We start from the raw sequence: 56,870 nt of genomic DNA, 5'->3' as shown, positions 1-56,870 counted from the left end.
GGGGAGGTCGCCGGGGCGGGTCAGGACCGGGCCGGCGCGGTGCAGCGGGCGCTGGACGTGATCCGCTACAAGTCGGCGAAGTACTCGGTGGAGCACCCCGTGGTCCTGGGGGCCGCCCTCGCGGGCGCCCCGGAGGCGGTGCTCGAGCGGTGCTCGGCGTTCGCCCTGCCGCTGGGCGAGGCGTTCCAGCTGCGCGACGACGTCCTGGGCGTGTTCGGCGACCCGGCCACCACGGGCAAGCCCGCCGGGGACGACCTGCGCGAGGGCAAGCGCACGGTGCTGGTGGGCTACGTGCGCCGGCTCGGCGACGAGGAGCAGATCGCCCGGCTCGAGGCCGCCCTGGGCCGGGTCGACCTGGACGAGACCGATGTGGCGGAACTCCGCGCGGTCATCACCGGCTGCGGCGCCCTGCGCGCCACGGAGGAGCTCATCGACGCGCTCAGCGCGGAGGCCTTCGCGGCGCTGGACCGGCTCGGCGCCGGGCCGGTGCCCCTGGCCGCGCTGCGCGGGCTCGCCGCGGCGGCGGTGCGCCGCTCGTCCTGACGAGCCCGCGCCCCCGGGCGCGCACGCCCGGCGGGGCTCAGGACCGGGTCACCAGGCCAGGGCCTGGGCGCGGCGGCGGATCTCCGTCTTGCGGCCGTCGCGCAGCGCGTCCACGGGCCGGCCCGGCAGGGACTCGTCCGCGGTGAACAGCCAGGCGATCGCCTCGGCGTCGGTGAACCCGGAGTCCCGCAGGACCGCCACGGTGCCCTTGAGGGAGTCGAGCACGGCGCCGTCCAGCAGGAAGGCCGCCGGGATCCGGCGGATGTTGTCGTGCGGGTTGCGCACCGCGAGCAGCGTCCCGTCGTCGACGAGACCGTGGACGCGCGTGACCACGAGGCCGAGCTGCTCGGCGACGTCGGGCAGGGGCAGCCAGTCCTGGACGAGACCGTCCAGGCGGTCGAACTCCTCGGTGCTGTTTCCGGATGTCTTCTTCACGCCCCCAGAGTGCCACGTCCGCCGGTGCCCGTGCCACGCGGGGCCCGCACGGTATGCTCGGACCCGCGGAGACCGCTGAGACCTCCGCCTCTTCCCCGATCAGCGTCAGAGAGCCACTTCATGCCGTTTCCCCCCGAGCGCGACACGACCGACCCGAACGACGCACCGCACCGCACCACCACCGGTCGCACCGCCACCGGGCCCACCGACGGCCCCGACGGCGGCTGCGGGGCCCGGGAGGACCGCTCCCCCCGCTGGGCCCGCCGCGCGAGGACCGGCTCGGCGGTGACCGCCGTGGCCGCCATGGCCGCCCTCGGCGGGGGCACGGTTGCCCACGCCGCCCCGCCCCAGACCTCGCAGGTGGCCCCGGCGCCCCTGGTGCTGGGGCAGAAGGCCTCCACGCCCCCCGAGCACACCGTGGCCCCCGGCGACTCCCTGTGGGCGCTCGCCCAGCGCCACGGCGTGGCCGTCGACGAGCTGATGCGCTGGAACGACCTCTCCGGAGCCGCCCTGCTCCGGCCCGGCCAGACCCTCCGCCTGGCCGCTCCGGAGACCCGGGCCCCCCGGGCCGCCGAGGACCCGGCCCCCACCGCACCGCAGCCGCGCGCCGCGGCCACCGAGCACGTCGTGCGCTCCGGGGACACCCTCTGGGGCATCGCCCAGTCCCACGACGTGTCGGTCCAGCAGCTGCTGGACGACAACGACCTCACCGTCGGCTCGCTGCTGCGCCCCGGCCAGAAGCTGGCCGTCGCCGGCGCCGTCCGGCCCGCGGCCGTCCCGGAGCCCGAGCGGAAGGCCGCGCCGGAGCCCGAGCGCGCCGTCGGGGACACGTTCCTCGGCCGGACCTACGAACGGGACGTGGTCGATTCCGCGAACCGCCACCACGAGCAGCTGGCCTCCCGGCCGGCACCGTCCCGGGAGGAGATGCGCCGGATCGTCCACGACACCGCCGTGCAGATGGGCGTGGACCCCGCCCTCGCGCTCGCCCACGCCTACCAGGAGTCCGGGTTCGACCACCGCGCGGTCTCCCCCGCCGACGCCGTGGGCACCATGCAGGTCATCCCGGACGCCGGCGCGTGGGCGTCCGGACTCGTCGGCCGCGAGCTGGACCTGCTCGACCCGCAGGACAACGTCACCGCCGGGGTCGCGATCATCCGCCAGCTCGGCCGCAGCGCCCCCAGCACCGACGTGGCCATCGCCGCCTACTACCAGGGCCTGCACGGGGTGAAGAAGTACGGGATGTACGACGACACGAAGAAGTACGTCAAGAGCGTCAAGGCCCATCGCCGGTCGTTCGGCGCGTGAGCCGCGGCCCAGCCGCCGCACAGCGCCGCGTTCTAGACTGATCCCGTGCAGCACGCGCACCCCGACCACCTGACCGGGTCCCTCCTGGAGGGCCGGTACGAGCTCGGACCCCGGATCGCCCGCGGGGGCACGGCCACCGTGTACCGCGCGGTGGACACGCGCCTCGAGCGCACCGTGGCCGTGAAGCTCATGCACCCACACCTGGCCGAGGACCCGGCGGCGGCGGACCGGTTCGTGCGCGAGGCCCGGGCGGCCGCCCGGCTGTCCCACCCGCACGTGGTGTCCGTGCTCGACCAGGGCCACGCGGCGGACGGGGTGCCCTACCTCGTCATGGAGCACGTGGAGGGCTCCACGCTGCGGGACCTGCTGCGCCGGCGCGGCGCCCTGACCCCGCGCGAGGCGCTGGAGGTGGTGGAGGCCGCCCTGGACGGGCTGGCCGCCGCCCACCGCGCCGGGCTGGTGCACCGTGACGTCAAGCCGGAGAACGTCCTGATCGCGACCGGCGGCCGGGTCACCGTGGCCGACTTCGGGCTCACCCGGGCGGTCGACCAGCACACCGGCAGCGGCACCGTGCTGGGCACCGTCGGCTACGCCTCCCCCGAGCTCGTGACCGGGCAGCGGGTGGACACCCGCGCGGACGTCTACTCGGCCGGCATCGTGCTCTTCGAGCTGCTCTGCGGGCGCCGCCCGTTCGAGGGCGCCCCCCTCGCCGTGGCCCACGCCCATGCGGAGGGCAGGGTGCCGGATCTGCGGTCCCTCGACCCCGGTGTCCCGGGAGCGCTGGCGCGGCTGGTGGCCCGGGCCACCGCCCGGGACCCGGAGGACCGCCCCGCGGACGCCCGGGAGATGCTCGAGCAGCTGCGCGCGGTCCGGGCGGTCCTGCGCCCCGAGGAGCTCGACCGCGCGCCCGCGCCGCGGACCGGCGGACCGGTCCCGCGGGCGACGGGCGCGGACAGCGCCCGGACCGGGACGACCACCCCCGGCGGCGCCCCGACCGAGGTGCTGGGCCGGGGTGCCGCCGGGTCGCCCGTCCCCGGCGGCACCCGGACCGAGGTGCTCGGCCGGCAGCAGGCTCCGACGGAGACTCTGCGCCGGCGCGAGGACCCGACCGAGGCCCTCCGCCCCGCCGGCGCGGCGACCGAGGCGCTGCCGGCGCCGCGCCCGGCCGGCTCCTCCGACCCGTGGCGGCCCGCGATCGAGCTGCGCCCGCGGCGCCCCCTGCGCGCGGCGGCGCACCTGGCGCTGGCCGCGCTCGCGGTGGCCGCGGCCGCCTTCCTGGGCTGGTTGATCGGCACCGGCCCGGGCGGAACGGTGAGCGTGCCGGAGGTGCGCGGCACCGGACCGGAGCTCGCCCAGCAGTACCTCGCCGGAGCCGGGCTCCGGAACGTGGCCGTGCACGAGACCCCCGATCCGGCGGCACCCGCCGGAACGGTGATCGGCACCGACCCGGCCGCGTCCGCGACCGTGCGCCCGGCGGAGCAGGTCGTCCTGCTCGTCTCGACCGGACCGGAGCAGGTCACCGCCCCGGACGTCGTCGGCATGAGCGAGGAGGACGCGGCCGCCCGCCTGGGCGACGCCGACCTGGCCGCCGGGGCGCGGACGGCGGTGAGCGACGACGCCGCCGCGGGCACGGTGGTGGGCCAGCACCCGGAGGCGGGCACGGAGGTCGCCGCCGGCTCGGCGGTGGACCTGGCCGTCTCCCGCGGCCCACGGGCCGAGAGCGCCCCCGACGTCGTGGGCCGGCCCGTCGGGGAGGCGGTGCCGGCGCTCGAGGAGGCGGGCTTCACCGCCCGGGTCGAGGAGAGCTTCGGCGCCCCCTTCGGCTACGTGCTGTCCCAGACGACGGACGGGGCCGAGGTCGTCCTGACCGTCCTGTAGCGGACGGCCGGTCCGGCCCCGGCCCCGTCGGTCCGGCCCCGCTCAGCGGCGGGAGAGGTAGCCCGCCACGAGGAAGGCGATCTCCAGGGACTGCATGTGGTTCAGCCGCGGGTCGCACAGCGACTCGTAGCGGTCCTCGAAGGAGGACTCGTCCACGGGATCGGCGCCGCCGAGGCACTCCGCGACGTCGTCACCGGTCATCTCCACGTGGATGCCGCCCGGGAAGGAGCCGATCGCCTCGTGCACCTCGAAGAAGCCGCGCACCTCGTCCACGACGTCGTCGAAGTTGCGGGTCTTGTACCCGGACGGCAGCGACACCGTGTTGCCGTGCATGGGGTCGGTGACCCACACGACCTTCGCGCCGGAGCGCTCCACGGCCTCGACCAGCGGCGGCAGCTTCTCGCGGATGTTCTTCGCCCCCATGCGGGTGATGAAGGTCAGCCGCCCGGGCTCGCGCTGCGGGTCCAGCTTGTCGATGAGCGCCAGCGCGTCGTCGCCGGTGGTCTTCGGGCCGAGCTTCACGCCGATCGGGTTGCGCAGCTTGGAGAGCAGGTCCACGTGGGCGCCGTCGAGCTCCCGGGTGCGCTCCCCGATCCACAGGAAGTGCCCGGACGTCCCGTACGGCAGGTGGGTGCGGGAGTCGATCCGGCTCAGCGCGCGCTCGTAGTCCAGCAGCAGCGCCTCGTGCCCGGCGTAGAACTCGGTGGTGCGCAGCGCGTCGAAGTCCGCTCCGCAGGCGTCCATGAACTTCACGGCCCGGTCGATCTCGCGGGCCAGGGACTCGTAGCGGGCGTGGGCGGGGTTCGTGGTGAAGCCCATGTTCCAGGCGTGCACCAGGCGCAGATCGGCGAAGCCGCCGGTGGTGAAGGCCCGGATGAGGTTCAGGGTGGACGCGGACGTGTGGTAGCCGCGCACCATCCGCCGGGGGTCGTGCACCCGGGACTCCTCGGTGAAGTCGAAGCCGTTGACCATCTCGCCGCGGAAGGTCGGCAGGGTGACGCCGTCCCGGGTCTCGTCGTTGGACGAGCGCGGCTTCGAGAACTGGCCCGCCATGCGGCCCATCTTCACGACCGGCATGGATGCGCCGTAGGTGAGCACCACGGCCATCTGCAGCAGCGTCTTGACCCGGGCGCTGATCCGGTCGGCCGTGGCGCCTTCGAAGGTCTCCGCGCAGTCGCCGCCCTGCAGGAAGAAGGCCCGGCCGTGGGCGACCTCGGCCAGGCGCTCGCGCAGCTGGTCCACCTCCCCGGCGAACACGAGCGGCGGGACCGCGTTGAGCTCCCCGATGGCGGTGGCGAACTCCGGGTGGTCGCGCCACGTCGGCTGCTGGTCGGCGGGCAGCTCGCGCCAGTCGTCCAGCCCGGGGTAGTCGGCCGCCGAGGGCACGGGCGAGGCCAGGTTGCGGAGGCTGTCGGGAACGGTGAACTCGAGCATCATGTCTTCCTATGGTCTCGTCCGGGGCGGGCCCGGACGGGGGATTCAGGGTGCGGTGGTCCCGGACGCGTCGTCGTCCGCGGCTGTGGGACGGTCGCGGTGGGTGAGGGAGTCGGCGGCGTGCCGGGCGGTCTGGGCGGCGGTGCGCGCCCGGTCCTTGGCGGTGCCCACGAGCTCCGCGGCGGCCTGCTTGGTCTCCTGGCGCTTCTGCTCCGTGAGGCGCTTCTTGTGCTCGGCCGCGTAGACGTCCACGGAGACCTGGCCCGAGAGCGCCTGGATGGCGCGCATGATCTCGTCGGTGACCTCGCGCAGCAGGGCGTGCTCGCCCTGCCGGCCCCGGTAGCGGGAGAAGTCGAGCGGCTCCCCGAAGATCGTGGCCACCCGGGCCCTGCTGCGGGGCAGCGGCACCCGCGCGCCGATCGGCTGCACCTTGTCGGTGCCCACCATCGCGATGGGCACGACCGGGGCGCCGGTCTCGAGGGCGAGCCGGGCCACGCCGATCTTCCCCTTGTACATCCGCCCGTCCGGGGAGCGGGTGCCCTCCGGATAGATGCCCAGCAGCTGACCCTCCTGCAGCTTGCGCCCCCCGTTGCTCAGGGACGTGGCGCTGGCGCGCCCGCCCGAGCGGTCCATGGGGATCTGGTTGATGGCCCGGAAGAAGGCGGCCATGACCCGGCCCTTGAGACCGGGGCTGTTGAAGTAGTCCGACTTCGCGAGGAAGAACACCTGGCGCGGCACGGCCACGGGCATGAACACCGAGTCGGAGACGGAGAGGTGGTTGCTGGCCAGGATCGCCGGACCCTCGCTCGGCACGTGCTCGAGGCCGCGGACCTCGGGGCGGAAGGCGACGTTGACCAGGGGTCCGACGACGTAGCGCTTCAAGAACATGTAGACCATGTGGGAGGGGACTCCTTCGTGCTGATCGGGATGTCGCGAGGGTCCGTGCCGCTCGGACCGGGTCCGGCCTCCGGTATTCTCTCACGTCCGCGCGCCCGCGAGCGCCAGAGCGCCCGGTCCGGGCCCCGTCCTGCCATCATGGACCCATGACGCATCCCGTCGAGGACCACCGCCCGCCGGCCCCGGCCGCGCCCGCGGCCGCCGAGTCCCCCGCCACGCCCTTCCGCTACCGGGCCGAGGGCCCGGCGGGCGTCCTCGTCCTGCACGGCTTCACCGGCGTCCCGTTCAGCGTCCGCCCGTGGGGCCGCGCCCTGCACGAGGCCGGCGCCGAGGTCGTCGGCCCGGTGCTGCCCGGCCACGGCACCCGCTGGGAGGACCTGGCCGGCGTGCGGTGGGAGCAGTGGCGCGACCACGCGGCCCGGCACGTGCGGGAGCTGCGCGCCCGGCACGACGTCGTGGTGGTCTGCGGGCTGTCCATGGGCGGGGCGCTGGCCCTGCACCTCGCCGCGCTCCTGCCCGTGGACGGGGTGGTGGCCCTCAACCCGGCGCTGTCCCTGGTCAGCCGCACGGCGCGGTTCGCCCCGGCCCTGCACCGGGCGGTGCCCTCCGTGGCGTCCGTGGGGGACGACATCAGCATCCCGGGCGTCACCGAGCACGCCTATCCGCGCACCCCGGTGGCGGGGGTCGCGGAGCTGGGCCGGTTCATGGCCAGGACCCGCAGGCTCCTGCCCGCGGTGACAGCCCCGGTGCTGCTGCTGCGCTCGCAGCACGACCACGTGGTCTCCGACGCCTCCCACGCCCACGTGCTCCGGCGCGCGGGCGGGGACGTGGAGATCGTGCGACTGACCGAGAGCTTCCACGTGGCCACCCTGGACCGGGAGGCGGACGTCCTGCACGCCCGGTCGGTGCGCTTCGTGGGCGACCTCGTGGCCGGGCGCAACCCCGTCACCGGCGTGCCCCGGCGTCCCGCCGCCCCGGGAGCCGGACGATGAGCGCCCGGCCCGGCGGGACCGGGCCCGAGGACGAGTGGACCGAGATCGTCTCGGGGCTGGAGGACGTGCGCCGGGCCGGGGACAGGCACCTCGCCGGCCCCCGGGACTGGTCCCCCGAGGAGGCCGTCTTCGGCGGGCCCCCCGCAGGCGCGGACGACGCCCGGGAGGACGCGCAGGACGACGACGCGCCCTACTCCCCCGATCCCGGCCCGGTCACGCAGGGGCTCAGCCGTGGGGCGCTGCTGTCCTGGACCGTGCTGATCGGCGTGCCGGTGCTCCTGCTGGTGCTGGGCCTGATGCCCGGGTCGCTGCCGTGGTGGGCGGTCGTGGCGGGGCTGGTGGCCGTGGTCGGGGCGATCGTCCACCTGCTGACGTCCCTGCCGGAGGACCGCGACGACCTGGACGACGGCGCCCGCGTCTGAGCCGGTTTGCGTGAGCGAAGTCACTAGACTGGGGAGGAACGCCACAGCCTTCCGAAGCCATCCGAAGCCATCCGATCCGAGGAGAACTCCATGCGCCACGTCGCCACCGACGCCCTCGTGGACCCGCCCGCCCACCGCAGCATCACGGACTTCCTGCTGATGCAGGCCGAACGGGACGGGGACCCGCACCTGTACACGGTCCTGGGCCCGGGCGGAGCCGCCCGCGAGGTCCGGGCCCGGGAGTTCTGCACCGCGGTGCAGGGGGTGGCCAAGGGGCTCGTGGCGGCGGGCATCGAGCCCGGGGACCGCGTGGGCATCCTCAGCCGGACCCGGTACGAGTGGACCCTGGTGGACTTCGCGATCTGGTACGCCGGTGCGGTCCCCGTCCCGGTCTACGACTCCTCCTCGGCCCAGCAGATCCGGTGGATCATGGCCGACTCCGACGCCAAGGCCGTCTTCGTCGAGACGGAGGCCCTGGAGGGGGCCGTCGTCGAGGCCGCCCGGGAGGAGCCGTTCGCGGCCGCGGAGCGGGTCTGGCGCCTGGACGGCACCGGCGCCGACCTCGACGGGCTCATCGCCTCCGGGGCGGGCGTCCCCGACGAGGAGCTCGAGGCGCGGCGCTCGTCCCGGGGGCTCGAGGACGTCGCCACGATCATCTACACCTCCGGCACCACCGGCCCGCCCAAGGGCTGCGAGCTCACCCACGGCAACTTCGTGCGCCTGTGCGAGAACACCACCCTCGTGGTGGCGGACATCATCCACCCCGGCGCCCGCACCCTGCTCTTCCTGCCGCTGGCCCACGTGTTCGCGCGCTTCGTGGAGGTCATCGCCCTCTACTCGGGCACCGTCCTGGCCCACACCCCGGACGTGAAGAACCTCATGGGGGACCTCGAGTCCTTCCGGCCCACGTTCATCCTCGCCGTGCCGCGGGTGTTCGAAAAGATCTACCAGAGCGCCCGGCTGAAGGCCGAGAAGGGCGGGAAGGCGAAGGCCCTGATCTTCGAGCGGGCCGTGCGCACGGCCGTCTCGTACTCCCGGGCCCAGCAGTCCGGGCGGGTGCTGCCGCTGCTGCGCGCCCGGCACGCCCTCTACGACCGGCTCGTCTACGCCAAGCTGCGCGAGGCGATGGGCGGGGAGGTCACGCACGCCGTCTCGGGCGGGGCCGCCCTCGGGACCCGTCTGGGCCACTTCTTCAACGGGATCGGCGTCTACGTGGTCGAGGGCTACGGGCTGACCGAGACCACCGCACCGATCGCCGTGAACACCCCGGAGGTCGGCAAGATCGGCACCGTGGGCCTGCCGCTGCCCGGCAACGAGGTCCGGATCGCCGAGGACGGGGAGGTCCTGGTCCGCGGCACCCACGTGATGCGCGGCTACCACGGGCGTGAGGACCTCACCGCGGCCGCGTTCGAGGACGGGTGGTTCCGCACCGGCGACCTGGGCTCCCTGGACGAGGACGGCGCCCTGACCATCACCGGGCGGAAGAAGGAGATCATCGTCACCGCCGGCGGCAAGAACGTGGTGCCCAACGTGCTGGAGGACCCCATCCGCGCGTCGGCCGTGGTCTCCCAGGTGATGGTCGTCGGCGACGACCGCCCGTTCGTCGCGGCCCTCGTGACCCTGGACCAGGACGTGCTGCCCGCGCGCCTGGAGCTGATGGGCCTGGACCCGGCGATGCCGCTGGCCGAGGCCGCCCGGCACCCGAGGATCGTGGAGCACGTGCAGGAGATCGTCGACCACGCCAACAAGGCGGTCTCCCGGGCGGAGAGCATCCGCTCGTTCGAGATCCTCGACGTCGACTGGACGGAGGCCTCCGGGCACCTGACCCCGTCCATGAAGATCAAGCGGGCGAGGATCGCCCAGGACTTCGCGGACCGGATCGAGGAGATCTACTCGCGGCCGGCCCCGGAGCCGGCCCCCGCCCCGGCCACCCCGGCGGAACGGATCAAGGAGAAGCTCTCCCACGCCCACCTGCCGGGCCGCGGCGAGGGCTGAGCCGTCCGGCGGCCGGTGGGGTCACCGGCCGCCGACCAGCTCCTGCCGGGCCAGCGGCGAGTGCTCCGGGACCTCCAGGCCCAGCAGCGCGTTCTCCACGACCTCGCTCAGGGCCGGGTGGATCCAGTACTGGCCCCGGGCCATCGTGTGGGCGTCCAGTCCGAAGGACATGGCCTGCACCAGCGGCTGGATCAGCAGGGAGGCCTCCTCCCCGACGAGGTGGGCGCCCAGCAGGCGGCCCGTGCCCTTCTCCGCGATGAGCTTGCACAGGCCCGTGTGGTCCTCCATCGCCCAGCCGTAGGCCGTGGCGCCGTAGTCCTGCACCTTCACCGTGATCTCGGTGCCGTGCTCGACCGCCCACTGCTCGGCCTCGTCCTGGGTCATGCCCACGGAGGCGATCTGCGGGCTGGTGAACACCGCCGAGGGGACGAACCGGTGGTCGGTGGCCCGGAGGTCGCCGGGGTTCAGCAGGTTGTGCTGGACCGTGCGCGCCTCGGCGTTGGCCACGTGCTTGAGCTGGTACGGGGAGCTGATGTCGCCCAGCGCCCACACGCCCTCCGCCGGCGCCCCGTCCGAGAGGGCCCGCTGGTACTCGTCGACGGCGAGCAGGCCGTCCTCGCGCACGTCGAGCCCGCCCGCCCGGGCGTCGAGCACGTCGGTGTTCGGCTGCCGACCCGTGGCCACGAGCACGATGTCGGCGGGCAGGCGCAGGGTGAGCTCCGGGTCCTCGGGGTCGTGGAAGGTGACCATCGCGGCGCACTCGTCCCCGGCCCACTCCTCGATCGCCGACAGCGCCCAGCCCGTCTCCAGCTTCCACTGCCGGGAGGCCTCCCGGGCGAACCGCTCGGCGATCTCGGGGTCGTGGTAGCGCAGGAGGCGCTGGGAGCGGTTCACCTGGGTGACCCTCGAGCCCAGGCTGGAGAAGACGTGGGCGAACTCGGCGCCGATGTAGCCGCCGCCGACCACCACCACGCGACGGGGCAACTCGTCGATGCGCATCACGGTGTCCGAGGTGTGCACCTGGGGCAGGTCGATCCCGGGGACGTTGGGGCGGACCGGACGGGACCCGGAGGCCACCACGATCTGCGGGGCGGTGATCTCCTCCCCCGACGCGGTGCGCAGGACCCGCGGCCTGATGAAGCGCACGTGCTCCTGGTAGACGGTCACCTGCGGCAGCGTGCGGCGGTAGTCCAGGCCCCCCTGGGAGATCGCGTCGATCCGCCCGAAGATCCGGTCCCGCATCTCCTGCCAGCGCACGTCCTGCACCGCCGCGCGGACCCCGAGCCGGTCGGCGTCGGCGGTGTGCCGGGCCAGCGTGGCCGGATAGGCGTACATCTTCGTGGGGATGCAGCCCACGTTCAGACAGGTGCCCCCGAAGGTCCCCCCGTCGACGATCGCCACGTCCAGGCCCTCGTAGTCCTCGTTGAGGATCGAGTTGCCGGAGCCGGAGCCGATGATGATGAGGTCGAATGTCCGCATGGCGCCATCCTATGCGGCTCCCGTGCCCTCCCGGCCGCCCGGTCCTACCCTGGGACCACGAGCACGGGCAGGGGCACGGAGGATGCGATGGCGACAGCCGCGGCGGCCGGGGCGGCGTGGGACGCCTGGTGGGCCGAGCACGCCGGGACGGCGGCGGTCGCGCACCGGCAGCAGGTCCGCCTGGCCGCGCTCGTGCGGCACGCCCGCCGGGCGTCGCCCTACTACCGGCGGCTCTACCGCGCGCTGCCGCCGGACGTGACGGACCCGGTGCTGCTGCCGCCGGTGGCGAAGCCGCAGCTCATGGAGCACTTCGACGAGTGGGTGACGGACCCGCGGCTCACCCTCGCGGCGCTGCGCCGTGACGTCCTGGCCGACCCGGCCCGGGTGGGCGTCCCCCACCTCGGCCGGTACCACGTGCTCACCAGCTCCGGGAGCAGCGGGGAGCCCGCGGTGCTGGTGCACGACCACCGGTCGTGGTCGAGCGCCGGTGCGGTGCTGGGGGTCCGGGCGCGGCGCACGCTCCTGCGCCGGGACGTGCTCGCCCCGGTGGCCCGCCACGGCCTGCGCGTGGCCGCGCTACTGGCCACGGGCGGGCACTTCGCGGCCGTCACCGCCGCCGAGGACCTGCGGCGGCGGGGCCCGCGCCCGAGCGAGCGGCTGCGCGTGCTCTCCGTCCTGCGGCCGCTCCCCGAGCTCGCCGCGGAGCTCGACGCCTTCCGCCCCACCGTGCTCGTGGGGTATCCGAGCGTCGTGGGCCTGCTCGCCGCGGAGCAGGCGGGCGGACGGCTGCGGATCGCCCCGGCGCTGGTCGCCGTGGGCGGGGAGACGCTCACCCCGGCCGCCCGGCGCCGGATCCGGGCCGCCTTCGGGTGCCCCGTCCTCGACGAGTACGCGGCCTCCGAGGCGCCGGGCCTGGCGGTGCAGTGCCACCGCGGGACGCTGCACGTGAACGCCGACCGGTACCTGTTCGAGCCCGTCGACGAGGCCGGCCACCCCGTGCCGCCGGGCACCGCCTCGGCCACCGTGCTGGTGACGGACCTCGGCAACCGGGTGCAGCCCCTCATCCGCTACGACCTCGGGGACCGCGTCGAGCTCCGGGCCTGCCCGTGCGGCAGCCCGCTGCCCGCGGTGCGGGTGGAGGGGCGCGCCGGGGACGTCCTGCGCTTCGCGTCGGCCGACGGGCGCACGGTGCCCGTGCTGCCGCTGGCCCTGGGCACGGTCGTCGAGGAGACCCCGGGGGTCCGGCGGTTCCAGGCGGTGCGGACCGCCCCGGACACCCTCGTCCTGCGGCTGGAGCCGGAGCCCGGCGCCGATCCGGCGCGGGTGCGTGCGGCCGTGGAGGCCCGGGTGCGCGCCTTCCTCACGGACCGGGGACTGGGCGCGGTCGGCGTCCGGCACGCTCCCGGGCCGCCCCGCCCGGAGCCCTCCGGGAAGTTCCGCCAGGTGTGGTCGGCCTGAGCCGGGCGCACCGCCCGGCCCAGGCCGGCGCCCCGGCGGGCTGCCCGGACGCGCCGGCCGCCCGCCCGGGCGGGGCGCGTCAGCCCGCCGGCTCGAGGACGAGCAGCAGGTCCCCGCCGGAGACCTGCGCGACCCCCTGGAGCGCGATGCGCTTGACGGTCCCGCCGGTGGGGGCCGTGATGGAGGCCTCCATCTTCATGGCCTCGATGGTGGCCACCTGGGCCCCGGCCTCCACGGTGTCCCCCTCGGCCGCCGTCACGGTCACGGCGCCGGCGAAGGGAGCGGCCACGTGGCCGGGGTCGGCGGGGTCGGCCTTCTCGGTCTCGGGCACGGCCGAGGCGACCGAGGTGTCCCGGACCTCGATCAAGCGCGGCTGGCCGTTGAGCGTGACCATCACCGTGCGCATGCCCTTGTCGTCGGCCTCCGAGATCGCCTGCAGCGTGACGAGCAGCCGCACCCCCTTGCCCAGGGAGATCACGTGCTCGTGGTCCGGGGTCAGACCGTAGAGGAAGTCCCGGGTGTGCAGCAGGGCGAGATTGCCGTACCTCGCCCGGCTGGCCTCGAAGTCGCGGGTGGGGCCGGCGAAGAGCAGCCGGTTCAGCGTCGCCCGCCGGGTCGCGGAGTCCCCGGCCAGGGCCTGCGAGTCCTCCGGGGCCAGCTCGGTGATCCCCACCTTGACGGTGCGCCCCTCCAGCGCCCGGGTGCGGAACGGCTCGGGCCACCCGCCCGGAGGCGTGCCCAGCTCCCCGGCCAGGAAGCTGATGACCGAGTCCGGGATGTCGAACTTCTGCGGCTGGGCCTCGAACTCGGCCGGGTCCACGCCCATGCCCACCAGCTGCAGCGCGAGGTCGCCGACGACCTTGGAGGACGGGGTGACCTTCACCAGCCGCCCGAGCATGGCGTTCGCGGCGGTGTACATGTCCTCGATGGCCTCGAAGCGCTCCCCCAGCCCCAGCGCGATGGCCTGCTGGCGCAGGTTGGACAGCTGCCCGCCCGGGATCTCGTGCCGGTAGACCCGCCCGGTCGGGGCGGTGAGCCCGGACTCGAAGGGGGCGTACATCCGGCGGATGACCTCCCAGTAGGGCTCCATCGCGGTGGCGGCCTCCAGCGGGATGCCGGTGTCGCGGTCGGTGTGGGCCAGCGCGGCGATCAGCGCCGAGGCCGGGACCTGGGACGTGGTTCCGGCCATCGAGGCCTCGGCGACGTCCACGGCGTCCACCCCGGCGTCGATCGCCGCCATCAGCGTGGCGAGCTGGCCGCCGGCGGTGTCGTGGGTGTGCAGGTGCACGGGCAGGTCGAAGCGCTCCCGCAGGGCCGTGACGAGCGCGGCGGCGGCGGCCGGGCGCAGCAGCCCGGCCATGTCCTTGATCGCCAGCACGTGGGCGCCGGCGTCGACGCACTGCTGGGCGAGGTCGAGGTAGTAGTCGAGGGTGTAGAGGTCCTCGGCCGGGTCCAGGAGGTTGCCGGTGTAGCACAGGGCGACCTCGGCCACCGCGGTGCCGGTGGCCCGCACCGCTTCGACGGCCGGGCGCATCTGCTCGACGTCGTTGAGCGCGTCGAAGATGCGGAAGATGTCCACCCCGGTGGCGGCGGCCTCCGCGACGAAGGCGTCGGTGACCTCGGTGGGGTACGGGGTGTAGCCCACGGTGTTGCGCCCGCGTAGCAGCATCTGGATCGGGATGTTGGGCATCGCCTCGCGCAGCAGCCGCAGCCGCTCCCAGGGGTCCTCGCCGAGGAAGCGCAGCGCGACGTCGTAGGTCGCCCCGCCCCAGGCCTCGACCGAGAGCAGCTGCGGGAGGGTGTGGGCGTAGGCCGGGGCCGCGGCGAGCAGGTCGCGGGTGCGCACCCGGGTGGCCAGCAGCGACTGGTGGGCGTCGCGGAAGGTCGTGGACGTCACCGCCACCGCGGACTGCTCCCGCAGGGCCTTCGCGAAGCCCTCGGGGCCCAGCTCCTGCAGCCTCTGCCGCCAGCCCGGCGGCGGGGTGTGCTCGGAGGGCCCGTCGAAGGGCGAGCGGAAGGGCTCCTCGACCTTGTCCCCCGGGTAGCGGGGCAGCTTGTTGCGCGGGTCGATGCCCTCCACCCGCTCCCCGTTGGGCTGGTTCACGGTGACCTCGGCCAGCCACGTCAGGGCCTTGGTGGCCCGGTCTCCCGAGGTCCTGGCCTCGAGCAGCTCGGGGCGCCGTTCGATGAAGTCGGTGGCCACGTCCCCGGCGAGGAACTCGGGGTCGGCCAGCACCGCCTGCAGGAACTGGATGTTGGTGGCCACCCCGCGGATGCGGAACTCGGCCAGGGCGCGCTGGGAGCGGTGCACCGCGGTGGCGTAGTCCCGGCCGCGGCAGGTGAGCTTCACGAGCATGGAGTCGAAGTGCGGGGAGATCTCGGCACCCGCGTAGACGGTGCCCCCGTCCAGGCGCACTCCCGCCCCGCCGGCGGAGCGGTAGGCGGAGATCTTCCCGACGTCGGGGCGGAAGCCGTTGGCCGGGTCCTCGGTGGTGATCCGGCACTGCAGCGCGGCCCCGCGCACCGCCAGCTGCTCCTGGGCGATGCCGAGGTCGGCCAGGGACTCCCCGGCCGCGATCCGCAGCTGGGACTGGACCAGGTCGACGTCGGTGATCTCCTCGGTCACCGTGTGCTCCACCTGGATGCGCGGGTTCATCTCGATGAACACGTGCTGGCCGGCGCGCTCCCCGGCGGTGTCCACCAGGAACTCCACCGTCCCGGCGTTGACGTAGCCCAGCTCCCGGGCGAACTTCACGGCGTCGGCGTGCAGGGCCCGGCGGATGCCCTCGTCGAGGTTCGGGGCCGGGGCGATCTCCACGACCTTCTGGTGCCGGCGCTGCAGGGAGCAGTCGCGCTCGAAGAGGTGGACGATCTCGCCCTCGTTGTCCGCCAGGATCTGCACCTCGATGTGGCGGGGGCGCAGCACCGCCTGCTCCAGGAACACCGTGGGGTCCCCGAAGGCGGTGTCGGCCTCGCGCATGGCCGCCGCCAGCGCCTCCGGCAGCGCCTCGGGGGTCTCCACCCGGCGCATCCCCCGGCCGCCGCCGCCGGCGACCGCCTTGACGAAGATGGGGAAGCCGATGTCCGCTGCCTGAGCGAGCAGCGCCTCGGCGTCCGCCGACGGCTCCGTGGACGCCAGGGTGGGGATCCCGGCGCGCTTGGCGGCCTTGAGCGCCGCGACCTTGTTGCCCGCCAGCTCCAGGATCTCCGCGGCCGGGCCCACGAACGTGATGCCCTCCCGGGCCGCTGCCCGGGCCAGCTCCGGGTTCTCGGAGAGGAAGCCGTAGCCGGGGTAGATGGCGTCCGCCCCGGACTCCTTCGCGACCCGGACGATCTCCTCGACGTCGAGGTAGGCCCGCACGGGGTGGCCCTCCTCCCCGATCCGGTACGCCTCGTCCGCCTTCTGCCGGTGGATCGAGTTGCGGTCCTCGTACGGGAACACCGCCACCGTCTTGGCCCCGAGCTCGTACGCGGCGCGGAAGGCACGGATCGCGATCTCACCGCGGTTGGCCACCAGGATCTTGGAGAACATCTACACCCGTCCCGCGCCCGGGGCCGTCCGGCGGACACCCGGGCACTGTTTCTTCGAAGGTCGTGCCCCTCCGGGCACACGGTCAGCATGGCCACCCGCGGGCGCCCCTGACCAGTGAACCACGCCGCACCGGGACGGACTGTGACCGTCGTCACAGCGCGCGTCCGTGGTCAGGGTACTCCCCCCCGAGGCGCGGGGCGGACCGCCGGATCGCGTATGACTCCGCGCCGCGCCGGGGCCGGGCTCGCGTGCCCGGCTACGATGGGCCCGGACCGTCTCCTCGCCGCGGCCCCCGATCCCGGTCACGAGGAGGCGCTGCCCCTGATTCCCCCGTCCTCCAGCGAACGAAGGGTGCCCCCTCCGTGCAGATCGTCAGCGTCAGCAGCCTCAAGGGCGGTGTCGGCAAGTCCTCGGTGACCCTCGGGATCGCCTCCGCGGCGCTCCGGGCGGGCGTGCCCACCCTCGTGGTGGACCTCGACCCCCACGCGGACGCCACGACCGGGCTTGGCGTGCAGCCGGCGCGCGGCCACGACGTGGGCGGGGCACTGCGCCGGCCCCGCCGGGGAACCCTCGAGCGCGTGGTCGTGGCCTCGGCCTGGGCGGTGCGCGAGGGCCTCGACGCCAAGGCCCTCGACGTGGCCCCGGGCTCCGCGCGCTCGTCCTACCTCGACCGCTCCGAGTACCGGGACAAGGACCTGGGCCGGCTGGAACGGGCTCTGGCGGGGATCTCCGGCTACGACCTGGTGCTGGTCGACTGCCCCCCGACACTCAGCGCCCTGACGCGCACCGCGTGGGCCGCCAGCGACAAGGTCCTCTCCGTCGCGGAGCCGTCCCTGTTCTCGGTCGCGGGGACGAAGCGCACCATGACCGCCATCGCCCAGTTCGAGCAGAGCCGCAGCTGGGCGGTGCCGTCCGCCGGAGTGGTGGTGAACAAGGTCCGGCACGCCTCGGTGGAGCACCGGCACCGGCTGCAGGAGCTCGGGGAGCTGTTCGGGCCGCTGCTGGTCAGCCCCGTGCTCCCGGACCTGCCCGTGTGGCAGCAGGCGCAGGGTGCGGCCTGGCCGATCCACCGCTGGCCCGGCTCCGAGGCCAAGGACCTGGCCGGGCGCTTCACGGCGATCCTCCAGGGCCTGCTCGAGCGGCCGGCCTGAGCCCGGGCCTCAGCCCGCGCTCTGCCGGCGGGCCCGGCGGACCGAGAGCTCGTCGTCGGGCGCGGGACGCTCGGGCGGGGCGGGCGGCTGCCCGGTGTGCTCCCCGGGCATCGCCGCGAGGGTGCCCTCGACCTCGCGCCACACCCGGCCCACGGCGATGCCGAAGACCCCCTGGCCGCCCTGGACCAGGTCGATGACCTCGTGCGGGGAGGTGCAGGCGTAGACGCTGGCGCCGTCGCTCATCATCGTGAGCTGCGCGAGGTCCTCGACGCCCTGTGCCCGCAGCGCGCCGACGGCGGTGCGGATCTGCTGGAGGGAGACCCCGGTGTCCAGCAGCCGTTTGACGATCTTGAGCACCAGGATGTCCCGGAAGCTGTACAGCCGCTGGGTCCCGGAGCCGGAGGCGCCGCGGACGGTGGGCTCCACCAGGCCGGTCCGCGCCCAGTAGTCCAGCTGCCGGTAGGTGATGCCCGCGGCCTTGCACGCCGTGGGCCCGCGGTAGCCCACGGACTCGTCCCGGACCACCGAGTCGTCGAAGAGGACGCCCTGGGTGCCGTGGGCCGGAGGACGGTCGGGACCGGCCGGCCCGCCGGGCTGCTCAGGGTCGCTCACGCCGCCTCCTCGTTCGTGGGTCCGGTCCTCGCGGCACCGGCAGGACATGCTCTGGGCGAGACGTCCGGACCCCCCGGGGGACACCTCGAGTACTGCTTCGACGTTAGACCTCCCCGGTGACGGGGTCAAAGACATCCGCCGCCCCGCCTCCGTGTCGGCGTGCCCCGCGGCTCGGCGCTCAGAAGTCCTCGGGGTCGACGTTGTCCAGGAAGTCGCGGAACTGCTCGACCTGCGTCTCCGGGGGCAGCTGCTGCTCGCCCTCGCCCGAGCGGTGCGACGGCTCCCGCAGCTCGCCGTCCCCGCTCATCACGAGCCCGGCCTCGTCCAGGACGGTCTCGGTGCACAGGATGGGGCAGTCGGTGCGGGCCGCCAGCGCGATCGCGTCCGAGGCGCGGGAGTCCACCACCGTCCCGTCCGAGAACTCCAGGGCCGCGTGGAAGACGCCCTCCTCGACCGTGTGGATCCGCACCCGGGTGAGGGTGCGCCCGAAGGCGGTGGCCACCGACAGCAGCAGGTCGTGCGTCAGCGGCCGGGGCGGTTCGATGCCCTGCACCGCGAAGACGATCGAGGTCGCCTCGTTGGTGCCGATCCAGATCGGCAGGTGCCGCCCGCCCTCCACCTCGCGCAGCACCACGACGGGCTGCGCGGACGGCACGTCCATCCGCACCCCGGCGATCTCCATCAGGACCTGGTGCACGGCCATGTCAGTGCTCCACCGCGGCGCGCTCCTGGAGCGCGGCGATCTCGGACCTCACGAGCGAGGTGTGGATGGTCAGGCACAGTCCGGAGATCTCCTGGGCGCGCTCGACGGCCCGGGCGCGCGAGGCGGCGTCGCGGCGGGAGCTCAGGGGCGCCACGGCCCGTTCCACCAGGCCGAGCTCGCGGTCCGCCGCCGCCTTGAAGGGGCGCAGGTGCCGCGGCTCGAGGCCGTGCGCCGTGAGGGCGAGGGCCGCGCGGGTGATCGCCAGCGCGTGGTCGTCGAAGACGCCGTTCTGCTCCCGGATCAGCCCGTAGCTCACGAGCTCGCGCACGAGGGGGATCCCGGCCCCGGTGCGCCCGGCCAGCTCGCGCAGGCTGTACGCGGGCGGTGCGGGGACGATCGGGATGGGGGCGGTCACGGGGTCCGCGGCCTCCGGGACCCGCCGATCACCGTCGTCCTGCGAGGTCGCGTCGGCGTCGAGCCGCTCCCGGATGACCTTCAGCGGGAGGTAGCGGTCGCGCTGGAGCTCCAGGATGCGGCGCAGCCGCTCGATGTCGGCCCGGGAGAACTTCCGGTAGCCCGAGGCGGTGCGGGCCGGGTGCACCAGACCCTTGTCCTCGAGGAAGCGCAGCTTCGAGGCGGTGATGCCCGGGTGGTCAGCGCCGAGCTCCTTGAGCACGGCGCTGATGCCCACCCGGGGCTCGTGCTGGACGTCGTCCCGGTGCAGGTCGGTCTCGGCGGGGTCGGCCATGGCTCCCTTCTACTGGTCCGACTGCGTGCGCAGCGAACGGTAGAACGTGAACCGGAACTTCCCGATCTGGACCTCGTCGCCGTTGTCGAGCGTCGCGCTGTCCACCCGGTCCCCGTTGACGTAGGTCCCGTTGAGGGACCCGGAGTCGATGATCTCGAAGGTGTCGCCGCGGCGGACGAACCGCGCGTGCCGGCGGGAGACGGTGACGTCGTCCAGGAAGATCTCCGAGGACGGGTGGCGTCCGGCGGGGACCTCGTCCCGGTCCAGGAGGAAGCGTGAACCGGTGCCTCCGCTGTCGTGGGCGACGAGCAGGGCGCTGCGCGGGGGCAGGGCCGAGACCGCGGCGTTCTCCTCCGGCGAGAGCTTGTGGGAAGCGGCGAGGGAGAGGACCTCGGCCACGATCTGGATCGACGTGGTCTCCGGCTCCCCCTGGGGTGCGTTCGAGCCGTTCTGGGTTCTGGACATCTCTTCCCTCGACTGGTGACGTGATGGTTGGCGGATCCCGTGGGATCCCGACCCCGCGACCGCCTGTCCCGGGGGTTTCCCGGGAGCGGCCGGAGCCACCCGGTTGCAGTTCTCAGTGTACTGGGTGGGGGCGACGGGACACGGCGGCCGGGACGCGTCCCGGTCGCCGTGTCCACCGGGCTCGGCCCGGGGCGGTTCAGCCCAGCTGTGCGGCGTAGCCCTCCGCGTCCAGGAGCCCGGACCGGTAGTCCTCGTCCGCGGGACGGACCTCGAACAGCCAGCCCTCGCCGTAGGGGGCGGTGTTCACGGCCGCGGGCTCGTCCTCGAGCCGGTCGTTGACCGCGGTGACCTCGCCGGAGACCGGGGCGAAGATGTCGCTGACGGACTTGGTGGACTCGATCTCGCCCACGGCGGCGCCGGCCTCGACGGCCTCGCCCACCTCGGGCAGCTGGACGAAGACGACGTCGCCCAGCTCGCTCTGCGCGTGGTCGGTGATGCCGATGCGCACCACGCCGTCGGCTCCGGGGTCCGCGACCCACTCGTGCTCGGCCGTGTAGGACAGGTCGGCGGGGATCTCGCTCATGGGTCGCTCCTGGTCGGACGTGCGCGGTCGGCTCGATTATGGCACAGAGCGCCCGGTGGGCCGGGCACGGCGGCGCGGCGGCTCAGCCGCGCTCCCACGCGCGGATCTCCTCGTGCATCTCCCGCTTGCGCGGGGCCCCGGCGAAGGAGGCGTCCACCGCGTTGCGGGCCAGTGCGGCGGCCTGCTCGTCGGTGAGCCCGAGGGCCTCGCGCAGGCCCTGGAAGGCGTCGCCCACGTAGCCGCCGAAGTAGGCGGGGTCGTCCGAGTTGACGGTCACCACGAGCCCGCGCTCGAGCATCTCCAGCACCGGGTGCTCCGCGAGCGTGCGCACCACCCGCAGGCGCACGTTGGACTGCGGGCACACGGTCAGCGGCACCCGCTCGGCGACGAGGCGCTCCACGAGCCGGGGGTCCTGCAGGCACTGGATGCCGTGGTCCACCCGCTCGACACGCAGCACGTCCAGCGCCTCCCGGACGTACTCGGGACCGGCCTCCTCCCCCGCGTGGGCGACCACGTGCAGCCCGGCGTCCCGGGCCCGGGCGTAGACCTCCTCGAACAGTGCCGGCGGGTGGCCCACCTCGGCCGAGTCGAGGCCGATCCCGTCGATCCGGGCGAGCTGGTCCCCCAGGCCGTCGAACATCGCCAGGGCCTCGGCGGCGGGCCGGTCGCGCAGGAAGCACAGCAGCAGCGTGCTGGTGATGCCGTGCTGCGCGCGGGCGGCGTCCAGGCCGGCGCGGATGCCGTCGACCACCGCCTCCAGGGGCACCCCGCGGGCCGTGTGCGCCTGCGGGTCGAAGAAGACGTCGACGTGGCGCAGCCCCTGGCCGGCCGCCCGGTTGAGGTAGGCCCGGGTGAGGGCCTCGAAGTCCGAGGCCTCGTGCAGCACGGCCATCGTGGCGTAGTAGAGCTCCAGGAAGGAGGACAGGTCCTCGAAGTCGTACTGCCGCCGCAGCTCCTCCACCGAGGCGTACGGCAGCTCCACGCCGTTCCGGGCGGCGAGCTCGAACGCGAGCTCGGGCTCCAGGGTGCCCTCGATGTGCAGGTGCAGCTCCGCCTTCGGCAGGGTGTACAGGTCCTTCACCGGCAGTGCTCCTTCGTCTCCCGTCCCACGGCGTCCCGCCACCGGCGGGGGGGACCCGTGCAGTGTACCGGCCGCCCGGGGACGGTCCCGCCGGGCCGCTCCGCCCTGGCCGCCCGGCACGCCGCCCGGGCGCGTGGACCACCGTGCGCCGGCGACGCCCCCGCAGCGGCCGGCCCGGTGCCCTAGGCTGGCCGGCAGGACCGGTCCGCCGTCGGAAGGAGGACTCCGTGCCCGGTGTCGTCGTGGTGGGGCAGGTCGCCCGCGACCTCGTGCTGGTCGTCGACCGGGTTCCCGAGGAGGGCGGCTCGACGGACGTCCGCGAGCGCCAGGAGCTGCTCGGCGGCAAGGGCGCGAACCAGGCCGTGGCGTGCCGCCGGCTGGGCGCCGAGGTGGAGCTGCTGGGGGTCGTCGGCGCCGACCGGGCCGGCGAGGACGTGCTCGCCCAGGCCGCCGCGGACGGGATCGGCGTGGGCGGCGTGCTGCGCCGCGAGGGGGTGCCGACGGCGCTGCTCGTCGACGTCGTCGGCCCGCCCGGTGTGCGCCGCCTGCTCGAGGACGTGGCACCGGCAGCGCTGCTCACGGCCGAGGACGTGCGGTCCCGGGCGGGACTGCTGCAGGACGCGGGCGCCGTGCTGGTCCAGCTCCAGCAGCCGGGCCCGGCGGTGGTGGAGGCGCTCGCGGCCGCCCGCGGTGCGCTGGTCGTGGCCGACGGGGCCCCCGCGGACGCACGGACACGACGGCGGGTCCTGGACGCGGCGGACGTGGTGCGCGCCGACGGCTCGGAGGCCGAGGCGCTGGTGGGGTGGGCCCCGCGCGGGGTGCCGGAGACGGTGCGGGCGGCGCGGGAGCTGCTGGAGCAGGGCCCGCGCGTCGTGGCCCTCGCCGCCGGGGACGCGGACGTGGTCGCCTGGGCCGACGGGCACGTGGTGCTCCCGCACCTCGGCGAGGACCCGGTGGACCCGACCGGCGCGGGGGACGCGTTCGTGGGCGCGCTCGCCGTCGCGCTGCTGCGCGGCGAGGACCCGCGGACCGCGGCGTGGTGGGCCGCGGCGGTCGCCGCGCAGGTGGTCGGCACGGCCGGCGGGCGGCCGCACCTGGACCCGGACCGGCTGCGGGAGACGGTGCGCCGCCACCGGGGCGCCTGAGCCGGCCGCCGGTCCGAGGATCCCGGGCACGACGAAGGCCGGTGGTCCGCGTCTCCGCGGTCCACCGGCCTCCGGTTCGTCGGGCTGACAGGATTTGAACCTGCGACCCCTTGACCCCCAGTCAAGTGCGCTACCAAGCTGCGCCACAGCCCGAAGCGCTCAGTACGTCGCCGCCCTGAGCACTCGCATCACATTACAGCAACGCGGGGCGGAATTCATCTCGGCCGCCGCCGCCGCTCAGCGCTTCCGGGCGCGCTTCTCGCGCACCCGCATGCTGACCTCGATCGGGGTGCCCTCGAAGCCGAAGGTCTCCCGCAGCCGGCGGGTGATGAAGCGGCGGTAGCCCGGGTCGAGGAAGCCGGTGGTGAACAGCACGAAGCGCGGCGGGCGGGAGGAGGCCTGCGTGCCGAACAGGATGCGGGGCTGCTTGCCGCCGCGCACGGGGTGCGGGTGGGCGGCCACGATCTCGCCGAGGAACGCGTTGAGCCTGCCGGTGGGGACGCGGGTGTCCCAGGACTCGAGGGCCTTCTCCAGCGCGGGCACCAGCCTGTCCTTGTGCCAGCCCGTCTTGGCGGAGACGTTCACCCGCGGCGCCCAGGCCACGTGCGCGAGGTCGCGGTCGATCTCGCGCTCCAGGTAGTAGCGGCGGTCCTCGTCCATCAGGTCCCACTTGTTGAAGGCCAGCACGAGGGCGCGCCCGGAGTCCACGGCCAGCTGCAGGATGCGCACGTCCTGCTCCGAGAGCACCTCGTCGGCGGCCAGCAGCACCACGGCCACCTCGGCGCGCTCCAGGGCGGCCTGGGTGCGCAGGGACGCGTAGAAGTCGGCGCCCTGGGCCATGTGCACGCGGCGGCGGATGCCGGCGGTGTCGATGAAGCGCCACGGCCTGCCGCCCAGCTCGATGAGCTCGTCGACCGGGTCACGGGTGGTGCCGGCCAGCGGGTCGACCACGACGCGTTCGGAGCCGGCGAGCTTGTTGAGCAGCGAGGACTTCCCGACGTTGGGGCGCCCGATCAGCGCCACCCGGCGGGGCCCTCCGGTGAGCTCGGTCTCGGCCACGGCGGAGAACTCCGGCAGCACCTCCATGACGGCGTCCAGGACGTCGGCAGCACCGCGCCCGTGCAGCGCGGAGACCGGGTGCGGCTCCCCCATGCCCAGGGACCACAGGTAGGTGGCCTCGACCTCCAGCTGCGGGGAGTCCACCTTGTTGGCGACCAGGATCACCGGCTTCCGCACCTTGCGCAGCATCTTCACGATGGCCTCGTCGGCGGCGGTCACCCCCACGGTGGCGTCCAGCACGAGCAGCACGGCGTCGGCGAACTCCACCGCCAGCTCGGCCTGCTCGGCGACCCGGGCGTTGATGCCCTTGGCGTCGTACTCCCAGCCGCCCGTGTCCACGAGCGTGAAGTTGCGCCCGGCCCAGGTGGCCCGGTAGGAGACCCGGTCCCGGGTGACGCCCGGGGTGTCCTCCACCACGGCCTCGCGCCGGCCGAGGATCCGGTTGACCAGGGTGGACTTGCCCACGTTGGGCCGGCCCACGATGGCGAGCACGGGGGCGGGGCGGCGCACCGGGGCCTGGTCCTCGCCCTCGGCCCATCCGGCGAGCAGCGCGGCGTCGTCCTCGTCGAGCTCGTAGTCCTCGAGCCCGGCCCGCAGGGCCTGCGCGCGCTGCTCGGCCTCGTCGTCGTCGATGGCCGCGAGCCGCTCGGCGACGTCGTCCGTGCTGCCGCCGAGGATCTCGGCCTCGTAGGGGTCGTGGGCGGTGTCGTGCGCGGAGTTCTCGGGGTTGCCGGTCATGGCTGTCCTTCGCTGGGCCGGGGGCGGCCGGTCGGGTGCGGGAAAATGTCGGGGGTGGCCGGGCGGGCCCGGCTCAGGCCGTGCGGCCGGCCGCTCGGACGACGGCGTCGAGCACGGCCTGGACGGTCTGCTCGACCGTGAGGTCGGAGGAGTCGATGGTCACGACGCCGTCGGCGGCCTCGGTGAAGTTGACCACCGTGGAGTCCTTCGCGTCCCGGCCCACGACCTCGGCCCGCAGCTGCGCGGCGTCCTCGACCCCGCCGTTCTGCAGGCCGCGGCGGGCCATCCGGGCCCGCTCGTCCGCGGTGAGCAGGATCCGCGCCTCGGCGTCCGGGGCCACCACGGTGGTGATGTCCCGGCCCTCGGCCACGATCCGGCGGCCGCTGTCGGCGATGAGCTCCTGCTGCCGGGCCACCAGGACGGCGCGTGCCGCCGGGTTGGTCGCCACGGCGCTGACCGCCCCGGTCACCCGGGCGCCCCGGATCTCGACGGCCACGTCGGTGCCGCCCACCAGGACCAGCTCCCGGTCCGGGTCGGTGCCCTGGGCGAGGGGGAAGGTGCGGGCGGCCTCCACCACGGCGTCGGCGTCGGCGAGGTCCACCCCGCGGTCGAGGCACCACCAGGTGAGGGCCCGGTACATCGCCCCGGTGTCCAGGTAGGCGAGGCCGAAGCGGCGGGCCACCTCCTTGGACACGCTGGACTTGCCCGAGCCGGAGGGCCCGTCGATCGCGACGACCAGCTCCCGCCCGGCGCCGGGGAACGGCGCCCCGGCCTGCGGGGCGCCCGCGGCGGAGCTCGTCCCGGCGTTCGGTCCGGTGTTCGTTCCGGTGTTCGTTCCGGTGTTCACTGCACGACCTTCCATCCGCGCTCCTGGAGCGCCTCGACGAGTTCCTTGCGGCGGTTGGGGAGCACGGAGACCTCGGCGAGGCCCACCGGCTGGCCCGGGGAGTGCTCGAGGCGCAGGTCCTCGAGGTTGACGCCGATCTCCCCGATCTCGGTGAGCAGGCGGGCCAGCTGCCCGGGCACGTCGCCGACGAGCACGGTCAGGCTGGCGAAGGCCCGCGGCGCCCCGCCGTGCTTGCCGGGGATGCGGGCCTGGCCCGCGTTGCCCTCGGCGATGAGCTGGGCGATGTCCAGGCGCGCGCCCGGGGCCTCGGGCCCCTCGAGGGTGGCGATGAGGCGGTCGAGGTCCTGGCGCACCCCGTGCAGGGACGCCACCACGGGTTCGGCGTTGGCGGAGAGGATCTGCACCCACAGGTGCGGGTCCGAGGCGGCGATGCGGGTGGTGTCCCGCAGTCCCTGGCCCGCCAGGGACAGGTGGTGCAGCGGGGTGTCCTGCAGCCGGGAGGCCAGCAGCGAGGACATCACCTGCGGCAGGTGGGAGATCAGCGCCACCGTGGCGTCGTGCTCACGGGCGTCCATGAAGGTCACGGTCGCCCCGAGGTCCACCGCGAGGTTCTTCGCGGCGGCCAGGGCCGCGGGCGAGGAGAACCCCGAGTCGCACACGACCCAGGGCATGGAGGTGAACAGCTCCCCGCGGGCCGCCACGGGACCGGAGCGCTCGCGCCCGGCCATCGGGTGGGTGCCCACGTACCGGGCGAGGTCGCCGCCCAGCTCGCGCACGCCCTCCAGCGCCGCCTCCTTGACGGAGGCGATGTCGAGGACGACGGCGCCGGGGTGGCGCTCCAGCGCCTCGGCCACGGTGCGGGCCGTGACGTCGGGCGGGGTGGCGACGACGACGAGGGCCGGCTCCGGGGCCGGCCCGGCGGCCCGGCAGGAGCGGCCGGCGCCGATGTCCTGGGCCACGGCCTCGGCGGTGGGCGAGGCGTCCTGCAGCCACACGTCCACGCCCAGGTGGCGCAGGCCCAGCCCGATGCTGGCGCCGAGCAGTCCGGCGCCGACCACGAGCACGGGGCCGGTGGTCGCCGCGGGGGCCGATCGGGCGGAGGGGGTCTGCGTCACCGGGGGCTCCTCACATGCCGACCGAGGCGAGGAGGTGCCCGACCTCGGTCCGGGACAGCTTGCGGATGGTGCCCTGGCGCTGGTCGCCGATCCGGATGGGACCCACCTGGGTGCGCACGAGCTTCTCCACGGGGTGGCCCACGGCGTCGAAGAGCCGCCGCACGATCCGATTGCGCCCGGAGTGCAAAACGACCTCCACGAGGATGTGCCCGGGGGTGGAGTCCACGAGCCGGAACGAGTCGACGGAGGCGGGCCCGTCCTCGAGCTGGATGCCGGCTTTCATCGCGGCCCCGACGCCCTTCTCCATGGGCCCGCGCACCTGCACGAGGTAGGTCTTGGGCACCTCGTAGGAGGGGTGGGTGAGCCGGTTGGTCAGCTCGCCGTCGTTGGTGAGCAGCAGCAGCCCCTCGGTCTCGACGTCGAGGCGGCCCACGTGGAACACGCGCTCGTTCTTCTGCTGGTTCAGGTAGTCGGCCACGCACGGGCGGCCCTCGGGGTCCTCCATGGTGGAGAGCACGCCCTCGGGCTTGTTGAAGGCGTAGTAGACGAGGTTCTCGTCGAGCTGCACGCGCACGCCGTCCACGTGGATCTCGACGGTCGCCGGGTCCACGCGGATGCCGAGCTCGGTGACGGTCTCGCCGTTGACCTGCACGCGGCCGGCCTCGATCATCTCCTCGCAGACCCGCCGCGAGGCCACCCCGGCCTGGGCCATGAGCTTCTGCAGGCGCACCCCGTCCGGGTCGTGCTGGTCCAGCCGGTCCACCGGCGGATTCGTGGGACGGCGGCGACGGTGCGGCGGGCGGTAGGGCGTGGCCGGCATCCGCCGGGCGCTGCGCTCGGAGGAGGCGAACGGCCGGGGACCCCGGTCCTGGGTCCCGCCCTTGCCCGCGCCCTTCGAGGCGCCGCCCTTCGCGCTGCCGCCCTTGCCGGCGCCGCCCTTCGCGGCGCCGCCGCGCCCGGAGCCGGCCGGGGCCGCGCCGCGGCCGGTGCCGCCGCGCCCGCCCGGGACGGACGGGCCGCCCTGGCCGCTCCGGGGCTTCCCGCCCTGGGAGCCGGGGCCGCGGCGGCCGCCGGGTCCGGGGCGGCCGGATGATGAACGTGGTGTGGCCATGGTGGTGTCTCAGTCCTCGTAGTGGTCGATCTGATCGATGCCCGGCAGGTGCGGGGCGATGTCCGGGAGCTCGTCGAGCGACCCGATGCCCATCCTCTCCAGGAAGAACGTGGTGGTGCCGTAGAGCACCGCCCCGGACTCGCCGTCCCGCTCGAGCTCGCGGATCAGCCCCCGCTGCACGAGGGTGCGGACGACGCCGTCGACGTTCACCCCGCGGATCGCGGAGATCCGTGCTCGGCTCACGGGCTGGCGGTACGCCACCACGGCCAGGGTCTCCAGGGCCGCCTGGGACAACCGGGCGGTCTGCCCCTCCGCGACGAACGCGGAGACGACCGGGGCGAACTCGCTGCGGGAGTAGATCCGCCATCCGGCACCGGTGCTGCGCAGCTCGAAGCCGCGCGGCTCCAACGTTCCAGCATACCCCAGATCCGCGGCCCGTCCGTCGTACTCCGCGCGCAGCCGGTCCAGGACCCGTTGCACCGAGGCGACGGGGACCACGAGCGCGGCGGCGATCTGGTACTCGCCGACGGGCTCCTCGGCGACCATCAGGATCGCCTCGACGGCGGCCTTCAGGCCCCCGGGCAGGGCCTCGAGGTCCGGCCCGGCCTCCGGCACGGCGCTCACGCGGGCACCCCCGCCGCGGACCCCACGGACGAGGGGACCGGGTCGGCCGCCGGTCCGGGCGCGCCGGCGCCGGCCACGCCGGTGTCGTCCGTGGTGAGGCGCTCGACGGTCCACCCGCTGCCGGCTCCGGTCCAGCGCACCGTGAGCTCCCCCAGCGGGGCCTCCTGGGACAGCTCGATCACGGCGTCCCGGAACATCTCCAGCAGCGCCAGGAACCGGACGACCACCGCCAGGGTGGACCCGGCCTCGGCCACCAGCGCGTGGAAGGAACGCGGCCGGCCGTCGCCGAGCAGGACCACCAGGGCCTCGGCCTCGTCCCGGACGGAGACGGCGGCCCCGTGCAGGTGGTCGACGCCGACCTCGGGGGGCGTCCCCGGTCTGGCCGCGAACACCGCACGGGCGATCTCGGCGAACTGTTCGGGGGTGGTCCGCCAGTCGAGCTCGGGCAGGACGGCGGCGACCTCCGGGTCCAGCGGCACCACCCGGGGCAGGCGGGCGGACTCGGCCCGCAGCCGTTCGTCGAGCAGACCGGCGACCTCCTTGAAGGCCTTGTACTGCAGCAGCCGGGCGAAGAGCAGGTCCCGGGCCTCCAGCAGGGCCACGTCCTCCTCGTCCTCGACCTCGCCGCGCGGCAGCAGCCGGGCGGCCTTGAGGTCCAGGAGGGTGGCGGCGACCACGAGGAACTCGCTGGCCTCGTCGAGGGCGCGGACCGACCCGGACTCGTGCAGGGCCCGCACGTACTGGAGGAACTCGTCGGTGACGGTGGACAGCGCGATCCGGGTGATGTCCATCTCGTGCTTGGCGATCAGGGAGAGCAGGACCTCGAAGGGCCCGGCGAAGTCCTCCAGCTGCACCGTGAAGCCGCCGGGCCCGCTGGGCTCCGGCAGCTCCTCGGGGTGCATCAGGGCGCGCCGCCGCGCGAGATCAGCTCCCGCGCCAGCTGGCGGTAGGACTCCGCGCCCTGGTGGGCCGTGGCGAAGGAGAGGATGGGCTCGGCGGCGACCGTCGCGTCCGGGAACTTCACGGTGCGCTTGATGACCGTGTCGAAGACCTTGTCCCCGAACGCGTCGACGATCCGGGCCATGACCTCCCGGGAGTGCAGCGTCCGGGAGTCGAACATCGTGGCGAGCACGCCGTCGATCTGCAGGCGCGGGTTGAGCCGGTCCTGGACCTTCTCGATGGAGTCCACGAGCAGGGCCACGGCGCGCAGCGCGAAGAACTCGGCGATGAGCGGGATGACCACGCCGTGGGCGGCGGTCAGCGCGTTGACGGTCAGCAGCCCCAGCGAGGGCTGGCAGTCGATGATGATGACGTCGTAGTGCTCCTCGAGCTTGCGCAGCGCGCTGGCCAGGACCTGCTCCCGGGCCACCTCGGTGACCAGCTGCACCTCGGCCGCGGAGAGGTCGATGTTGGCGGGGAGCAGGTCCACGCCCTCGACGTCGGTCTCCTGGACCACGTCCCACACGTCCACGGAGCGGTCCATCATCACGTTGTAGACCGTCAGCTCGAGCTCGTGCGGGTTCGCGCCGAGGCCGGCGGAGAGCGCACCCTGTGGGTCGAAGTCGACGAGCAGGACCTTCCGACCCAGCTCCGCCAGCGCGGCCCCGAGGTTGATGGTGGACGTGGTCTTGCCCACCCCGCCCTTCTGGTTGACCATCGCGATGATCCGGGCGGGCCCGTGGGCGGACAGCTCGGGCGGTTCGGGGAAGTCGCGGACGGGACGGCCGGTGGGGCCCAGGGCTCCCGCCGCGGTCTCGCCCGTTCCGGGGATCCTCTCGTCGCTTCGCTGGCTCACTCGTGGCACCGCTCTTTCGTTCGTGGTCGCTGGCGCGCCCGGGCCGGCCCGGGCGCGGGGCGGCCCGGGCCGGTGGGGCCGACCTGGGGTTTTCCTGGACTCGATCAGCTACCAGGGTACCGCCGCCGCCTGCCGGTCCCGAATTGCCGGGGCGGCGGGGCGAGGCCGGGAGACGGACGGACCGCGCCCGCCGGACCCGGTGGGGTCCGGCGGGCGCGGTCGTCCCGTCGGCAGGAGTCGGTGCTCAGCGGGTGCCGGCGGCGGCCTCGACCTTCTCGGCCACGGAGTCCTCGACACGGGCGCCGTCGGCGCCGGCGTCCTGCTCGGGGGCGCCGTGCGAGTGGGCGGCCATGGTGGACTCGTCGAACCGGTCCTGGCCGGAGAGCACGCGCTCGACCTGGTCGAGGTCGAGCTCCCGGGTCCACTTGCCGATCAGCAGGGTGGCGACGGCGTTGCCCGTGAAGTTCGTCAGGGCGCGGGCCTCGGACATGAACCGGTCGATGCCCACGATGATGCCCACGCCGTCGACCAGGTCCGGGCGGTGCGACTGCAGCCCGCCGGCGAGGGTGGCCAGTCCGGCGCCGGTGACGCCGGCGGCGCCCTTGGAGGCGATGATCATGAACACCAGCAGGGAGATCTGCTCGCCCAGGGCCAGGGGGTTGCCCATGGCGGAGGCGACGAACAGGGCGGCCATGGTCAGGTAGATCGCGGTGCCGTCCAGGTTGAAGGAGTACCCGGTGGGGACCGTCACGCCGACCACGGGCTTGGAGACGCCGGCGTGCTCCATCTTGGCGATCAGCCGCGGCAGGGCGGCCTCGGAGGAGGAGGTCGAGAAGATCAGCAGGTACTCCCGGGCCAGGTACTTCATGAGCCGGAAGATGTTGATCCCCGTGACGGCCTTCAGCAGACCGCCCAGGACCACCACGATGAACAGGACGCAGGTGAGGTAGAAGGCGATCATCAGCGTGGCCATGGAGATGATGGCCTGCACGCCGGTCTCCCCCACCACGCCGGCGATCGCGCCGAACGCACCGATCGGGGCGACCCACATGACCATGATCAGGATCCGGAAGACCAGGGCCTGGATGTAGCCGACGGCCTTGAGCACGGGCTTGCCGGCCGGGCCCATCTGCTGGAGGGCGAAGCCCACGATGAGGGCCACGAAGAGGGTCTGCAGGATGTTGCCCTCGGTCAGCGAGGACAGCAGGGTGGTGGGGATGATGCCGAGCAGGAACCCGATCGTCCCGCCCTCCCCGTCGCCGTGGCCGGTGTCCGTGATCTCGTACTCGGAGCCCTGGATGTTCAGGCCCTCGCCCGGGTGGATGAGGTTGCCCACCAGCAGCCCGATGGCCAGGGCGGCGGTGGACATCGCCATGAAGTAGGCCAGGGCCAGGCCGCCGACCTTGCCGACGGTGGCCGCCTTGGCGATGGAGCCGACGCCCAGCACGATCGTGCAGAAGATGATGGGGGCGATCATCATCTTGATCAGGGCGATGAACGCGGTGCCGATGGGCTTGAGCGTCTGGGCGAACTCGGGGGCCACGAGGCCCAGCACGGCGCCGGCGACGACGGCGACGATCACGAAGACGTACAGGTAGTGCGTCTTGTCCTTCTTCTGCTTCTGGACGGGCCGTTGCGGGTCGACGGGTTCCGTGGCGACGGTGGCCATGCTTCTCCTGACGGTGCGGGTGGAGGGTGCGGACGGACGGTGCCGGCGGGCGGCGCCGGGAGGCGCTGCCCGGAGCCCGGGACCGGGCTGTTGTGACGAGTCTCACCGGCCGCCGCGGCCCTGTCGCGTTGTGGTCATAATGGTCGTGACGCCCACCACAACCGGAGCACGGGCTGAGGGCACCGGCGGGTGGCACGGGCAGGAGGGGAGGAGGCGGGCATGTCGTTGGCCAGGCGCTTCCTCCTCCTCCAGCTGGTCGTCGTGGCGGTCGTGACCGTCGCGGTCTCCCTGGTCCTGTTCGCCCAGGAGCGGCAGGCGGTCCGGGAGCGCGCCGAAGCCGTGACCCGGGCGGTGGCCACGGCCCTGGCCGACGACCCCTACGTCCTGGAGGCCGCCGGCACCCCGGACCCGCACGCGGCCCTGCAGCCGCTCACGGACCGGCTGCTCGAGGACACGGACCTGGACTTCGTCACGATCATGGCCCCCGACGGCACCCGCTGGACCCACCCCTGGCCGTCCTCGGTGGGCGACCCCTACCGGGGCGACCGCTCGCACGCGCTCGCCGGGGAGGTCTGGACCAGCACGGAGCGGGGCAACCTCGGCCCGTCCGTGCGCACGATCGCCCCCGTGCGGGACGGGGACGGGACGGTCGTGGCGCTGGTGGCCACGGGGGTGCTGCTCGAGGCGCTCTCCGAGCAGGCGCTCGCCCAGCTGCCGGCCGTGCTCCTCGTCGGGGCGCTGCTGCTCGCCGCCTCGGCCACGGTCGCGGCCCTCGGGGCGCGCTACCTGGGCAGGGTCACGCACGGCTGGGGTCCGGAGGAGCTCGCCCAGGTCCATGCGCTGCACGACGCCGTGCTCAACGAGGCCACCGAGGGCCTGCTGCTCGTGGACCCCTCCGGCGCGGTCCCGGTGCTCAACGCCCGCGCCCGCGAGCTGCTCGGGATCGCCCCGGACGCGGCCGGGCCCGGCCGGCGCAGCGCACCGCCCGTCGAGGCGCTGGGCCTGCCCCCGGCCCTGGAGGCCGTGCTGCGCTCGGGGGCGTCCGTGCAGGAGCAGTGGGTCGTGGTCGGGGAGCGCACGCTCATCGTCTCGAGCCTGCCGGCGGGCGGGGCGCTCGCCGGGCGGGGCATGGTCGTGATCCTGCGCGACCACACCGAGATCTCCCGGCTCTCCGGGCAGCTGCGCGCCACCTCCGCCCTGGCCGGGGCCCTGCGGGCGCAGACCCACGAGCACGCCAACCGGATGCACACGGTGGTCTCGCTGCTCGAGCTGGGGCGCGAGGCGGAGGCCCTGGACTTCGCCTCCGCGGACCGGCAGCGCACCCAGGGGCTGTCCCAGGACCTGCTCGCCCGTCTGGAGGACCCCTTCCTCGCCGCCCTGCTCGTGGGCAAGACGGCCGCCGCCCACGAGCGCGGCGTGGAGCTGGAGGTCGCCGTGGGCCCGGACGTGCCGCACGTCCCGGTCTCCCCCGCCGACCTCGTGACCCTCGTCGGCAATCTCGTCGACAACGCCGTGGAGGCGGCCGCGGCCAACGCCGACCGCGTCCGCCCCGTGGTCGAGGTGGAGATCGTGGGGGCGCCCGACGACGCCGACCCCGCCCTGGACACGGTCGTGGTCACCGTGGCCGACACCGGCATGGGCGTTCCGGAGGAGCTCGCCCAGGACGTCTTCGAGCCCGGGGTCAGCACCAAGCCCGCCGGACCCGAGGGCCGGGGCGTGGGCCTGCACCTGGTGCGCGAGGTCGTGGAGCGCTGGGGCGCCCGGATCGAGCTGGGCAACGACGGCGGGGCCGTGTTCACCGTGACCATCCCCGTCCCCCGGGACGCCGTGCCGGAGCAGGTCCCGTGACCGGGACGGTGCGGGTCCTCGTCGTGGACGACGAGCCCCTGACCGCCGCCGCCCACGCGGAGTACGTCGAGCGCTCGCCGGGCTTCCGGGCCGTGGCCACCGCCGTGTCCGGGCACACGGCGGTGCAGGCCGTGCAGGCCGCCCGCCGGGCGGGCCGGCCCGTGGACCTGGTGCTGCTGGACGTCAACCTCCCGGACATGTCCGGGCTCGAGGTCGCGCGCACCCTGCGGGCGCGCGGGGAGTCGGTGGACCTGCTGGTGATCACCGCGCACCGGGACGTGGCCACCGTCCGCGAGGCGACCACGCTCGGCGTGGTGGGCTACCTCATCAAGCCCTTCACCTACGCCGTGTTCGAGGAGAAGCTCGCCGCCTACCGCAGCTACCGCTCGGCGCTCGGACGGGCCGGGGCCGTGGGCCAGGCGGAGGTGGACCGGGCCTTCGCGGCCCTGGGCTCGCCGGTGCGCGCCGCCGCGCCCAAGGGGCTCTCCGCCCAGACCCTGGCCGCCGTCACGGAGCTCGTGCGCGGCGGCGAGTGGCTCTCCGCCGGGGAGGTCGCCGAGCGCAGCACGCTGTCGCGGGTGACGGCCCGGCGCTACCTGGAGCACCTGGCCGACCGCGGCCTCGTGCGCCGTCGCTCCCGCTACGGCACCCCCGGGCGCCCGGAGCTCGAGTACGCGTGGGCCGGCTGAGCGGACGCCGCCCGGGACGTCCCCTGCGCGCACCGGCACGGTGCCCGCGTCGGCTCCGGTGCGTAGTCTTCTCGGGATCGACCCCATCCGCCGAAGGAACGAGGTCCTGGTGTTCGACGCCCCGAGCCTGATGTTCGCCGCCGCCGGTCTGGCCGTGTTCGCCGCCGCGCTGCTGCCGCGGCTGCTGATGCGCGCCCCCGTCTCGATGCCCATGGTCTTCCTGGGCACCGGCCTGGCCGTCTTCTCCGTGGCGGAGAACCTCCCGGACCCGGACCCGGTGGCCTACAGCGACATCACCGTCCACCTCAGCGAGATCTGCGTCATCGTGTCCCTGATGGGCGCCGGCCTGGCCCTGGACCGCCCCCTGGGACGCGTGCGGTGGGCCACCACCTGGCGCCTGCTGGGCGTCGTCATGCCGCTGTGCCTGGTCGGGCTCACCCTGCTCGGGTGGTCGGTGCTGGGGCTGAGCCTGGCCGGGGCCGTGCTCGTCGCCGCGGCCCTGGCCCCCACCGATCCCGTCCTGGCGTCCGAGGTCCAGGTCGGGCAGCCCTCGGAGGCCCAGGACGACCTCGACGGGGAGGACGAGGTGCGCTTCGGCCTCACCTCCGAGGCGGGGCTCAACGACGGACTCGCCTTCCCGTTCGTGTACCTCGCCGTGGCCCTCAGCCTCGTGGGGACCGCGCCCGCGGCGTGGCTGCCGCACTTCCTCCTCGTGGACGTCGGCTGGCGGATCGCGGTCGGGTGCCTCGCCGGCTACCTCGTGGGCAGGCTGCTGGGGCGGGTCTTCTTCCGCTCCCCGGTCGAGAGCATCCGCCTGGCCTCCCACTCCGAGGGCTTCGTGGCGCTCGCGGCGACCTTCCTCACCTACGGCCTCACCGAGATGGTGGAGGGCTACGGCTTCGTCGCGGTGTTCGTGTGCGCGCTCACCATCCGCGCCGGTGAACGGGCCCACGGCTACCACGGCGTGCTGCACAGCTACATCGAGCAGCTCGAGCGCCTGCTCACGGTGGTGGTGCTGGTGCTGCTGGGCGGGGCCGTCGCCCGGGGCCTGCTGGCCGGCCTCAGCTGGTCCGAGGTCCTGGTCGCCGCGGCCTTCCTCCTGCTCGTGCGGCCCGTCGCCGGGTGGATCGGCCTGGCCCGGGGCCGCACCGGCCCGTGGGAGCGCTGCGTCATCGCCTTCTTCGGCGTCCGCGGCATCGGCTCCGTCTACTACCTCGGCTACGCCCTGTCCGAGGGGGACTTCGCCGCCGAGGACCAGACGCTGTGGCGGATCGTGGGGCTGGTGATCGTCATGTCGGTCGTCCTCCACGGCGTCACCGCCGGACCCGGCATGGCCCTGCTCGACCGCGCCCGGCGGCGCAAGGCCGTGCGCGAGACCGGGACGGAGGCCGCCGCCCCCAGCACCCCCGTCTGAGCGGGGCCGCGCCGGTCCTCAGCGGGCGCGCGGGGGGCGCAGCACGCCCTCGAGGGCCTCCAGCACGGTGGAGTCCTCGATCGTGGAGGGCACCGTGTAGTCCTCGCCGTCCGCGATCTGCCGCATGGTCTTGCGCAGGATCTTGCCCGAACGGGTCTTGGGCAGCCCCTCCACGACCGCCACGTCCTTGAAGTCGGCGACCGCCCCGATCTGCCGGCGCACCAGCGCCACCAGCTCGTCCCGCAGCTGCTCCTCCGGCGCCTCCACGCCGGACTTGAGCACCACGTAGCCGGCCGGACGCTGGCCCTTGAGCGGATCGGCCACCCCGATCACCGCGCACTCGGCCACGGCGGGGTGGGAGGCCAGGACCTGCTCCATCGCGCCGGTGGAGAGCCGGTGACCGGACACGTTGATCACGTCGTCGGTGCGCCCCATGACGTAGACGTAGCCGTCCTCGTCGATGTGGCCGGAGTCACCGGTCGCGTAGTAGCCCGGGAAGGCCGCGAGGTAGGAGTCCACGAAGCGCCGGTCGGCGCCCCACAGCGTGGTCAGGGTTCCCGGGGGCAGCGGCAGGCGCAGGGCGATGTTGCCCTCCTCGCCGGTCGCGACCGGCTGCCCCAGCGGGTCCAGCACCTCCACCCGGTAGCCGGGCACCGGCACGGACGGCGAACCGGGCTTCAGGGGCAGGCGCTCGATCCCGAAGGGGTTCGCGCAGATCGCCCACCCCGTCTCCGTCTGCCACCAGTGGTCGACCACCGGCACGCCCAGCACCTGGGAGGCCCAGCCGTAGGTCTCCGGGTCCAGCCGCTCCCCCGCCACGAACAGCGCCTGCAGGGAGCCGATGTCGTGCCGGCGCACCAGCTCGCCCTCGGGGTCCGCCCGGCGGATGGCGCGCAGGGCCGTGGGGGCGGTGAAGAGGACCTTCACGCCGTGGTCCTCCACGCGCCGCCAGAACGCGCCGGCGTCCGGGGTGCCCACCGGCTTGCCCTCGTAGAGCACGGTCGTCGCACCGGCGAGCAGCGGGCCGTAGACGATGTAGGAGTGCCCCACCACCCATCCCACGTCGGAGGCCGTCCACATCACCTCGCCGGGGCCGACATCGTAGATGTGGCGCATGGACCAGGTCATGGCGACCGCGTGCCCGCCGTTGTCGCGGACCACACCCTTCGGGGCGCCGGTGGTCCCCGAGGTGTAGAGGACGTACAGCGGGTCGGTGGCCGCCACGGGCACCGGCGCCGCGGGTTCGGCGCCCTCCACGGCGGCGTCCCAGCCCAGCCACTCGACCGCGGGCTGCTCGCCGTGCCCGGCCCGTTCCCTGGCCTGCTCCACGGTGGTCTCGAAGCCGGGGCGCTCGTGCACGACCACCGTGCCGGGCTCGTGCCGGGCCAGCCGCAGGGCCTCCTCGATCGCGGGGATGTACTCGATCCGCCGCTTCGGCTCCAGCCCGCCGGTCGTGGTCACCACCACCCGGGGCCGCGAGTCGTCGATCCGTGCGGCCAGCTCCTTCGGGGCGAACCCCCCGAAGACCACGGAGTGCACGGCGCCCAGGCGGGCGCAGGCGAGCATCGCCACGGCGGCCTGGGGGATCATCGGCAGGTACACCAGCACCCGGTCCCCGCGGCCCACCCCCCGCGCCGCGAGCGCACCGGCGAACAGCGCGACCTCGTCGCGCAGCCTGGCGTAGCTGTAGCGCTTCTGGACGCCCAGCAGCGCGGAGTCGTAGACCAGCGCCGTGCGCTCGCCGTGGCCGGCCTCCACGTGCCGGTCGAGGGCGTTGTAGGAGGTGTTGAGCTCACCGTCGGGGAACCAGCGGTAGAGCGGGGCCATGGCCGCGTCGAGGGCCACGGTGGGCTCGCGCGTCCAGTCGACGGCCCGGGCCGCCTCGAGCCAGAACCGCTCCGGGTCCCGGACGCTGCGGCGGTAGACCTCCGCGTAGTCCTCGGCCTGCGTGGTCTGCTGCTCGGTGCTCATGGGTCCTCCCGGGGCGTCGCGGTCCTGGCGGCCACCCTAGTGGCGCAGATCACAGACGACAAGATCGGTGTATACATCGACGCGTCAATATCGCAGTACGACGGGAACCTCTGGCCTCTGGGTCACAAATGTGTATACACTGACGAGGACGTGTGAGGTCGGTCACCGAAGGTCCCTGCCGATTCGCCGGCTGGGCCGCAGAAGCGAGGAGAGAGCCGTGCGCGCCAGCGACCGCGCCTACGAGGCACTGCGGGAGGACATCGTCGAGTGGCGGCTGCTCCCGGGCCAGGTGCTGGGCGAGGTGGAGCAGTCGGAGCGGTTCGGCATCTCCCGCACCCCCATCCGGGAGGCGCTGAGCAGGCTCACCGCCGACGGGCTCGCCGAGGCCCACCGGGGCCGCGGTGTGGTGGTCTCCCAGGTCTCGCTCGAGGACGTCCGCGCCCTGTTCGAGCTGCGCGAGGCCCTCGACTGCCGGGCCGCCCGGCTGGCGGCCCGGCGCCGGGACCCCGCCGAGTTCCAGCGTCTGGCCACGGAGCTCGAGAGGTGCGTGGACCGGCTCCACGGCCCGAGCACCGACGACCGCTCCGCCTACTACGAGCTCGTGGAGCGCATGGACCGGGCCGTCGACGACGCCACGGCCAACCCGTACCTCACCGCCGCCCAGCGGTCCCTGCGGCTGCACCTGGCGCGCGTGCGCAAGCTCTCCCGGACCAATCCGTCCCGTCTGGCGCGCGCCGCCGCCGAGCACGCCCAGATCGCGCGCGCCATCGCGGAGGGCTCCGAGGAGCTGGCGGAGGCCGCCACCCGGGTGCACCTGGCCAACTCGCTGCACGCGGTCCTGACCACCCCCGTCCGCGAGTGGGTCCAGCCCGCTCCCCCGCTCGACGCCGCCGGCTGAGCGGCGGGCCCGACCTGCGTCCGCGCCCGGCCACCGTCCGTCCCCACGAGAGGAACCTCCATGACCGTCATCCATTCCGTGCACGTCCACCCGTCCGCCGACAACCTGCCCCGGCAGGACCAGCTGGCCTGGAATATGGCGGAGGTCGCCGCGGACCCGGTCGCGGTGAGCGAGGAGGTGACCGAGATGGTGATCAACCGCATCCTGGACAACGCCGCGGTGGCGATCGCCTCCCTGAACCGGGACCCCATCGTCTCGGCCCGGGACCAGGCGGCCGCCCACGCCCGGACCCCGGGCGGGTCCGGGTCCGCCCTGTACGGGGTGGACGCCGCGGCCACCAAGGTCTCCCCGGAGTGGGCGGCCTGGGCCAACGGGGTGGCGGTGCGCGAGCTCGACTACCACGACACGTTCCTGGCCGCGGAGTACTCCCACCCCGGCGACAACATCCCGCCGATCCTGGCCGTGGCCCAGCACGTGGGCGCCACTGGGGCCGATCTGGTGCGCGGGATCGCCACCGGCTACGAGCTGCAGGTCGACCTGGTGAAGGCCATCTGCCTGCACCGGCACAAGATCGACCACGTCGCCCACCTGGGCCCGTCCGCGGCCGCGGGGATCGGCACCCTGCTGGGCCTTCCGGTGGAGACGATCTTCCACGCGATCGGCCAGGGCCTGCACACCACCACCGCCACCCGCCAGTCCCGCAAGGGCGAGATCTCCACCTGGAAGGCGCACGCCCCGGCCTTCGCGGGGAAGATGGCCGTGGAGGCCGTGGACCGCGCGATGCGCGGGCAGACCTCCCCCACCCCCATCTACGAGGGCGAGGACGGGGTGATCGCCTGGATGCTGGACGGCCCGGATGCCTCCTACGAGGTCCCGCTGCCGGCCCCGGGCGAGGCCAAGGCCGCGATCCTGGACACCTACACCAAGGAGCACTCGGCGGAGTACCAGGCCCAGGCCTGGATCGACCTGGCCCGGAAGCTGCACCGGGAACGGCCCGAGCTGGCCGATCCGGCGCGGATCGCCTCGGTGGTGCTGCACACCTCCCACCACACCCACTACGTGATCGGCTCCGGGGCCAACGACCCGCAGAAGTACGACCCGGCCGCCACCCGGGAGACCCTCGACCACTCGATCCCCTACATCTTCACCGTGGCGCTTCAGGACGGGGCGTGGCACCACGTGGACTCCTACGCCCCCGCCCGGGCCTCCCGGCCCGACACCGTCGAGCTGTGGCGCAAGGTCACCACCGCCGAGGACGCGGAGTGGACCCGCCGCTACCACTCCCTGGACCCGGCCGAGAAGGCCTTCGGCGGCCGGGCCGAGATCACCCTGAAGGACGGGTCCACCGTGGTCGAGGAGATCGCGGTGGCCGACGCCCACCCGCTGGGCGCCCGGCCGTTCGCCCGCGCCCAGTACGTCACCAAGCTGCGCACCCTGGCGGCCGGGATCGTGGCCGACGCCGAGCTGGAGCGCTTCATCGCCGCCGCCGAGAACCTGCGCGAGCTCGGCCCCGGGGAGCTCGACGCCCTCAACGTCACCGCGGACGTGGACCTGGCCACCGGCACGAAGGGAATCTTCTGAGCATGCTGTTCTCCACCACCACCCCCGAGGCCAAGCGCGTCGCCCTGCGGCAGATGCTCACCGTCCCGCGCATCGCCCGGTTCCCGGGCGCGTACACCCCGCTGTCCACGAAGCTGATCGCAGAGCAGGGCTTCGACGGCGTCTACATCTCCGGGGCCGTGCTGGCCAACGAGCTAGGCTTCCCCGACATCGGCCTGACCGCCCTGCCCGAGGTCGCCGCCCGGGCCGGGCAGATCGCCCGGCTCACCGACCTGCCCGCGATCGTGGACGCCGACACCGGCTTCGGCGAGCCGATGAACGTGGCCCGCACCGTGCAGGAGCTCGAGAACGCCGGGCTGGCCGGGTGCCACATCGAGGACCAGTTCAACCCCAAGCGCTGCGGCCACCTGGACGGGAAGTCCGTGGTGGACCTGGCCACCGCCACGAAGCGGATCCGCGCCGCGACCGAGGCCCGCCGGGACCCGAACTTCCTGGTCATGGCCCGCACCGACATCCGCGGCGTGGAGGACCTCGCCGCGGCCACCGACCGGGCCAAGGCCCTCGTGGACGCCGGGGCGGACGCGATCTTCCCCGAGGCGATGGCCGACCTGAGCGAGTTCGCCGCGATGCGGGCGGCGGTGGACGTGCCGATCCTGGCGAACATGACCGAGTTCGGGAAGTCGCAGCTGTTCACCGCCGCCCAGCTCGAGGAGGTGGGCGTGAACATGGTCATCTACCCGGTCACCCTGATGCGCTCCGCCCTGGGCGCCATGGAGCGGGTGCTGGCCACGATCGCCGCGCACGGCACCCAGCAGGCCGCCGTGCCCGAGATGCTCACTCGCGCCCGGCTCTACGAGCTGGTGGACTACAACGGGTACAACCAGTTCGACGCCGGCGTCTTCGACTTCGAGGTGCCCGGCCTGCACCACTGACCGGACCGACCGCACGACACGAGAAGGAGACCACCATGACCGAGACCCAGAGCGAGGTCCGCAAGGGACTGGCCGGCGTCGTCGCCGACTACACGGCCGTGTCCAAGGTCAATCCGGAGACCAACTCCCTGCTCTACCGCGGCTATCCCGTCCAGGAACTGGCCGCGAACTGCTCCTTCGAGCAGGTCGCGCTGCTGCTGTGGAACGGTGAGCTGCCCACGGAGGCGGAGCTGGCGGAGTTCACGGCCCGGGAGCGGGCGCACCGGGCGCTGACCCCCGAGCTGACGGCGATCATCGACGCCCTGCCCACCACCTGCCACCCCATGGACGTCTGCCGCACCGCGGCCTCCGTCCTGGGCGCCCAGGACCCCGAGGCCGAGAACTCCGCCCCGGAGGCCAACCTGCGCAAGGCGCAGAAGCTGTTCGCGGCGATGCCGGCGGTGGTGTGCTACGACCAGCGGCGCCGGCGCGGCCAGGAGCCGGTGCCCCCGCGCAAGGACCTCGGCTACTCGGCCAACTTCCTGTGGATGGCCTTCGGCGAGGAGGCCGACCCGGCGGTGGTCGAGGCGTTCGACGTCTCGATGATCCTCTACGCCGAGCACTCCTTCAACGCCTCGACCTTCACCGCCCGGGTGGTCACCTCGACCCTGTCGGACCTGCACTCGGCGGTCACCGCGGCGATCGGCGCGCTGAAGGGGCCGCTGCACGGCGGGGCCAACGAGGCGGTGATGGAGACGTTCGAGGAGCTGGGCATCCGCACGGAGGAGTCCGCCGCCGAGGCCGAGGCCCGCGCCAAGGCCTGGATGGACGACGCCCTGGCCGCGAAGAAGAAGGTCATGGGCTTCGGCCACCGCGTCTACAAGCACGGCGACTCCCGGGTGCCGACCATGAAGGCGGCCCTGGACGCGATGGTGGCCCACTACGACCGCGACGAGCTGCTGGGCCTGTACAACGGCCTGGAGAAGTCCATGGACGAGGCGAAGGGCATCAAGCCCAACCTCGACTACCCGGCCGGGCCCACCTACTGGCTGATGGGCTTCGACATCCCCACCTTCACCCCGCTGTTCGTCGCCGCCCGCATCACGGGCTGGACCGCCCACATCATGGAACAGGTGGCCGCCAACTCCCTGATCCGGCCGCTGTCCGAGTACAACGGCCCCGACGAGCGGCACCTCCCCGGCGCCCGGGCCGCTCAGTAGGAGGGCGCCGGAGGCAGCCCCATGTAGTGCTCGAGCGTGGGGATGCGCTGGGAGACCATACCGGTGGCCACGTGCCCGCCCACGTAGCGCAGGTGCCAGGGCTCGTAGGCGTAGCCGGTGGTCCCCGTGCGGCCTGCCGGGTAGCGCACCACGAAGCCGTACTCGTGGGCGTGGGCCCGTGCCCACGCCCCGGCCGGAGTGCCCGCGAAACAGCTCTGCAGCCCGCACGCCCCGTCCGGGTTGCCGATGTCCAGGGCCAGCCCCGTCTGGTGCTCGCTGTGTCCCGGGCGGGCGGAGATCAGATCCGCCTGCTCCCTCCCGTACCGGGCCACGTAGTCGCGGTACAGCTCGGCCTGCGTGGTGTAGGAGCGGTAGCCGCTGACCGCCGTGATCGGGACGCCCGCGGCGGCGGCGTCCGCCTGCATCCGCCGGAACGCCGCGGCGGCGTCCGCGCGCAGGCGCGGCCCGCCCACGGCCTCGAGGCCGCGCGGGACGTGGTCGACCGGGGTCAGGGGGCGGCGCTTGTTGACGACGACATATACGGAGGCGGCCCGGTCGATCTCCCGGGCCACCCGTGTCCCGGCGCCCGGGGTCCAGCTGACGGACCCGCGCTGGAAGGTCTGGCGGCAGGCGCCGCCCGCGCAGGCCTCCGCCGAGGTCGGATAACCCAGCGCCCCCCGCTCGGCGCCGTGACGCAGCCACGCCGCCCGGATGCCGCCGAGCGTGGGGTGGGCCCCGCTCGCCCGTGACCAGAGGACCACCCCGCCCTCGAAGGCCTGGTAGCACCCGGCGTCGCGCAGCCCGCAGACCTCCCGGCCGACGGGGTAGCCCAGCTTCCCTCGTTCCCAGCCCTGCGCGGCCCACGCGCCGCGGATCGCTCCCCACGTCGGGCGTGCCCCGGTCCTCGGGGACCAGTGGATGCTGCCCCGCTCGAAGGAGCGGTAGCAGCCACCGCGCACCAGGCCGCACCGCTCGGAGCCCAGTGCCCGGCCCAGCCGGCCGTCGGCTCCGCCGAGGCGCTGGTGCTCGGCCCCGATCGCGGTGGCGCCCGACGCCGGGGGCGCCAGGGGCGCCAGCAGCAGACCCAGGCAGCAGAGCAGGATCAGCAGCACCCGGCGCATTCCCGTGCCCGAGTCGATGTTCACTCGCATGACGTCCCCGTCCGTCCGGGCGCACCCGTTGCAGTTGCAACCAGGTTAGGCCCTGCACGACCCGTGGAACAGCAGCCCCCCGCTGTGTGACCGGACGACGTGGACCAGCTGCTGCGCGGCGGGCCGGGGCGCCGGCGGCGGGGCGCCCCCGCTACAGGGCGCGCGGGTGGGCGGCGGCGTAGACCTCCCGCAGGGACTCCACGGTGACCAGCGTGTACACCTGCGTGGTGCTGACGGAGGCGTGGCCGAGCAGCTCCTGGACCACGCGCAGGTCCGCGCCGCCCTCCAGCAGGTGGGTCGCGAAGGAGTGGCGCAGCGTGTGGGGGGTGATCCGGTCCCCCAGCCCGGCGCGCTCGGCCGCGGTGCGCACCGTGGTCCAGGCCGTCTGCCGGCTGATCCGCCCGCCGCGGGCGTTGAGGAAGAGGGCGGGGGTGCCCCGCCCCTTCGCCGCGAGCGCCGGCCGGCCCCGGACGAGCCAGTCGTCGACGGCGCGCACCGCCCAGGACCCCAGGGGGACCATCCGCTCCTTGCCCCCCTTGCCGAACAGCCGCACGAACGGCATCGCGCCGCCGTCCTCCTCGGGCTGCCCGGTGTTCCGCACGGCCCGGGACAGGTCGTCGACGTCGAGGGCCGTGGCCTCCGAGATCCGGGCGCCGGTCGAGTAGAGGACTTCCAGCAGGGCGCGGTCGCGCAGCTGCTGGGGCGTCTCGGTGCCGGTCGACTCCAGCAGCGCCGTGATCTGCTCGACGGGCACGGCCTTGGGCAGGCGCATGCCCGGCGTGGGCGGCTGGACGGGGGCGGCGGGATCCGTGCGCGTGAGGCCCTCCAGCGCCCAGAAGCGGTGGGCGCCCCGGACCGCCACCAGGCAGCGGGCGGCGCTGCGCGTGCTGAGCGGCGCCCGGCCCGGCGCCCCGGCCGAGACCGTGCGCAGGAAGTCCTGGACGTGTCCCGTCCCGATGCCCCGCAGCGTGGTCACCGGCGGGTCCGTGTGCTCCTGGAGGTGCTCGGTGTAGCGGTGCAGGTCCCGCCGGTACGCCGCGAGGGTGTTGGCGGCCAGGCCCCGCTCCACGGCGAGGTGCTGCAGGTAGCGCTCCACGGCCCGCTCCAGCGCGCCACCGGGCGCCGGACCCGTCGTTGCCGCACCGGACCCGTCACCGGGTCCCGCCCCGGGCCCGGGACGGGGCGCCGCCCCCTCCTCCGGGGTGGACGCCCCACCGGACCCGGGATCGGACTCCCCGCCCGGCTCCGGAGCGAGCTTCGGGACCGACGCCCCGCCGGGCCCGGGCTCGGGCGCCGGACGGGGCGGCCGGCCGGCCGGGGGCTGGGTCACCGCAGGTCGGGGTGGCCGGGCCACGGGGTGTCGGCCGGGCGCAGGGAGCGGTAGCCGTCGGCGCGGGCGGCGTGCACGGCGAGCAGGCCGACCACCGCCGCGGGTGAGTTCAGCCGGCCCTCGAGGACGGCCCGCACGGCGGCGTCGAGCGGCACCCAGGCGCCGTGGATCTCCGCCTCCTCACCGTCGCGCTCGTGGAGCTCGGCCTCGGGGACCTCGCTCGGCCCGCGGGCCAGGAAGATCCGGTTGGCCTCCGAGGACGAGCCGGGACTGTTGTGGAAGTCCACCAGGACGTCCCACTGCTTCGCCCGCAGGTCGGCCTCCTCCGCCAGCTCCCGCTGGGCCGCCGCGGCGGGGTCCTCGCCGTCGACGTCGAGCAGGCCGGCGGGGATCTCCCACATGGTCATCCCGACGGGACGACGGTACTGGTTGATCAGCAGCACCCGGTCGTCGTCGTCGAGCACCAGCACGGACACCGCGCCCGGGTGGGTGATGTAGTCGCGCCGGAGCGGGTCGGTGCCCTGGGACAGCTCGAACTCGTCGCGCTGCACGTTCCAGATGAAGCCCTCGTAGACCGTCTCGGAGGCCACCGTGCGGCGGTCGCTGGGCCGGTCCGAGATCTCCTCGGGGGCGAGCTGTCGGATGTCCATGGGGTCCTTCCGGGTCGGCCGCCCCGCACGGGTCGGCGGGGACGAGGGGTCTGGCGGGGACGGCGCGGGCGCCGCGCCCCGGTGGGGACACGGCGCCTGCGCCGGGCGGCCCGTGGCGCACGGGCCCGGGGCCTCAGCGGCCCTCGGCCTCCCGGCGCTCGAGCGCCGCCTTGACGAGGCCGTCGAACAGCGGGTGCGGGCGGGTCGGGCGGGACATGAGCTCGGGGTGCGCCTGGGTGCCCACGTAGTAGGGGTGCACGTCGGCGGGCAGCTCCACGAACTCCACGAGGGTGCCGTTCGGCGAGGTCCCCGAGATCACCAGTCCGGCCTGCTCCAGGCCCTCCCGGTACTCGTTGTTGACCTCGTAGCGGTGGCGGTGGCGCTCCTTGACGGTGGTGGAGCCGTAGGCGCCGGCCACCACGGATCCGTCGCGCAGCCGTGCGTCGTAGAGGCCCAGTCGCATGGTGCCGCCGAGGTCCCCGGCGCCCTCCACGAACTGCTTCTGCTCGTCCATGGTCGCCACGACCGGGAACCCGGTGTCCGGCTCGAACTCGGTGGAGGACGCCCCGGCGAGGCCGAGCTCGGTGCGGGCGTACTCGATCACCATGCACTGCAGGCCCAGGCACAGGCCCAGGGTGGGGATGCGGTGCTCGCGGGCGAAGCGCAGGGTGCCCAGCTTGCCCTCGATGCCGCGGATGCCGAACCCGCCCGGGACGCAGATGGCGTCCACGTCGCCCAGTTCCCGCTGGGCGCCCTCGGGGGTCTCGCACAGGTCGGAGGCGACCCACTTGATCTTCACCCGCGCGTCGTTGGCGAAGCCGCCCGCCCGCAGGGCCTCCGAGACGGAGAGGTAGGCGTCCGGCAGGTCGATGTACTTGCCCACCATGGCCACCGTGACGAAGTGGGACGGCTCGTGCACGGCCTTCAGCAGCCGGTCCCACTGCCCCAGGTCGGCGTCCTGGTAGTCCAGACCGAGGTAGTCGAGGATGTAGGTGTCCAGTCCCTGGGAGTGCAGGGTCTTGGGGATGTCGTAGATGCTCGGGGCGTCCGGGCAGGAGATCACCGCGTCGTGGTCGACGTCGCAGGCGTTGCCGATCTTGCGCAGCATCGTGTCCGGGACCTGCCGGTCGGAGCGCAGCACGAGCGCGTCGGGCTGGATCCCGAGCCCGCGCAGGGCGGCCACGGAGTGCTGGGTGGGCTTGGTCTTGAGCTCGCCGGAGGGCCCGATGTAGGGGATCAGGGACACGTGCAGGTAGAACACGTGGCGGCGGCCGACGTCCTGGCGGACCTGGCGGGCGGCCTCGATGAAGGGCTGGGACTCGATGTCGCCGACCGTGCCGCCGATCTCGGTGATGATGATGTCCGGCTGGTCGTCGTCCTGCGCGCGGCGGCGCATCCGGTTCTTCAGCTCGTCGGTGATGTGCGGGATGACCTGCACGGTGTCGCCGAGGTACTCGCCGCGACGCTCCTTGGCGATGACCGTGGAGTACACCTGTCCGGTGGTCACGTTCGCCGAGGCGTCGAGGTTCTCGTCGAGGAAGCGTTCGTAGTGGCCGATGTCGAGGTCGGTCTCCGCCCCGTCGTCGGTCACGAAGACCTCACCGTGCTGGAAGGGGTTCATGGTGCCCGGATCGACGTTGAGGTACGGATCCAGCTTCTGCATCGTCACGGACAGCCCCCGTGCCCGCAGCAGCATCCCGAGGGAGGAGGCGGTCAGGCCCTTGCCGAGGGAGGAGGCGACGCCGCCCGTCACGAAGATCTGACGGGTCACCTTGCCCGGTCGCTGGTTTTCGGTCTGCTGTGCGCCGGCCACGTGGGCGGCTTCGTTTGCATTCACCACGGAATTCGACCCTATCATTCTTGCCCCTGCGGGACACCGGTTGCGTGCTGCGGATCACCGTGCGGCCGGCCGCGCGGGCGGCGGCCTCCGGACGGGCGACGGGCTCAGAGCTGCGCGTCGCGGACGAGCTCGCGGGCGTGCTCGCGCGCCGCCGCGGAGTCCTCGTGACCCGCGAGCATGCGGGCCAGCTCCACCACGCGCTCCTCCTCGTCCAGCACGCGCACGTCGCTGACGGTGGAGTCCCGGCTCTTGGTGACGAGGATGTGCTGGTCCGCGAAGGCGGCCACCTGCGGCAGGTGCGTCACCACGAGGACCTGGACGTGCTGGGCCAGCATCTTCAGCCGGCGCCCGATCTCCACGGCCGCCTTGCCGCCCACGCCCGAGTCCACCTCGTCGAAGACGAACGTGGGCACGGGGTCGACCGCGGCGAGGACCACCTCGATGGCGAGCATCAGCCGCGACAGCTCACCGCCGGAGGCGCCCTTGCCGAGGGGCCGCGGGGCGGCACCGGCGTGGGGCTTCAGCAGGAACGCGATCTCGTCCCGGCCGTGGCCGGAGAACTCCTCCGTGGGCTCCACCTCGATGACCAGGGAGGCGTTGGGCATCGCCAGGGCCGTGAGCTCGGCGCTGACGGCCTCGGAGAGCCGGTGCGCGGCGTCCTGCCGCCGCTCGGTCATCCGCGCGGCCAGCTCGCTCAGTCCGGCGTGCAGCTGCTCGAGGCGCGCGCGCAGCTCCTGCTCCCGGGCGGGGTCGTCGGTGAGCTCGTCGAGCCGGGTCCGCGAGCGCTGCGCCCACTCGAGGACCTCGTCCACCGTGGCCCCGTACTTGCGGGTGAGCGCCTTCAGCTTGGCCCGGCGGGCCTCGACCTCGGCCAGGCGGGCCGGCCCCTCGTCGTCGAGTCCGGACGCGTAGCCGGAGAGGTCCGCGGCGATGTCGTTGACGAGCACGGCCAGCTCGGCGACCCGGCCCGCGAGCTCCTCCAGGTCGCGGTCCGAGCCCGCCTCCTGGTCCAGGGCCCGGTGCGCGGCGGCGATGAGCGCGGTCGCGTCCGCGCTGTCGCCGTCGGAGAACTCCCCGCCGCTCAGGGCCGCGTGCGCGGTCAGCGCCGCGGCGCGCAGCTGCTCCAGGTTGGTGAGCTTCTGGCTCTCCTGGTCGAGCCGCTCGTCCTCGCCGGGCTCGGGGTCCACCGCGTCGATCTCCTCGAGGGCGCCCTGCAGGGTCTGGGCCTCGAGGGCGCGTTCCCGGCCGTGCTCGGTGACCTCCCGCAGGGTCTGCTGCACGGTGCGGTACTCGGCGAGCAGCTCCCGGTAGCGCCGCAGGTCGGCCGCGAGCTCCTCCCCCGCGTACTGGTCGAGGGCGTGGCGCTGGGCGGCCGCCGACTTCAGCCGCAGCTGGTCGGACTGCCCGTGCACCGCCACCAGGGTCTGCCCCACGGCCGAGAGCGTGCCCACGGGGGCGGAGCGGCCCCCGACGTGGGCCCGGCTGCGGCCCTCCGCCGTCACCGTGCGCGCCACGGTGACCAGGGCCTCGTCCGCGTCGCCGACGGGCTCGACGTCGACGGCTCCGCCGGCGTCCTCGACGAGTGCCGCGGCCGGGTGCCCCGCCGGGACCCGCACCACCGCCTCGGCGACGGCGCGCGGGGCCCCCGAGCGCACGGCCCCGGCATCGGAGCGGTTGCCGAGCAGCATCCCCAGCGCGGTGACCACCATGGTCTTGCCCGCGCCGGTCTCACCCGAGAGGATGCTCAGCCCCGGTCCGAGCGGCAGCACGGCGTCGGTGATGACGCCGAGGTCGTGGATGTGGATCTCCTCGATCATTCAGTCGGCCTCCGTCCTCTCGGGCGCGCTCCCGAGAGTCGCAGGGCCCGGGTCGTGGGGCATCTCGTGGCCCACCGTGGACTTCGGCAGCTCGGCCACCCGGCCCGCGCCGTCGGCGCCGACGGTGGACAGGGCGGCGGTCCGGGCCGCGGTCGTCTCCTGCGGGGGCACCGGTCCGCGCCAGCCCGTCGTGGGGAGCTCGAACTTCCGGACCAGCCGCTCGGAGAAGGGCGTGCGGTGCATCCGGGCGAGGTTGACCGCCTTCGGCGAGCGCACCACCTCGATCCGGGACCCGGGCGGCAGCTCGGTGGTCCGCCGGCCGTCGCACCACAGCACCCCCCGGGCGTCCGTGCGGGTGAGGACCTCCACGGCCATCATCGAGTTCGGGGAGATCACCAGCGGCCGGGCGAACAGGGCGTGGGCGCTCAGCGGGACGAGGAGCAGCGCCTCGACCTCCGGCCACACGACGGGCCCGCCCGCGGAGAACGCGTAGGCGGTGGAGCCGGTGGGGGTGGCCAGCACCACGCCGTCGCACCCGAAGGTGCTCAGGGGCCGCCGGTCCACCTCGACGACCACCTCGATCATCTTCTCGCGGTCGCCCTTCTCCACCGAGGCCTCGTTCAGCGCCCAGGTGTGCAGCACCTTCTTCTGGTCCTGCCACACGGTGACGTCGATGGTCATGCGCTGCTCCACCGTGTAGCGCCCGTCCACGATCGCCTCGACGGACTCGGCGAGGTCCGAGCGCTCACTCTCGGCGAGGAAGCCGACGTGGCCGAGGTTCACGCCCAGCAGCGGGGTGTCCACGCTGCGCACCAGCTCGGCGGCCCGGAGGATGGACCCGTCCCCGCCGAGCACCATGACCAGCTCGATCTCCCGCAGCGAGACGTCCTCCTCGATGACCTCCACGGGCACGAGGGGCACCCCGTCCTCCTGGAGCGCCTCGAGGTCGGTGCGCGAGATCACCGGCACCAGACCGGCGTCGTGGAGCTGGAGGCAGGAGTCGCGCGCGGCGTCCTTGGCCTCCTGCCGGCCCATGTGGGCCATGACCAGGATCTTCCGGCTCACAGGATCCTCCCGTTCTGGGCTGCTCGGTGCACGCGGGCGTCGTCGGAACCGGGACCGGCCCGTGCTGCGCGCCGTGCCCGGGACCGGGCACCGCTCACCACCCTACGCGAGGGCGTGGACAGTCAGGGCGTGGCGCCCTCCACGTTCCGGCGGCACCACAGGAAGAACTCGTGGTTGCCGTCCTGACCGGGCAGCGGGCTGCGCTCCCGGCCCAGGACCGCGAGCCCGTGGGCGCGTGCGGCGGCGGCCACGGCGTCGACAGCCCGGGCCCGTTCCTGCTCGCTGGTGACCACGCCGGTGCGGGCGAGCCGGTCGGCGCCGACCTCGAACTGCGGCTTGACCATGAGCACCAGGTCACCGCCGGGCACGGTGGCGGCGGCCAGGGGGCCGACCACCAGGGTCAGCGAGATGAAGGAGAGGTCGCACACCGTCAGCTGGGCCGGGCCGCCGATGTCCTCGGGGCGCATCCAGCGCACGTTCGTGCCCTCGAACACCCGGACCCGGTCGTCCTGCCGCAGCGCGGGCACGAGCTGGTCGTGGCCGACGTCCACGGCGACCACCTCCCGGGCCCCGGCCCGCAGCAGCACGTCGGTGAAGCCCCCGGTGGAGGCGCCGGCGTCGAGGCACCGCCTGCCCGCCACGGTGATGTCCGGAAAGGCGGTCAGCGCGCCGGCCAGCTTGTGCCCCGCGCGGCTGACGTAGTCGGGGCCGTCCGCGGGCCGCACCTCCAGCCGGTCGCCGGCGCCCACACGGACGGAGGCCTTGGTGGCCGGCTCGCCGTTCACCAGCACCCTGCCCTCGGCGATCCAGCGGGCGGCCACGGTGCGGGAGCGGGCGAGCTCCCGGGTGGTCAGCTCCAGGTCCAGGCGCGCGCTCACCGGGACCCGCTCTGCTCCTGCCCCGCCTGCCGGCCGGGGACCAGTCCGGCCGGGACGGTCCCCGGCTCGGCGTTGAGCTCGGCGACGAGGTCGGCGTGCAGCTCCTCGTAGCGGCCGGGGTGCTCCGCGACGGGCAGCGCGTCCAGCTCCGCGGCCCGCTCGAGCACGGCGTCCACACGGTCGTGACCCGTCGGGGACGTCGTGCCGGCGTCGGAGCTCACGTCGCGGCCTCCCACTCCAGGACCGGGGCCACGGGTGCCTCCGCGTCGGGGTGCGCGGCCCACCAGGCCCCGCACGCGGCTCGCCACGCATCGAGGTCCTCCCGGGACCCTCGGATCCGCACCCGGGCGCCGTCCGTCTCGGCGGTCGCCGCCCCGCAGCGCGCCCGGTGGCCTCCGGGCGAGGCCGTGACCTCGACCTCCGGACAGGGGGCGAAGAGCTCCTCGAGGGTTCCGACGACGTGGTCGGGCCGCTCCGCGCTGCATGCGGCCAGGATGGTCTCGAGCGTGTCGACGCCGGTGAGCACCGCGACCGTGGCGAACCCGGCGGCGTTGCCGCCCCGGATGTCGGTGTCCAGCCGGTCCCCCAGGACCACGGGCCGAGTGCTGCCCGCGCGCTCGGCGGCGGTGCGGAAGATGGGGGCCTCCGGCTTGCCGGCCACCACCGGTGCCCGGTCGGTGGCGGCGGCGACCGCCGCCACCAGGGTCCCGTTGCCCGGGGCCAGGCCCCGCGCCTGCGGGATGGAGAGATCGGTGTTGGTCGCGACCCACAGCACGTCGGGATCGGCGAGGGTGTAGGACGCCTCGGCCAGCTGCGCCCAGCCGATGCCGGGGTCGAAGCCCTGGATGACGGCACGGGGCTCCTCCTCCTGTGTGCGGACCGGCACGAGCCCCGCGTCAGCGACCACGTCCGAGAGAGCCTGCGACCCCGTCACGAGCACCTTCGTGCCGGCAGGCAGACGCTGCGCGAGCACCTCGGCGCCGACCTGGGCCGAGCTCGCCACGCCCTCGGGACCCGTGGGCACGCCCAGGTCCGTGAGGTGGGCCGCGACCGCGGCGACGGAGCGGGAGGCGTTGTTCGTCACGTAGATCACGGGCACGCCCTCCGAGGAGATCCGGCGCAGGACCTCCGGCGCCCCCGGGATCGCGTGCGGACCGGCGTAGACGACGCCGTCCAGGTCGCTCAGGACCGCGTCGTAGCGGTCGAGGAGTCGCTCAGACATCCTCGGCACCGCGTTCCTCGCCGTCGTCGGACCGATCGTCCGGGGCGGCACCGTGGTCCTCGGGATCCAGGAGCTCCTCGTCGTCGTCCGGATCCAGGTCGTGCTCCGAACCGCCCTCGAAGTCGTCGTCGGGATCCAGATCCCCCTCCGCGGCGCCCTCGGACTCCTCGTCGGCACCCTCCTCGGCCCCCTCGTCGAGGACGTCGTCGGACTCGTACTCCGTGCTGTCGATCGTGCTGTCGCCGGTGCCGCCGGCCGGTTCCTCCCGCAGACCGGCTTGGGCGACCTCGGGCACCGCGGCGGCCGCCGTGCCGGCGACGGTCGCGTCCTCCGCGGCGTTCTCCGGCTCGGCCAGGGCGACGCCGTCGGACGGTGCCTGCTCGGTCTCGTTCTCGTCGTCGAAGTCGAGGATCTCCGGCTCGGCGAACTGGCCGAGCCCCAGCGCCGCCTCGGCCACCACGGCCTGCCGGTCCCAGGTGAGCGCCTCGCGTGCCCGGTCGACGCCCCGGAGCGCCTCGGCGTAGGCGCGGAACAGGCGCGGGCTGTAGGAGAAGCCACGGTTCTTGTCGAGCTGCGGGATGCTCAGCGCGTCGACGGCGCCCTGGGCGTCCCCCTGGTCTCGGCGCATGCCGGCGAGCACGATGGCGAGCTCGACCCGCTCGCTGGTCTCGAGGGACGCGGCGGCCTCGGACGTCGCGAGCTCGACCGCCTTGTCGGTGCGGCCCAGCGCGCGTTCGCAGTCGACCATGAGGGGAAGGTGGATCTCGGCGCCGGTCATCCGGCGGAACGTTCGCAGCTCCTTGAGCGCCAGCGCGTAGTCCCCCGCCTCGTAGGCCGCGATGCCCGTGGCCTCCCGGACGGCGGCAATGCGACCGCCGCGGCGGCCTGCGGCCTGCGCGTGCTCGAGGGCCAGCGCGGGGTCGTCGGACAGGTAGCGGCCTGCCATGACCAGGTGCTTGGCGACGGCCTCGGCGTTGCGGGGCTCCAGGGCCCCCAGCTGGGCGCGGGTCGGCTTGTCCAGCTCCCGTCCCGTGATGTCCTCGTCGATCTCGGGGGCCCGGTGACGGTGCGTGGAGACCTCCGTGCGGTCGTCACGGCGACCGCGGTAGCCCTCGCCGCGGTCCGGGTAGCCACCACGCCGATCGTCCCTGCGGTCATCGCGCCGGTCACCACGCGGGGCGTACCCGCCCCGACGCTCACCCTGACCCTCGTCACGGCGCCCGCGGTAACCCTCTCCTTCACGGCGAGGCCCACGCTCACCCTGACGGTCGTCGCGCCGGTCACCACGCGGGGCGTACCCGCCCCGACGCTCACCCTGACTCTCCTCACGGCGACCCCGGTGGCCGTCACCGCGGTCCGGGTAGCCACCACGCCGATCGTCCCTGCGGTCATCGCGCCGGTCATCGCGCCGGTCACCACGCGGGGCGTAGCCACCGCGCCGGTCACCCTGACTGTCGTCACGGCGCCCGCGGTAGCCCTCACCATCACGACGAGGCCCACGCTCACCCCGGCCCTCGTCACGCCTCCCCCGGTAGCCCTCACCGCGGTCGGAAGAGCCACCACGCCGATCGTCACGCCGGTCATCGCGCCGGTCACCACGCGGGGCGTACCCGCCCCGACGCTCACCCTGACCCTCGTCACGCCGACCGCGGTAGCCGTCCGTCCGCCCCTCGCCGTCACGACGGGGCCCCCGCTCTCCGGCTCGGGCGTCACGACGCTCGCCCTGCCCCGGCCACTGGTCACGGTAGCCCCCGCGCTTCTCGCCCCGGTTGTCACCGCGTCGGTCCTCCCGCCGGTCACCGCGCGGGGCGTAGCCACCACGGCTCTCACCCTGGCGGTCGTCGCTCCGGCCCCGGAAGCCCTGCGAACGGCTCTCTCCACCGGGTCGTCCAGCGGAACGCTCGTCGTCGCGGGAGAAGCTGCGGCGGGGTGCGCCGCTCGAGCGGCCGCCGTCGCGTCGGGCGCCTGCGCCGGACCGGCGGTCGCCGGAACCGCTGTTCCGGCGATCGCCCTGGGAACCGTGCTGGGAAGACTCGGACACGTACCGCTCCTCTGTGCCGTCCGGAAAGGGCCGGCGCTCGTGGATGTCGAAGGGGACCGCACGCGGGTCCGCCAATTGATCGTCCTCCATTCTAAGGGAGGCCCACCCGGGCCCTTTGCGGTTCGCCGGGCCTGCTCCGGGACCGATAATTGGCCCATGACCAAGAAACCCCTCACGTCCCACCTGCTGGTGCGCGTGCTCCTCGGCATCGTCCTGGGCATCGCCTGCGGGTTGTTCTTCCCCGAACCGCTCGCACGGGTGTTCCTGACGTTCAACGGCCTGTTCAGCGCCTTCCTCGGCTTCATCGTGCCGCTGCTCATCCTCGGCCTCGTCACCCCTGCCATCGCCGACCTCGGGCGGGGAGCCGGGAAGTGGCTGGGCATCACGGCAGGCATCGCCTATGCGTCCACGGTCTTCTCCGGAGTTCTCGCCTACCTCGTCGCGCGCGGCAGCTACCCCTGGCTGCTGGGCGGGCAGCAGGACGTCAACCCGCTGGCCAACCCGGAGGAGAGCGCGCTCACGGGGTACTTCGTCGTCGAGATGGAGCCCGTCTTCGGTGTCATGACCGCGCTGCTGCTCTCCTTCTGCCTGGGAGTGGGGATCACGCTCATTCCGGGTGACACCCTGCACCGGGCCATGGACGACCTCCGCCGGATCATCATGCGGATCGTGGAGCTCGTCATCATCCCGTTGCTCCCCGTCTACATCTTCGGGATGTTCCTGGGCCTCACCATGAACGGGCAGATCGCCGCCGTCATCTCGACCTTCTTCAAGGTCGTCCTGCTCGCCCTCGTCCTGACGATCGTCCTGCTGCTCGTCCAGTACGGGATCGCCGGCGCCTACGCCCGGCGCAACCCACTGGTGCTCCTCAAGAACATGCTGCCGGCCTATGCGACGGCTCTGGGCACGTCCTCCTCCGCCGCCTCCATCCCGGTGACCCTCAAGTGCGCCGAGGCCAACGGGGTCAGCAAGCCGGTCGCCGGCTTCGCCGTCCCGCTGTGCGCCACCATCCACCTGGCCGGCTCCACCATGAAGATCGTCCTGTTCTCGCTGGCCATCATGACGATCACCGGGATGCCCGTCGACAACCTGACCTACCTGGGCTTCATCCTGATGCTGGGCATCACGATGGTGGCGGCCCCCGGCGTCCCCGGCGGGGCCATCATGGCCGCCGTGGGCATCATGCAGAGCATGCTGGGCTTCGACGAGACCGCGGTCGGTCTCATGATCGCCACCTACATCGCCATCGACTCGTTCGGCACGGCGACCAACGTCACGGGCGACGGCGCGATCGCCGTGGTCGTGGACAAACTCGTCGGCAGGCGCAGCGACGTGGCGGAGATCGACACGGAGCCGGACGACGCGCGGGTACTCGTCCCCGGGCGCTGACACGCGGTCGCCGTCCACGACGAAGGCCCCGACCACGTGGTCGGGGCCTTCGTCGTACCGTGCAGGTGGAGCCGCCGGTCAGGCCTCCACGGCCCAGTAGAGTTCCGTCACCATGTCCTCGGGATCGTCGCCCGGATGCGGCTCCGTCACGTAGACCTCCCACAGCGGCGCGCCGAGGCGCAGGTGCCGCTCCTGCGCCCATGCCCGCAGCTTCTCCCACGACGAGCCCAGCCCGTCGTAGGCGCCGCGGTGCGTGTAGGTCACCGCCCGGGTCGCGGGGATCCGCCCGACGACGACGGACCCCGCCGGCGCCACCTCGTCCTCCAGCGGAAACCCGACCTCGAGCTGGACGACCGGTCCGGGCTCCGAGTGGTAGAGCGACAGAGCCGGACCGGCTGGGCGGAGCTCACCGCGGTCGATCCGCTGACCCAGCTCGTGGAACGCGGCATCGAAGAACTCCCGCAGCTCGGACATCGGCACCTCCCCCGCCACGACTGCGGTCGTCTGCTCACCCACGTCCACGACCCGTGGTTCCTCGGCATTTCGCCGCATGGCTCCCCCTCGAGACCGTCGGATCAGCGTTCTCCGACGATAGGCCGGCGTTCGGGCATGAGGAAAGGCCCCGCACCGGTTCTGGTGGGGGCCTGGGGGTGTCGGCGGCGGCGTGGGGGCCGGTGCTGCGGGTCGGTGGGGGCAGGGGAAGGGCCCCGCACCGGTGGGTGGGGGCCTGGGGGTGTCGTGCCCGGTGGGGGGGTGGGCACGCGAAAGGGGGGGGTGATGTGGGGAGCCCCCGCACCTGCTGGTGCGGGGGCTCGACCCTGGGTGTGGTCCGGCGGTGTCCTACTCTCCCACACCCTGGCGGGTGCAGTACCATCGGCGCTGTGGGTCTTAGCTTCCGGGTTCGGGATGGGACCGGGCGTTTCCCCCACGCTATGACCGCCGTAACTCTGTCTCCCCTGCCTGGCCGGTGGGCCGGGGTGGGGGGAAATCTGGTCACAGTGATGACTGTGGATGCAATTGTGCGGTTGGTGCAACCGTGACCCCGGGCGGGGTTGTTGGTTGGGAGCCGTATAGTGGACGCGGTGTTCTGCGGTGTCCCCGGTGCCCCCGTGTGCCGGTTGCCCGGGGCGGGGGGTGGGGTGTGGGGTAAGTTGTCGGCG

General features: G+C 74.1%; 48 protein-coding genes, 1 tRNA gene and 1 rRNA gene (1 of these 50 running past the window's edge). 17 read left to right on the top strand and 33 right to left on the bottom strand.

The genetic code is table 11. The features are described 5' to 3' along the window. Window positions 1–543: the end of a polyprenyl synthetase family protein gene (locus PU704_RS03975; protein ID WP_277550263.1), read on the top strand. Its footprint begins 603 nt before the window's first position; only the last 543 of its 1,146 coding nucleotides appear in the window; the start codon falls outside the window, past its left edge; it ends in the stop codon at window positions 541–543. A 48-nt stretch (window positions 544–591) separates the two neighbouring features. Here PU704_RS03975 and PU704_RS03970 read toward each other — a convergent pair whose 3' ends face one another. Beyond that, complete coding sequence (locus PU704_RS03970; RefSeq protein WP_277550262.1) at window positions 592–978, bottom strand: Rv2175c family DNA-binding protein; 387 nt, start codon at window positions 976–978, stop codon at window positions 592–594. Between the two features lie 120 nt (window positions 979–1,098). On the opposite strand from PU704_RS03970, the gene PU704_RS03965 reads away from it, so the two are divergent. Further along, on the top strand, window positions 1,099–2,283 hold the full coding sequence (locus tag PU704_RS03965; RefSeq protein ID WP_277550261.1) for a lytic transglycosylase: 1,185 nt from the start codon (window positions 1,099–1,101) through the stop codon (window positions 2,281–2,283). Window positions 2,284–2,328: 45 nt separating this feature from the next. Continuing rightward, on the top strand, window positions 2,329–4,161 hold the full coding sequence (gene pknB, locus PU704_RS03960) for a Stk1 family PASTA domain-containing Ser/Thr kinase (RefSeq protein ID WP_277550260.1): 1,833 nt from the start codon (window positions 2,329–2,331) through the stop codon (window positions 4,159–4,161). Window positions 4,162–4,203: 42 nt separating this feature from the next. Here pknB and PU704_RS03955 read toward each other — a convergent pair whose 3' ends face one another. Both PU704_RS03955 and PU704_RS03950 read right to left on the bottom strand, forming a co-directional pair. After that, window positions 4,204–5,598 (bottom strand): class II 3-deoxy-7-phosphoheptulonate synthase, encoded by a 1,395-nt coding sequence (locus PU704_RS03955; RefSeq protein WP_082157493.1) that lies wholly within the window; start codon window positions 5,596–5,598, stop codon window positions 4,204–4,206. Between the two features lie 42 nt (window positions 5,599–5,640). Further along, a complete protein-coding gene (locus PU704_RS03950) occupies window positions 5,641–6,492 on the bottom strand; it encodes a lysophospholipid acyltransferase family protein (protein WP_277550258.1) in 852 nt (283 codons plus the stop codon). Window positions 6,493–6,638: 146 nt separating this feature from the next. Between PU704_RS03950 and PU704_RS03945 the strand changes: the two genes are divergently transcribed. The 3 genes from PU704_RS03945 to PU704_RS03935 all read left to right on the top strand — a co-directional run bounded on the left by PU704_RS03945 (window position 6,639) and on the right by PU704_RS03935 (window position 9,901). Then, window positions 6,639–7,484, top strand: coding sequence for an alpha/beta hydrolase (locus PU704_RS03945; RefSeq protein WP_047804390.1), 846 nt, complete (start codon window positions 6,639–6,641; stop codon window positions 7,482–7,484). Beyond that, window positions 7,481–7,906: a hypothetical protein gene (locus PU704_RS03940; protein WP_277550257.1), complete on the top strand. Its 426-nt coding sequence runs from the start codon at window positions 7,481–7,483 to the stop codon at window positions 7,904–7,906. Before PU704_RS03945 ends, PU704_RS03940 begins: the two co-directional genes overlap by 4 nt. A 90-nt stretch (window positions 7,907–7,996) precedes the next feature. Beyond that, window positions 7,997–9,901, top strand: coding sequence for an AMP-dependent synthetase/ligase (locus PU704_RS03935; RefSeq protein WP_277550256.1), 1,905 nt, complete (start codon window positions 7,997–7,999; stop codon window positions 9,899–9,901). A 21-nt stretch (window positions 9,902–9,922) separates the two neighbouring features. Here the strand turns inward: PU704_RS03935 and PU704_RS03930 are convergent, their stop codons facing one another. Further along, window positions 9,923–11,380 (bottom strand): mycothione reductase, encoded by a 1,458-nt coding sequence (locus PU704_RS03930; RefSeq protein ID WP_277550255.1) that lies wholly within the window; start codon window positions 11,378–11,380, stop codon window positions 9,923–9,925. Between the two features lie 87 nt (window positions 11,381–11,467). Between PU704_RS03930 and PU704_RS03925 the strand changes: the two genes are divergently transcribed. Next, window positions 11,468–12,838: a phenylacetate--CoA ligase family protein gene (locus PU704_RS03925; protein WP_277550254.1), complete on the top strand. Its 1,371-nt coding sequence runs from the start codon at window positions 11,468–11,470 to the stop codon at window positions 12,836–12,838. A 79-nt stretch (window positions 12,839–12,917) separates the two neighbouring features. On the opposite strand, the gene PU704_RS03920 is transcribed toward PU704_RS03925, so the two are convergent. Next, window positions 12,918–16,370 (bottom strand): pyruvate carboxylase, encoded by a 3,453-nt coding sequence (locus tag PU704_RS03920; RefSeq protein ID WP_277550253.1) that lies wholly within the window; start codon window positions 16,368–16,370, stop codon window positions 12,918–12,920. Window positions 16,371–16,732: 362 nt separating this feature from the next. Here PU704_RS03920 and PU704_RS03915 point away from each other — a divergent pair, with 362 nt between their 5' ends. Further along, a complete protein-coding gene (locus tag PU704_RS03915; protein WP_277550252.1) occupies window positions 16,733–17,521 on the top strand; it encodes a ParA family protein in 789 nt (262 codons plus the stop codon). Between the two features lie 9 nt (window positions 17,522–17,530). Here PU704_RS03915 and PU704_RS03910 read toward each other — a convergent pair whose 3' ends face one another. The 6 genes from PU704_RS03910 to PU704_RS03885 form a co-directional block, all read right to left on the bottom strand. Further along, a complete protein-coding gene (locus PU704_RS03910; RefSeq protein WP_277550251.1) occupies window positions 17,531–18,133 on the bottom strand; it encodes a MerR family transcriptional regulator in 603 nt (200 codons plus the stop codon). A gap of 178 nt (window positions 18,134–18,311) precedes the next feature. Next, on the bottom strand, window positions 18,312–18,836 hold the full coding sequence (locus PU704_RS03905) for a bifunctional nuclease family protein (RefSeq protein WP_047804397.1): 525 nt from the start codon (window positions 18,834–18,836) through the stop codon (window positions 18,312–18,314). Between the two features lies 1 nt (window position 18,837). After that, complete coding sequence (gene ftsR, locus PU704_RS03900; RefSeq protein WP_047804398.1) at window positions 18,838–19,584, bottom strand: transcriptional regulator FtsR; 747 nt, start codon at window positions 19,582–19,584, stop codon at window positions 18,838–18,840. A gap of 9 nt (window positions 19,585–19,593) precedes the next feature. After that, the gene (locus PU704_RS03895) at window positions 19,594–20,049 is read right to left on the bottom strand and encodes an FHA domain-containing protein (RefSeq protein WP_047804399.1); all 456 of its coding nucleotides are present in this window, start codon (window positions 20,047–20,049) and stop codon (window positions 19,594–19,596) included. 196 nt (window positions 20,050–20,245) lie between these two features. Further along, on the bottom strand, window positions 20,246–20,632 hold the full coding sequence (gcvH, locus tag PU704_RS03890) for a glycine cleavage system protein GcvH (protein ID WP_047804400.1): 387 nt from the start codon (window positions 20,630–20,632) through the stop codon (window positions 20,246–20,248). Window positions 20,633–20,714: 82 nt separating this feature from the next. After that, window positions 20,715–21,713, bottom strand: coding sequence for an adenosine deaminase (locus tag PU704_RS03885; RefSeq protein WP_277550250.1), 999 nt, complete (start codon window positions 21,711–21,713; stop codon window positions 20,715–20,717). Between the two features lie 227 nt (window positions 21,714–21,940). Here PU704_RS03885 and PU704_RS03880 point away from each other — a divergent pair, with 227 nt between their 5' ends. Next, window positions 21,941–22,858 (top strand): PfkB family carbohydrate kinase, encoded by a 918-nt coding sequence (locus PU704_RS03880; protein ID WP_277550249.1) that lies wholly within the window; start codon window positions 21,941–21,943, stop codon window positions 22,856–22,858. Between the two features lie 79 nt (window positions 22,859–22,937). On the opposite strand, the gene PU704_RS03875 is transcribed toward PU704_RS03880, so the two are convergent. The 9 genes from PU704_RS03875 to PU704_RS03835 all read right to left on the bottom strand — a co-directional run bounded on the left by PU704_RS03875 (window position 22,938) and on the right by PU704_RS03835 (window position 31,816). Beyond that, a tRNA-Pro gene (locus tag PU704_RS03875) sits at window positions 22,938–23,011 on the bottom strand. A gap of 84 nt (window positions 23,012–23,095) precedes the next feature. Next, on the bottom strand, window positions 23,096–24,655 hold the full coding sequence (gene der / locus PU704_RS03870) for a ribosome biogenesis GTPase Der (protein WP_277550248.1): 1,560 nt from the start codon (window positions 24,653–24,655) through the stop codon (window positions 23,096–23,098). Window positions 24,656–24,728: 73 nt separating this feature from the next. Beyond that, window positions 24,729–25,517, bottom strand: a complete 789-nt coding sequence (cmk, locus tag PU704_RS03865; protein WP_277550246.1) for a (d)CMP kinase — start codon at window positions 25,515–25,517, stop codon at window positions 24,729–24,731. Then, on the bottom strand, window positions 25,499–26,617 hold the full coding sequence (locus PU704_RS03860) for a prephenate dehydrogenase (RefSeq protein WP_277550245.1): 1,119 nt from the start codon (window positions 26,615–26,617) through the stop codon (window positions 25,499–25,501). Before PU704_RS03860 ends, cmk begins: the two co-directional genes overlap by 19 nt. 10 nt (window positions 26,618–26,627) lie before the next feature. Then, window positions 26,628–27,728 (bottom strand): pseudouridine synthase, encoded by a 1,101-nt coding sequence (locus PU704_RS03855; protein ID WP_277550244.1) that lies wholly within the window; start codon window positions 27,726–27,728, stop codon window positions 26,628–26,630. A 9-nt stretch (window positions 27,729–27,737) separates the two neighbouring features. Then, entirely contained in the window at window positions 27,738–28,352 is a 615-nt protein-coding gene (gene scpB, locus PU704_RS03850; RefSeq protein ID WP_277550243.1) for an SMC-Scp complex subunit ScpB, read from the bottom strand. Further along, window positions 28,349–29,254, bottom strand: a complete 906-nt coding sequence (locus tag PU704_RS03845) for a segregation and condensation protein A (protein WP_277550242.1) — start codon at window positions 29,252–29,254, stop codon at window positions 28,349–28,351. Before PU704_RS03845 ends, scpB begins: the two co-directional genes overlap by 4 nt. After that, window positions 29,254–30,147 carry a ParA family protein gene (locus tag PU704_RS03840; RefSeq protein WP_047802989.1) on the bottom strand — a complete coding sequence of 298 codons (894 nt, stop codon included), beginning with the start codon at window positions 30,145–30,147 and terminating at the stop codon, window positions 29,254–29,256. Before PU704_RS03840 ends, PU704_RS03845 begins: the two co-directional genes overlap by 1 nt. Before the next feature lie 244 nt (window positions 30,148–30,391). After that, window positions 30,392–31,816: a cation:dicarboxylate symporter family transporter gene (locus PU704_RS03835; protein WP_277550241.1), complete on the bottom strand. Its 1,425-nt coding sequence runs from the start codon at window positions 31,814–31,816 to the stop codon at window positions 30,392–30,394. A gap of 219 nt (window positions 31,817–32,035) precedes the next feature. On the opposite strand from PU704_RS03835, the gene PU704_RS03830 reads away from it, so the two are divergent. The 3 genes from PU704_RS03830 to PU704_RS03820 all read left to right on the top strand — a co-directional run bounded on the left by PU704_RS03830 (window position 32,036) and on the right by PU704_RS03820 (window position 35,767). Beyond that, window positions 32,036–33,664: a sensor histidine kinase gene (locus PU704_RS03830; protein WP_277550240.1), complete on the top strand. Its 1,629-nt coding sequence runs from the start codon at window positions 32,036–32,038 to the stop codon at window positions 33,662–33,664. After that, window positions 33,661–34,353 carry a response regulator gene (locus PU704_RS03825; protein WP_277550239.1) on the top strand — a complete coding sequence of 231 codons (693 nt, stop codon included), beginning with the start codon at window positions 33,661–33,663 and terminating at the stop codon, window positions 34,351–34,353. The genes PU704_RS03830 and PU704_RS03825 overlap by 4 nt, the downstream gene beginning before the upstream one ends. 109 nt (window positions 34,354–34,462) lie before the next feature. Then, a complete protein-coding gene (locus PU704_RS03820; RefSeq protein ID WP_277550238.1) occupies window positions 34,463–35,767 on the top strand; it encodes a cation:proton antiporter in 1,305 nt (434 codons plus the stop codon). 18 nt (window positions 35,768–35,785) lie between these two features. Here the strand turns inward: PU704_RS03820 and PU704_RS03815 are convergent, their stop codons facing one another. Further along, entirely contained in the window at window positions 35,786–37,738 is a 1,953-nt protein-coding gene (locus tag PU704_RS03815; RefSeq protein WP_277550236.1) for an AMP-binding protein, read from the bottom strand. 217 nt (window positions 37,739–37,955) lie between these two features. Between PU704_RS03815 and PU704_RS03810 the strand changes: the two genes are divergently transcribed. Genes PU704_RS03810 through PU704_RS03795 form a run of 4 tightly spaced genes read left to right on the top strand, consistent with a single transcriptional unit; the run spans window position 37,956 to window position 42,327 of the window. Beyond that, on the top strand, window positions 37,956–38,636 hold the full coding sequence (locus PU704_RS03810) for a GntR family transcriptional regulator (RefSeq protein ID WP_047802972.1): 681 nt from the start codon (window positions 37,956–37,958) through the stop codon (window positions 38,634–38,636). Between the two features lie 60 nt (window positions 38,637–38,696). Beyond that, a complete protein-coding gene (locus PU704_RS03805) occupies window positions 38,697–40,217 on the top strand; it encodes an MmgE/PrpD family protein (protein WP_277550235.1) in 1,521 nt (506 codons plus the stop codon). A 2-nt stretch (window positions 40,218–40,219) separates the two neighbouring features. Beyond that, window positions 40,220–41,128 (top strand): methylisocitrate lyase, encoded by a 909-nt coding sequence (prpB, locus tag PU704_RS03800; protein WP_277550234.1) that lies wholly within the window; start codon window positions 40,220–40,222, stop codon window positions 41,126–41,128. A gap of 35 nt (window positions 41,129–41,163) precedes the next feature. Next, complete coding sequence (locus tag PU704_RS03795; RefSeq protein ID WP_277550233.1) at window positions 41,164–42,327, top strand: bifunctional 2-methylcitrate synthase/citrate synthase; 1,164 nt, start codon at window positions 41,164–41,166, stop codon at window positions 42,325–42,327. Here the strand turns inward: PU704_RS03795 and PU704_RS03790 are convergent. The 10 genes from PU704_RS03790 to PU704_RS03745 form a co-directional block, all read right to left on the bottom strand. Then, window positions 42,321–43,478, bottom strand: coding sequence for a D-alanyl-D-alanine carboxypeptidase family protein (locus tag PU704_RS03790; RefSeq protein ID WP_277550232.1), 1,158 nt, complete (start codon window positions 43,476–43,478; stop codon window positions 42,321–42,323). The two genes, PU704_RS03795 and PU704_RS03790, sit on opposite strands and share 7 nt — an antisense overlap. 151 nt (window positions 43,479–43,629) lie before the next feature. Further along, entirely contained in the window at window positions 43,630–44,574 is a 945-nt protein-coding gene (locus tag PU704_RS03785; protein ID WP_338130211.1) for a site-specific tyrosine recombinase XerD, read from the bottom strand. 230 nt (window positions 44,575–44,804) lie between these two features. Next, a complete protein-coding gene (locus PU704_RS03780; RefSeq protein WP_277550231.1) occupies window positions 44,805–45,458 on the bottom strand; it encodes an NUDIX domain-containing protein in 654 nt (217 codons plus the stop codon). A gap of 133 nt (window positions 45,459–45,591) precedes the next feature. After that, window positions 45,592–47,316, bottom strand: a complete 1,725-nt coding sequence (locus PU704_RS03775) for a CTP synthase (protein WP_047802977.1) — start codon at window positions 47,314–47,316, stop codon at window positions 45,592–45,594. Window positions 47,317–47,402: 86 nt separating this feature from the next. Further along, a complete protein-coding gene (gene recN, locus PU704_RS03770) occupies window positions 47,403–49,115 on the bottom strand; it encodes a DNA repair protein RecN (RefSeq protein WP_062733182.1) in 1,713 nt (570 codons plus the stop codon). Then, window positions 49,116–50,180, bottom strand: a complete 1,065-nt coding sequence (locus PU704_RS03765; protein WP_277550229.1) for an NAD kinase — start codon at window positions 50,178–50,180, stop codon at window positions 49,116–49,118. 122 nt (window positions 50,181–50,302) lie between these two features. Continuing rightward, a complete protein-coding gene (locus PU704_RS03760) occupies window positions 50,303–51,058 on the bottom strand; it encodes a TlyA family RNA methyltransferase (RefSeq protein ID WP_277550228.1) in 756 nt (251 codons plus the stop codon). After that, the gene (locus PU704_RS03755) at window positions 51,055–51,279 is read right to left on the bottom strand and encodes a hypothetical protein (protein WP_139318567.1); all 225 of its coding nucleotides are present in this window, start codon (window positions 51,277–51,279) and stop codon (window positions 51,055–51,057) included. The genes PU704_RS03760 and PU704_RS03755 overlap by 4 nt, the downstream gene beginning before the upstream one ends. Further along, the gene (locus PU704_RS03750) at window positions 51,276–52,280 is read right to left on the bottom strand and encodes an HAD-IIA family hydrolase (RefSeq protein WP_277550227.1); all 1,005 of its coding nucleotides are present in this window, start codon (window positions 52,278–52,280) and stop codon (window positions 51,276–51,278) included. The genes PU704_RS03755 and PU704_RS03750 overlap by 4 nt, the downstream gene beginning before the upstream one ends. Further along, window positions 52,273–53,226, bottom strand: coding sequence for a hypothetical protein (locus PU704_RS03745; RefSeq protein WP_277550226.1), 954 nt, complete (start codon window positions 53,224–53,226; stop codon window positions 52,273–52,275). The genes PU704_RS03750 and PU704_RS03745 overlap by 8 nt, the downstream gene beginning before the upstream one ends. A 1,251-nt stretch (window positions 53,227–54,477) precedes the next feature. On the opposite strand from PU704_RS03745, the gene PU704_RS03740 reads away from it, so the two are divergent. Further along, entirely contained in the window at window positions 54,478–55,710 is a 1,233-nt protein-coding gene (locus PU704_RS03740; RefSeq protein WP_277550225.1) for a dicarboxylate/amino acid:cation symporter, read from the top strand. A gap of 78 nt (window positions 55,711–55,788) precedes the next feature. On the opposite strand, the gene PU704_RS03735 is transcribed toward PU704_RS03740, so the two are convergent. Then, window positions 55,789–56,262, bottom strand: a complete 474-nt coding sequence (locus tag PU704_RS03735) for a GyrI-like domain-containing protein (protein ID WP_277550224.1) — start codon at window positions 56,260–56,262, stop codon at window positions 55,789–55,791. A 275-nt stretch (window positions 56,263–56,537) separates the two neighbouring features. Further along, window positions 56,538–56,654 (bottom strand): 5S ribosomal RNA (rrf, locus tag PU704_RS03730). Between the last annotated feature and the right edge of the window lie 216 nt (window positions 56,655–56,870).

Source organism: Kocuria oceani, assembly GCF_029524215.1.
Classification (GTDB): Bacteria; Actinomycetota; Actinomycetes; order Actinomycetales; family Micrococcaceae; genus Kocuria; species Kocuria oceani.
This window is presented reverse-complemented; position numbering and strand designations above follow the sequence as displayed.

Bases quoted from the DNA above. Each gene is read 5' to 3' on its own strand.
- PU704_RS03735 (WP_277550224.1), bottom strand. From the start codon at position 56,262: ATGCGGCGAAATGCCGAGGAACCACGGGTCGTGGACGTGGGTGAGCAG.
- PU704_RS03935 (WP_277550256.1), top strand. From the start codon at position 7,997: ATGCGCCACGTCGCCACCGACGCCCTCGTGGACCCGCCCGCCCACCGC.
- PU704_RS03805 (WP_277550235.1), top strand. From the start codon at position 38,697: ATGACCGTCATCCATTCCGTGCACGTCCACCCGTCCGCCGACAACCTG.
- cmk (WP_277550246.1), bottom strand. From the start codon at position 25,517: ATGGAAGGTCGTGCAGTGAACACCGGAACGAACACCGGAACGAACACC.
- PU704_RS03945 (WP_047804390.1), top strand. From the start codon at position 6,639: ATGACGCATCCCGTCGAGGACCACCGCCCGCCGGCCCCGGCCGCGCCC.
- prpB (WP_277550234.1), top strand. From the start codon at position 40,220: ATGCTGTTCTCCACCACCACCCCCGAGGCCAAGCGCGTCGCCCTGCGG.
- PU704_RS03750 (WP_277550227.1), bottom strand. From the start codon at position 52,280: ATGTCTGAGCGACTCCTCGACCGCTACGACGCGGTCCTGAGCGACCTG.
- PU704_RS03780 (WP_277550231.1), bottom strand. From the start codon at position 45,458: ATGGACATCCGACAGCTCGCCCCCGAGGAGATCTCGGACCGGCCCAGC.
- PU704_RS03835 (WP_277550241.1), bottom strand. From the start codon at position 31,816: ATGGCCACCGTCGCCACGGAACCCGTCGACCCGCAACGGCCCGTCCAG.
- PU704_RS03740 (WP_277550225.1), top strand. From the start codon at position 54,478: ATGACCAAGAAACCCCTCACGTCCCACCTGCTGGTGCGCGTGCTCCTC.
- PU704_RS03955 (WP_082157493.1), bottom strand. From the start codon at position 5,598: ATGATGCTCGAGTTCACCGTTCCCGACAGCCTCCGCAACCTGGCCTCG.
- gcvH (WP_047804400.1), bottom strand. From the start codon at position 20,632: ATGAGCGAGATCCCCGCCGACCTGTCCTACACGGCCGAGCACGAGTGG.
- recN (WP_062733182.1), bottom strand. From the start codon at position 49,115: ATGATCGAGGAGATCCACATCCACGACCTCGGCGTCATCACCGACGCC.
- PU704_RS03845 (WP_277550242.1), bottom strand. From the start codon at position 29,254: ATGCACCCCGAGGAGCTGCCGGAGCCCAGCGGGCCCGGCGGCTTCACG.
- PU704_RS03925 (WP_277550254.1), top strand. From the start codon at position 11,468: ATGGCGACAGCCGCGGCGGCCGGGGCGGCGTGGGACGCCTGGTGGGCC.
- PU704_RS03790 (WP_277550232.1), bottom strand. From the start codon at position 43,478: ATGCGAGTGAACATCGACTCGGGCACGGGAATGCGCCGGGTGCTGCTG.
- PU704_RS03895 (WP_047804399.1), bottom strand. From the start codon at position 20,049: ATGTCCAGAACCCAGAACGGCTCGAACGCACCCCAGGGGGAGCCGGAG.
- PU704_RS03965 (WP_277550261.1), top strand. From the start codon at position 1,099: ATGCCGTTTCCCCCCGAGCGCGACACGACCGACCCGAACGACGCACCG.
- der (WP_277550248.1), bottom strand. From the start codon at position 24,655: ATGACCGGCAACCCCGAGAACTCCGCGCACGACACCGCCCACGACCCC.
- PU704_RS03930 (WP_277550255.1), bottom strand. From the start codon at position 11,380: ATGCGGACATTCGACCTCATCATCATCGGCTCCGGCTCCGGCAACTCG.
- PU704_RS03830 (WP_277550240.1), top strand. From the start codon at position 32,036: ATGTCGTTGGCCAGGCGCTTCCTCCTCCTCCAGCTGGTCGTCGTGGCG.
- PU704_RS03855 (WP_277550244.1), bottom strand. From the start codon at position 27,728: ATGGCCACACCACGTTCATCATCCGGCCGCCCCGGACCCGGCGGCCGC.
- PU704_RS03745 (WP_277550226.1), bottom strand. From the start codon at position 53,226: ATGGCAGGCCGCTACCTGTCCGACGACCCCGCGCTGGCCCTCGAGCAC.
- PU704_RS03815 (WP_277550236.1), bottom strand. From the start codon at position 37,738: ATGAGCACCGAGCAGCAGACCACGCAGGCCGAGGACTACGCGGAGGTC.
- PU704_RS03950 (WP_277550258.1), bottom strand. From the start codon at position 6,492: ATGGTCTACATGTTCTTGAAGCGCTACGTCGTCGGACCCCTGGTCAAC.
- PU704_RS03940 (WP_277550257.1), top strand. From the start codon at position 7,481: ATGAGCGCCCGGCCCGGCGGGACCGGGCCCGAGGACGAGTGGACCGAG.
- PU704_RS03920 (WP_277550253.1), bottom strand. From the start codon at position 16,370: ATGTTCTCCAAGATCCTGGTGGCCAACCGCGGTGAGATCGCGATCCGT.
- PU704_RS03795 (WP_277550233.1), top strand. From the start codon at position 41,164: ATGACCGAGACCCAGAGCGAGGTCCGCAAGGGACTGGCCGGCGTCGTC.
- PU704_RS03775 (WP_047802977.1), bottom strand. From the start codon at position 47,316: ATGATAGGGTCGAATTCCGTGGTGAATGCAAACGAAGCCGCCCACGTG.
- ftsR (WP_047804398.1), bottom strand. From the start codon at position 19,584: ATGGCCGACCCCGCCGAGACCGACCTGCACCGGGACGACGTCCAGCAC.
- PU704_RS03905 (WP_047804397.1), bottom strand. From the start codon at position 18,836: ATGGCCGTGCACCAGGTCCTGATGGAGATCGCCGGGGTGCGGATGGAC.